Genomic DNA, 44,816 nt, shown 5'->3' with positions numbered 1-44,816 from the left:
GGGTCGTCACCGTCCCGACGCACCACCCGCTGCGGCGGCACGACGTGCTGCCCCACCCGGTTGTCGGTGACGTCCAGCAGGGCGGCGATGAACATCTGGTAGCAGGCGATGCCCTCGGCCTGCAGCGCCTCCCGGTCCGCGCGCGGGTCCCCGGTGGGCGCCGGGGGCCGGCGCAGGACGAAGCCACCCTTGGCCCCCACGGGCACGATGACGGCGTTCTTCACCTCCTGCGCCTTGACCAGCCCGAGCACCTCGGTGCGGAAGTCCTCCGGACGGTCGGACCACCGCAGACCGCCACGGGCCACCGCCCCGAACCGCAGGTGCACGCCCTCCAACCGGGGCGAGGACACCCAGATCTCGTGGGCCGGAACCGGGTGCGGCACACCGGGGATCCGCCGCGGATCCAGCTTCAGGGCGAGCACGGGGCTGCGCTCCCCGCGGGCGTCGCGACGGTAGGCGTTGGTGCGGACCGTCGCGGTGACCATCGCCAGCACCCCGCGCAGGATCCGGTCGGCGTCCAGGCTGCTGACCTCGTCCAGGGCCCGGGTCAACCCGGTGGCCAGGTCGTCGGCCTCGACATCGGCGTCCGGGCCGGGACGGGCTCCGTCGACGGACGTGACGGCGTCGGTGACGACGTCCGTGCCCCCGTCGGTGCCGCCGGGGCTGCCGTTCGTACCGCGGGGCCGGTCGGGGTCGAACCGGGCGCCGAAGAGCGCGACCAGACCCGCGGCGATCTCCGGGTGCTCGAGCATGGCCTGCTCGACGTACCGCTGCGTGTAGGGGGTTCCGATCTGGCGCAGGTAGTGGGCGTACGACCGCAGCACCCCGACCTCGCGCCACGTCAGGCCGGCGGCCAGGACGAGCCCGTTGAAGCCGTCCACCTCGCCCTGCCCTCGCCATGTCGCGATGAACGCCGCGGAGAACCGGGACCGCAGATCGGCGGAGCGGGCCGCGTCGGCCAGCCGGCCGGCCGGGAACAGCAGGCCGAAATCGTAGATGCGCGACGGGGTCCCGTCCGTCCTCCGCACCTCGTAGGGCTGCTCGTCCAGCACGTCGGCGCCCATGCTCTGCAACACCGGCAGGGCCCGGGAGAGGGTGACGTCCCCCCCGGTGACGTACAGCTTGAGCCGGCGGGCCCCGTTGTCCTGGAGAGAGTCGGCCAACTGCAGATCCAGATCGTCCGGACCGTCCAGTGCGTCCAACCGGCGCAGGTCCTCCACGGCGTCCTCGACGCCGTAGTCCTCCTTGTAGGCGCCGTCGAACGCGTCCGCGTAGCGGGCGAGCGCACCGGCGGTGTCCAGTTCCAGGTCCGCCGCGCCCTCCCCGCCGACGACGGCCGCGACCAGCCGGTCCTCCCAGGTGCGGATGGTGCGGCGGAGGGCCTCGGTCAGCGCGGCCGGGTCGGGATGCGTCGTCCGACCGGGGTCGGTGGTCACGGTGAAGTGCAGCGCGGCGGTCGGCGAGTCGCCGACCCGGGCCGCGTAACGGATGTCCGTGCCGTCGAAGGCCTCGAGCAGGATCTGCTGCATGGCCAGCCGCGCATCGGTGGTGTAGCGATCGCGGGGCAGGTAGACCAGCACGGACACGAAGCGGCCGAACGGGTCCGGCTGCAGGAACGCGCGGAGCCGGCGGCGGCTGGCCAGTTGCAGCACGCCCGCCACGACGTCGGCGACCAACGCCGGCTCGGCCCAGAACAGGTCCGCCCGCGGGTAGGAGGAGAGCAGATCCATGGCGCGCTCGCCGGTGTAGGAATCCGGCGCTGCGCCCAGGGAGGCCAGCACCGCCTCCACCGTCCGCCGCAGCACCGGGGTGGTGGTGATCTCCGCGTTGAGCGCCCGCGGGGTCAGCACTCCGAGGAAACGGTGTTCCCGGACGACCGACCCGTCGCTGCCGAGGATGCGGACGACGACCGCCAGCGGGGGGACCTCCTGGGTCAGGGCGGACCCGGTGGAGGCCCGGGTGATCAACAGGTGGCCGGGAGACGTCTCGCCGTCCTGCGCGGAGTCCGCGAAATCGAACGCGTCCGCGGACCCCGCGACGGCACCGTCCACCCGCCCGGTGCCCGGCGCGGGGTCGACCCCGGACGCGCCGACCGGCGGGTCCCGCAGGATGCCCAGGCCGCTCCCGCGCACCGGCTGCAGGGAACCGCTCTCCGGGTCGGCCTCGTGGCGTCGGTACCCGAGGAACGTGACGTTCCCCGAGATGAGCCAGTACAGGAGATCGGCGGTCTCGATGACCTCGGTCGCCGACCGGACCGACGGTGTGGCCCGCAGGTCGGTGGCCGCGGTGGCGGCCGATCCGGTGAGTGCCGCGGCATCCTGGACGACGGCCCTGACCTCGGCCAGTGCGTCCAGCAGCAGCACCTCGACGGCCTCCGCCCGCTCGGCGTCGGTGAGCCGGTCGACCAGGATGTGCATCCAGGATTCCCGCAGCGCACCGCCCGGCTCCCGGCCGTGGGCGCCCTCCCCGAGCACATCGATCAGCCGGCCCCGCGGGTCACGCCGCACCGACAGGATCGGATGCAGGATGCGGTGCACCGTGAGCCCGGAGGACGCCAGGGCGGCGATGACCGTCTCGACGAGATGCGGCATGTCGTCGGTGACCAGGTCGACCACGGTGGAGGTGGCCGACCACGACCGGACCGGCCGTTCGTCGTCCTCCGACGGCCGATCGGCCAGTGCCGGTGGGTTGTGCACGCGCAGTGCGGGGACACCCGCCTGCCGGACCAGTCCGGTGCGACGGTGGGCCTCGACGATCGACAGCACCTCGTCGACCCGGGCGGGTTGGTCCTCCGGGGGGATGTGCCGGAAGTACGGGTCGATCAGCGAGGCCAGCTCGGGCCGGGCCGCTGCGGCCTCCCGGACCCCGCGTCCGGCCCCGTCCGGGCGGCCACCGGGCCCGATCGGATGCGCCCCGGCCGGTCCATCCCCGTCGACGACCGACCCGACCTGCACTGCCTCTGCCCGCCTCACACAACGCCCTCTCCGTCGGCGGCGGTGCTCGCTCCGTCGCGTCCCGGGAAGCCTATGCCTGCCGTCCGGCGGGTCGCCGGACCAGCGGTGGACACCGCCCGGACCCCGGGTCACGACCGGACAGCCCATCGGCGGGTGGGCGCCGCGGAGCCCCCGCGTGCGATCCCCGCCGGGGACGGAACGGCCCGGCTCCGCTCGGGACGAGCGGAACCGGGCCGGGTGTGCGGTGCCGGCGCGCCGGCGGGAGCGGGTCAGTCCCGGGTGAGCTTGCGGTGGGTCACGCGGTGCGGACGGGCGGCGTCGGCACCGAGCCGGGACAGTTTGTTCTTCTCGTAGTCGGAGAAGTTGCCCTCGAAGAAGTACCACTGGGAGGGGTTCTCGTCCGTCCCCTCCCACGCCAGGATGTGCGTGCAGGTCCGGTCCAGGAACCAGCGATCGTGGGAGATGACCACGGCGCAGCCCGGGAACTGCTCGAGCGCGTTCTCCAGCGACCCGAGCGTCTCCACGTCGAGGTCGTTGGTGGGCTCGTCGAGGAGGATGAGGTTGCCGCCCTCCTTCAGGGTCAGCGCGAGGTTCAACCGGTTGCGCTCCCCGCCGGACAGCACCCCGGACGGCTTCTGCTGGTCCGGGCCCTTGAACCCGAACGCCGAGACGTAGGCCCGCGAGGGCATCTCGACGTTGCCGACCTTGATGAAGTCCAGGCCCTCCGAGACCGTCTCCCAGACGTTCTTCTTGGGGTCGAGGCCGCCACGGTTCTGGTCGACGTAGGACAGCTTGACCGTCTCGCCGATCTTCACGTTGCCCTTGTCGGACTGCTCCAGACCCACGATGGTCTTGAACAGGGTGGTCTTGCCGACGCCGTTGGGCCCGATGACCCCGACGATGCCGTTGCGCGGCAGGGTGAAGCTGAGCCCGTCGATGAGGACCCGGTCGCCGAAGCCCTTCTTGAGGTGATCGACCTCGACGACGATGCTGCCCAGACGCGGCCCCGGCGGGATCTGGATCTCCTCGAAGTCGAGCTTGCGGGTGCGATCGGCCTCGGCCGCCATCTCCTCGTACCGGGCCAACCGAGACTTGGACTTCGCCTGCCGGGCCTTCGCGCCCGACCGCACCCAGGCCAGCTCCTCCTTGAGGCGCTTGGCCAGCTTGACGTCCTTGCGACCCTCCACCGTCATCCGTTCGGCCTTCTTCTCCAGGTAGGTGGAGTAGTTGCCCTCGTACGGGATGAGCCGGCCGCGGTCGACCTCGGCGATCCACTGTGCGACGTTGTCGAGGAAGTACCGGTCGTGGGTCACGGCCAGGACGGCGCCGGCGTAGGCCGAGAGGAACTGCTCCAGCCACTGCACCGACTCGGCGTCCAGGTGGTTGGTGGGCTCGTCGAGCAGCAACAGGTCCGGCGCGGAGAGCAACAGCTGGCACAGGGCCACCCGGCGTCGCTCACCACCGGACAGGATGCTCACGTCGGCGTCACCGGGCGGGCAGCGCAGAGCGTCCATCGCCTGGTCGATCTGCGCCTCCAGGTCCCAGGCGCCGGCGTGGTCCAGCTCCTCGGACAGGGTGCCCATCTCCTCGAGGAGCTCGTCGGAGTACTCGGTCTCCATGAGCGCGAGGACCTCGTTGTACCGCTCGAGCTTGGCGTTGGTCGTGCCGAAGGCCTGCTGGATGTTCTCCAGCACGGTCTTGCTCTCGTCGAGCTCGGGCTCCTGCATGAGGATGCCGACGGTGAAACCCGGGGACAGGAACGCCTCGCCGTTGCTCGGGGTGTCCAGGCCGGCCATGATCTTCAGGATCGTGGACTTGCCGGCGCCGTTCGGTCCGACGACGCCGATCTTGGCTCCCGGGTAGAACGACATCGTGACGTCGTCCAGGATGACCTTGTCACCCACGGCCTTTCGGGCCTTCTTCATGGTGTAGATGAACTCGGGCACGTCTCCCTCTCACTGCTCTTCGCTGTCACTGCGCTGCGTGTGTCGCGCCGCAGCGGATCCCTGCACTGCCGGTCGTCGTCCTGCCGGTCACGGACCCGCCGCCATGGCGACGGGCCTCGCGGTCACCGGGACCGCCGTGGTCGGGGACCCGGACCGCCGGGATGACCTGCGTCGACCGGCCGGTGGACCACCGACCAGTGTGCCTCACCGCACCCGGTGCGGTCCCCCGGGTTTCCCCAGGGGCACGGTGACCGCGGGAACCGACCCGGGCGCCGGTGTCGACGGACACCCGACGCCCCCGCGCGGTGACGATCCCCGCGGCCGGACTCCGGCGAGTCCCGCCCCGACCCGGCGCCCGGGCGAACCCGGTGCACAGCCCGGACCGACAGCCGGGCGGCGGTACGCCGGGGCTGCACCGAGCCCAGGTTCGGGGCGGGGCGGGGCACCGGCACACCCCTGCCCACCGGCAACCGGCTCAGAACGCCGGCTCGCCCGCCCCCACCAGCTCCACCTCCCGCTCGTGCGTACCGGTGGCGTCGGTCGCCGCACCGGACGGGCCGGCGTCCACCGACTCCGCCGGGCGTTCCTCCGGGGTGCTGCGCCGGAACCGGTTGCCGCTGCGGGCGATGTCGAGGGCCACGAGATCGGCCCGCACCTCGGTGAAGTACTCGACGGCGCCGTCCTTCTCGTACCGACGGGTCGAGAGCCGGCCGATCACGACGAGCGGGTCACCCTTGCGGACCTGACCCAGCACACCGGCGGCCACACTGCGCCAGCAGACCACCGAGACGCCGTACTCGGCGCCGTCCACCCAGCCCTGGGTGGCCTCGTCGTACCGCCGCTCGGTCGACACCACCCGGAAGGTGACCCGGTCCCCCGTGCCGCCCTCGGCGACCTGCGGATTACCCGCCACCCGCCCCACGATGGTGACCGTCGCGCCGTCGTTCTTCATGACTTCCTCCTGCCCGGGCCGGACGGGTTGCCCGACTCCTGTGCAGGTCAGCCTGGCGGCGGACGAGGCCGGGGGTGGGCCGAGCGGGCGGCCGGGGGATGGAAACCGGACATCGGGACAACCCGTCCGCCGCAAGACCCGCCCAGGATCGGGTCAGGCCACGCCCAGCGCGCGCAGGCCCGCGGTGGTGCCGGCGGCGGCCACCACGACCAGGACGAACGGGGCCCGGCGCCAGGCCAGCACCCCGCCCACGGCGACGCCGACGATCCGTGCCGTCCCGGCGAAGGCGCCGACCTCCAGGACGGCGGCCGTGGCCACCAGGGCGGCCAACAGGACCACCACCCCGCGGTCGACCAGGCGGGTCACGCCGGTCGGGAGGCGGTACCGGGACTGCAGCAGAGTGCCGGCGAGGCGGAACCCGTAGGTGCCCACGCCGAGCACCACCACCGGGACGAGCAGGCCCAGCGTGCCGGTGGCCGGGGCGACCGGGGCCGTGGCGAGCGTGGTCATCGGTCGGAGTCCCGCGGCGGCAGCAGGCCGATCGACAGCCCGGCGAGGGCGAGGAGCACGGGGAGCCCGGGTGGCAGGAGGGGGCTGAGGGCGACCGCCAGGACCGCGCCGGTGATGGCGGCCCGGCGGGCTGCGGGCTCGCGCAGCGCGGGCAGGATCAACGCCAACAGGGCGGCCGGGAAGGCCGCGTCCAGGCCCAGCACGTCGGTGTCACCGACCAGGTTCCCACCGAGCGCCCCGACGAGGACGCCGGCGTTCCACCCGAGGAACAGGCCCACCGCCGACGTCCAGTACACGGCCCGCCGCCGGGTGTCGTCCGGTTCGGCCAGGGTGAAGGCGACCGACTCGTCGATGAGCAGGTAGCTGCCGAACACCCGCTCGGCCGCCCGACCGCCGATCACCGGACCGAGGGCGAGCCCGAAGGGCAGGTGCCGGGCGTTCACCAGCAGGCCGGCGAGCACGGCCGCCACCGGGCTGCCCCCGGCGGCCAGGATGCCGACGAAGAGGAACTGCGCCGCACCGGCGAAGACGACCACGGACATCACCACCGGCAGCCATACCGGCAGGCCCGATCCCACGGTCACGGCACCGAAGGAGGCCCCGACGACGGCCACGGCCAGACAGACCAGCGCGATGTCCCGCACCCGGTCACGACCCAGGTGGACCCACGTGGCTCTCATGTGCAGATGCTGGACGGACGGGTTAGTGTTCGTCAAGTCGAACGATCCGTTCGATATGACGTACGAGGGAGGTGAGGGCATGAGCCCGAACGACGGCGCCCCCCTGGCCATCATCGCTGCGGCCCTGCAGCGGGAGCGGCACCGCGCGGGGCTGTCGCTCGCCGAGGTGGCCCGGCGTGCCGGGATCGCGAAGTCCACCCTCTCCCAGCTGGAGGCGGGGGTGGGCAACCCCAGCATCGAGACGCTGTGGGCGCTGAGCACCACTCTGAACGTCAACTTCGCCCGGCTGGTGGAACCGCCGCGCAACACGGTGACGCTCGTCCGCGCCGGGTCGGGGCCGAGCGTGGCGTCGGGAACCGCCGACTACCGGACCGCCCTGCTCTCGGCCGGCCCGCCCGGCGCACGACGGGACCTCTACCTCATCACCGCCGAACCCGACCGCACCCATCGGTCCGCACCGCACGCCGCAGGCGTGGTGGAACACCTGGTGCTGGGTACCGGGCGCGCCCTGGTGGGGCCGGCCGAGGACCCGGTGGAGCTCGGGCCGGGCGATTACCTCGGCTACCCCGGCGACATCCCCCACCTGTTCCGCGCGCTGGCGCCCGGTACCACCGCGGTGATCGTGTCCGAGCACATCTGACCGCGCGACTCCGGCGGCGCGTCAGCGACCGTCGCCGGGCGGAACCGCATCGGGTTGACGCACGCGTTGCCGTTCGGCCAGGCCCGCCAGCATGGCGTTGTACGCGTCGAGCTCGTCGTCCGCAGCTCCCCGGGTGGTCGTCCGGTCGGACCGGGCCGCCTCGCGCTCGTCGCTCTTGGCCCACTGGGCGAGCAGGGCGATGACCACGATGATGATCGGGATCTCGGTGGCCCCCCAGGCGATGGCGCCACCCAGCCGCTGATCGCTGACCAGATCGGTGTTCCAGGGCACCAACCCCGTGTAGTAGCCGGCAGCCATCGCCGTGTGGGAGTTCATCAGGGCCAACCCGAAGAACGCGTGGAACGGCAGGGCCCCCAGCAACAGGCCCAGTTTCACCAGGGGTTGGAGCCGACGGGGGGTGGGGTCGACGCCGATGATGACCCAGTAGTAGAGGTAGCCGACGGCCAGGAAGTGCACGTTCATGATCAGGTGGCCGAGGTGCGATCCGATCATGGCGTCGAACAGCGGCGTGAAGTACACCGCGAAGAACGACCCGATGAACAGGGCGAAGACGATCAGCGGATGGGTGAGGAACCGGGTGACCGGGCTGTGCACACCGGCCACGATCGCCTCCCGCAAGCCCGACACCTCTCCACGCCGGGCGGCCGGCAGCACACGCAGGGCGAGGGTGGTCGGCCCGCCGAGCACCAGCAGGATCGGTGCCATCATGCCCAGCACCATGTGGGCGATCATGTGGATCGAGAACTGCGCCTCGGCGTACCGGCCCAGACCGGACGAGGTCGCCACGAGCACCATGGCGCAGCCGCCGAGCCAGGCCGCGGTTCGCCCGCGACTCCAGTCGTCGCCGCGCCGGCGCAACCGGCGGACGCCGACCAGGTAGAGCACCGCAGCGGCGACCACCGCCGGGCCGAGGATCCAGTCGATCCGCCAGTCCAGCAGCAGCCGACCCACCGTCGGCGGGCCCGAGATGTCGAAGCCGAGCAGCAGTTCGATGTCGCTGGGGACGGCGGCGGAGGTCGGCGGGGATGCCGTCCGGGCCAGTGCGGCCGCGACACCCAGGGTGGCCGCCATGATCAGGACCTCGACCACGGCCAACCGCAGGAAGGGCCGCCGGTCCGAGCCGTCACCGAGGGTGCGCAACGTCCGGGCTCGATGCCGCCACCCGAGCAGACCCAGCGTGATGAGGAGCGCAGCCTTGGCCAGCACCAGCCGGCCGTAGTCGGTCAACCACAGGTCGTTGACGGCGGCGAGCCGCACCCAGGCGTTGATCAGGCCGGACAGGGCCACCACGACGAACGCGACGAGCGCCATCGCCGAGTAGCGCCGCGCGATCACGTCCAGGTGGGCGACCCGCTGGCGCACCAGACCGAGCAGGGCGACGAGCCCGCCGACCCAGGCGGACACCCCGACGAGGTGGTAGATCATCGTGTCGACGGCGACGTCGTGATCGCCGGACTGGGCGGCGTGACCGCCGACGGCCTGGGGCAGCACCCCGATCAGGGCCATCACCAGCAGAGCCCCGGCCCACGGGCGCCGCAGCACCACCCGGGCGAGGACGGCGACGAGCGCGGCCAGAACCGCGGCGATCAGGTAGCCGCGGATGGCGTCGGACACGCTCACGCCCTGGATCACCGTGTCCGCGGACAGGGCGTCCACCAGGGACCCGCCGTAGGTGTCGGCGTAGGTGAGCGGGACGAGCGCCAGCGCGGCTGCGGCCCAGACCCACGCGGCCAGCGAGGCGGCCCGGACGGCGCGGTAGCCCCCGACGTCCAGGCGACCCTGCTCGCGCGGGGGGACCAGGACGACCGCAGCGAGCAGCCAACCCACCGTCAGCGCAGCCGTCAGGTCGAACAGCGCCTTGACCCCGGGAGTGGCGTACTCGACCAGGCGCCCGGCGTCCGGGAGGCCGGGGATGAGCACCCGGGGAGACACGGTGGCCGCCAGTCCGATGGCCAGGCACACCGCGACCAGGGCCATCGCGAGGGTGGTGACGGAGACGGTCCACCGGGCACGAACGGGTTCGACGGGAGCGGCGGACCCGTCGGCCGGGCCGTCGAGAGGCTGGGTACGGACGGTCTCGGACACTCCCCGAGCGTACTGCTGGCCCCCGACGGTCCCCCGGTTTCGCCGGGGGCCCGGAGCCGCTCCGGGGGCGCCGGACACCGGGGCGGTTACCCTGCTCACTCAGGCGCTCGTAGCTCAGTTGGATAGAGCAGGGGACTTCTAATCCTCAGGTCGCAGGTTCGAATCCTGCCGGGCGCGCCCACCCGCCTGCTCCTGCGGTGCCCCGGGCGTCGGCCGGGGTCACCCCCGGGCCGCGACCAGTGCCCGGGCCAGATCGGTGCCCGACCGCCACGCGCTCTCCACCCGGGGCGATCCCTGCGGGCACCACTGATCACCGGCCAGACCCACCCACCGGCCGTCCTCCTCCCGGAGGAAGAACGCCTCGGGGCGTGCATCCGCGGGTTTGGCGAAGGTCCAGCGGTGGGCATGGGTCCAGGCCGGCGCACCCACACCGAGCAGGTCCCCGACCCCGGCGACCATCGGCGCGACGGCCGTGTCCGGATCCGCCAGGTGCCGGCGGGCCCGGTCGGGCGTGCTGTGCGCGACCAGGACGGGGGCGCCGTCGCCGCGCCGGCTCCCGTCGTCGGCGAGGAACTCGATGTCCGGGTGGGTGACGAAGGCCGCATCCGGCAGGTCCCATCCCCGTTCGGTGAACCCGAGGACGACGGTGATCACCGGCAGGTAGTCGACCGGGGAGGGGACGTCCACGAGCCTGGCGGCCTGCGGGTCGGGCATGGCGACCACGACGTCACCGGTGGGCAGCTCGGTCACCGGCGACGCGGACCGGACGTCCTGATCGGCGAGCATCGCGGCGACGAGGGACCGCAGTCCACCGGGAGTGGCCCAGCGCACCGGCCCGGTCTTGCGTTCGGGGGCCCGGCCCGCCTCGAGCACGCTGAACGTGTCGGTCCACTCCCGAGCCAGCCCGGCGCTCCGCCATCCCGCCACGACCTCGGCGAACTCGTCGTCCCGCACGGTGAAGTACCCCGCCCCGAGATCGACGGCCCGCTCGTGCAGGGTGCGGCTCGCCATCCGGCCGCCGACCCCGCGACCGCGGTCCAGGACGCGGACGGGGACGCCGGCCCGGGTGAGCTCCACCGCGCAGGCCGCGCCGGCCATGCCGGCACCGATGACCGTCACCGTCCGGTCGTCGGTACGGGCGGAGGCGGTCGACGACGGAGCGGGCGACAGGTTCGCGGGCGCGATCTCGGACATGGGTCACTTCTACCCCACGCTCCCGGGCCGGTGGCGGTCACGCCGCCGGCCGTGCCGAAACGGGTCTGTGAGGTCTGCGTGTGGCCTGCCATCATGGGTGCGTTCCCCGACCGCTGCCGTGTCCGCCCCGGACGTCCGGTGCGTCGGGTGGACCGGGGCGGGAACGGGGCAGGGGCGCATGGCGGAACACACCGGCGATGTGACGGAGCTGGTCGTGGCGGCCGCCGCCGGCGATGCACGGGCCTGGAACGACCTGGTGGAGCGGTACCTCCCGCTGGTGATCTCGGTGCTCCGGCGCTACCGGATGAGCGACCGCGACGCCGAGGACGTCAGTCAGACCGTGTGGCTGCGCCTGGTCGAACACCTGGGCTCGCTCCGCGAACCACGGGCACTGCCGTCCTGGATCGTCACCACGACGAAGAACGAGGCCCTGCGGGTGCTGCGCGCCCGGCGGCTGGGCATCCCGGTGGATCCGCAGACCGACGCCGCCCTGGAACGGCCCACCACGGACGAGGTCGACCAGGACCTGCTGACCGCCGAGCGGAGACAGGTGGTCCGGGACGGCCTGGCCGAGCTGTCCGCCACCCAGCGCGAACTCCTGCTCCTGCTGGTCGCCGACCCGCCGATCGGCTACGAGGAGATCGGCCGACGGCTGGGCATGCCGGTCGGCAGCATCGGGCCGACCCGCGCCCGCTGCCTGCGGAAGCTCCGCGAGACGACGGCGCTGCGGTCGTTCCTGGCGCCCGGGACGGGCCGGCCGGCCGGACCACCCGGCCGCTGAGCCGACCGGGCCGCGGTGGGCTCAGATGTCGAAGCCACCACCGAAGTCACCGCCGCCGCCGAAGTCACCACCGCCGAAGTCACCACCACCCCAGCCGCCGCCGCCCTGGTCGAACCCGCCCTGGTCGAACCCGCCCTGGTCCCCACCGGCATCGCCGCCCTGACCCGCACCGTCGTCCCCCTGTCCACCGTCGGCCAGGCCCTGCTCGTAGCCCGCGTCGTACCCGCCGCCACCCCAGGCGCGCCCATGCCCGCCATGCCCGCGAACAGCGAGGAGGCGACGAGGTAGGTACCCACGCCCCAGGCGCCGGCCACCAGGGCCGGCTTCCACCACGGTTCGGAGTACCACCCGCGCGGCACCGGCCGGCCGGCGACCATGCCGCCCGGGTAGTAGTGCTGGGTGCTGTCCCCGGCCCGCGGCGAGGCCTCGTACTCGCGGCCCTCGACGGACACCGACCGGTCCTCGGTGACGGCGCCGGCCTGCTGCTGTCCGGGCATCGCCGGCAGGTCCGGGCCGGGGTCCAGGCCCAGGGAGGTCCGCGCCGCCCGGACGTAGTAGAGGCCCTCGTAGGCGGTCTGCTGGGCGAGGCGGTACTGCTGCTCGGTCGTCGCCTGCTCGACCTGCGAGCCGGCGGCGGTGAACCGCTCGGAGGCGTCGGCCAGGGCCTGCCGGGCCGCGGCATCCGCACCGGGGTCCAGGGCGTAGACCTGGCCGCCGAGCCGCTCGACCCAGCGGCGGGCCTCGGCCCGGGCGTCGTCCAGGGACCGCGTGGCGGCCTTCCTCCGGGCCTGCAGGTAGTAGGCGGCACCGCCGACCACGAGCACCAGCAGCACGATCCACAGCACGGCTTCCACCGACAGCCTTCTCGTCAGGACTTCCCGGGGGTCAACGCACCCGCACCGGTCATCGTTCCGGCCGGCCCGCTCCAGGGTGCCCCGGCCAGGACTACCGGCGGCGTCGGCGGCGGGTACCGGTGACCGATCGACCCAACGCCCCGCCGATGGCCGAGCCGAACGACCGCATGAACGAACTCACCACCGGGCTGCTGATCAGGTCGCCCAACCGCTCGGCGGTGGACGGGCCGGACGAGGCCGGAGGCGAGGGTTCGGGTGATCCGAGGTAGGGGTTGTCCGGCGGGGTCAGGTCCGGCCAGGCCGGTGCCGACGTGCCGGTCGGAGTCGGGGTGGAGGTCGGGGGCGGCGCGGTACCGCCCGCCGGTGCCGCGGCATCGCCCGCGTGGGCCAACCGGCCGGTCAGCATCTCGTAGGCCGACTCCCGATCCAGCACCACCTGGTAGCGGCCGAGCAGCGGCGAGGCGGTGAGGGCGGCCTGCCGGTCGGCCACCGGCGAGGGGGCCATCAGCGAACGGGGCGGACGGATGCGCGTCCACGCCACCGGGGTCGGCGCGCCCCGTTCGGACAGCACGGTGACGATCGCCTCCCCCGTGCCCAGTGTGGTCAGCGCGGTGCCCAGGTCGTAGTCGTCCGTCGTCGGGTACGTCCGGACGGTGGCGGCCAGCGCCTTCTGGTCCTGCGGGGTGAAGGCCCGCAGCGCGTGCTGGATGCGGGCCCCGAGCTGGGACAGCACCGGCGCGGGCACGTCGGTCGGGAGCTGGGTGCAGAAGAACACCCCGACCCCCTTGGAGCGGATGAGCTTGACCGTCTGCTCGATGGACTGCCGGAAGGCCTTGCTGGCGTCGGTGAACAGCAGGTGGGCCTCGTCGAACAGGAAGACCAGCTTCGGGCGGTCGAGATCGCCCACCTCGGGCAGGGTCTCGAACAGCTCGGCGAGCAGCCACATGAGGAACGTGGCGTAGAGCGCGGGACGGGTCTGCAGTCCGGTGACGTCGAGCAGGTTGATCACGCCCCGACCGTCGGGGGCGGTGCGCAACAGGTCGGCCACCGAGAACTCCGGCTCGCCGAAGAAGTCGTCGCCGCCCTGGGCGGCCAGGGTGGTCACCGCCCGCAGGATGACCCCGGCCGTGGCCCGGGACACCCCGCCGAGATCCTTCAGGTCCTGCTTGCCCTCGTCGGACGTCAGGTGGGCGATGACCGCCCGCAGGTCCGCGAGGTCGAGCAGCGGCAGTCCGGCCTGGTCGGCGAAGTGGAAGACCAGGCCGAGGGTCGATTCCTGGGTGTCGTTGAGATCGAGCACCCGGGAGAGCAGCAACGGACCGAAGGAGTCCACGGTGGCCCGCAGGGGCACGGAGTCGCCCGCGCCGGCCACGGACAGGAACTCGACCGGGAAGGACGTCGGCGTCCAGTCGTCACCGGTCTCCGCCGCCCGGGTGGTGACCCGGTCACCCCTCTCCCCCGCGGTGAGCAGCCCGGACAGATCGCCCTTCACATCGGGGGCCAGCACGGGCACCCCCGCCGCGCTGAGCTGCTCGGCGATGAGCTGGAGCGTCTTGGTCTTGCCGGTGCCGGTGGCCCCCGCGATCAGGCCGTGCCGGTTCATCGTGGCCAGCGGCAGGCGCACGAGCGCCGACGGATCGGCCACCCCGTCCACGACCACCGACCCCAGGGTGATGGCCGCGGCGACGGTGTCGTACCCGGCCGCGATGCGGCGGGCGGGCGACTCCCCCGGCCCACCCGACGGTGCGCTGGTTCCCTGCTCGGACATGCATCCTCCCGCGGGCGACCCTCGGGGCCGGGTCGCGCGGGCCGAGCGTAACCAGCGCGTACCGGCCGGGCCCGGCGGCCGACCATTAGGGTCGGTCGGATGAACGACAGACTGGTGTGGATCGACTGCGAGATGACCGGCCTCGACCTGAAGAACGACAAGCTCATCGAGATCGCCGCCCTGGTCACCGACGCGGATCTGAACATCCTCGGCGAGGGCATCGACATCGTCATCCACGCCGATGACGAGGCACTGGCCAACATGCCCCCGGTGGTGACCGAGATGCATGCGAAATCCGGCCTGACCGAGGAGGTCCGGGCCTCGACGGTGACGGTCCCCGAGGCCGAGCGCATGGTGCTGGACTACCTCAAGCAGTTCATCCCGGAACCGCGGACCGCCCCGCTGGCCGGCAACTCCATCGGTACCGACCGCGGTTTCATCGCCCGGGACATGCCGGAGCTGGACGGGCACCTGCACTACCGCCTCGTCGACGTCTCGACGATCAAGGAACTGACCCGACGCTGGTTCCCGCGGATCTACTTCGCGCAGCCCACCAAGGGGCTGGCCCACCGGGCGCTGGCCGACATCACCGAATCCATCCGCGAGCTCGCCTACTACCGACGCACCGCGTTCGTCGCCGACCCCGGGCCCACCTCCGAGCAGGCCCAGGCCGTCGCCGCGGAGCTCCTCGGCCGCTGACCTGCCGCCGTCCGCCGACCACCGCCCGCCGGACGGACGGACGGACGTCACGAGATGGACCGGAGCACCCCGCGCCATCACGTAGACTTCCCGAGTCCGAAAGGCCCCCGGGGCCTGACGGGCGGCACATGGTGGGCGTAGCTCAGCTGGTAGAGCTCCGGCTTGTGGTGCCGGTGGTCGCGGGTTCAAGTCCCGTCGCTCACCCCATGGCAGTCGAACGGCCCCCGCTCCGGCGGGGGCCGTTCGTGCGTCCGGGCCCGGCCCGTCGCCCTCACCAGCGGTTTCATGATCCGGCCGTCCAGCCTGTAGAGTTCACCCTCGAAGCCGGGCGCTGGTCACCCGGAGTCGAGTACGCGCCATTAGCTCAATTGGCAGAGCAGCTGACTCTTAATCAGCGGGTTCGGGGTTCAAGTCCCTGATGGCGCACCACCAGAACGCCCCGTCCGATCATCGGACGGGGCGTTCTGCTGTCCGGGCACATGCCACCGAGACACCTCGACCCCCACCCGGCCCGCCCCGTATCGATCATGGGGCGGTCCGTCGGGTCCGCGATGTCCCTGGTCGTAGGCTGACCGCGGCGTCGTGATCCCCGGGTGCCGGGGGCCGCCCCGTCGGAACGAGGATCGCCGTGGACCTCCCGCCCCCGGCCGGTGCGCCGGCCGACCAGATCACCGCCGCCGGGCGGACCCGGGAGGACCGCGGGCACGTCGTGTTCGCGGCCGCCGCCGGGGAGGACTACGCCTCGCTCCGCCGGACCCCGGTCGCCCGCCAGGAGCGCTACCGCCTCGGCCGGGCGTTGCGGCAGCAGGTGCCGCGTTCCAGCCTGGGCGACTGGACCCCACCCACCGACCGCCCCGACCCGGTGCAGCTGGTCCGCGAGTCGCACGAGGGCCGGGTCGAACGGCTCATCCCGATCCGCGTGGGGCGGATGGCCGACTCGCCCTACGGGTTCCTGCGCGGCACGGCCGTGGTGATGGCCGACGACGTCGCCCACCTCCCGTCCACCGGGATCACTCCCGTGGTGTGCGGTGACGCCCACCTGGGCAACTTCGGCTTCTACGCCTCCCCCGAACGCGATCTCGTCATCGACCTGAACGACTTCGACGAGGCCCACCCCGGCGGATGGGAGTGGGATCTCCGCCGACTCGTCGCCAGCATCTGGGTCGCCGGTCGGCAGAACGGGGCGGACGAGGACCAGTGCGAGACGGCCACCCGGTCCTGCGTGTCCTCCTACCGGGCGGAGGTGCGCACCCTGGCCGAGCAGCCACTGCTGTCCCGGTCCTACGAGCGGTTGACGGTCCAGCGGCTGAGCGAGCGGGCCGCCGATGCCTCACTGCGCGCGGAGATCGCCCGGGCGGCGGATCGCGCCCGCAGCCGGACCAGTGACCGGGCCCTCCCCCGGTTCACCCAGCGGCATCTCGGCCGGCGCACCATCGTCGAGGAACCCCCGCTGATCACCCGGGTGCCCGAGGACGAGTTCCACGCCATCGCCGCGGCCCTGGACGACTACCTCGGCACCCTGGCCTCCCACTGGCGCCGGGCCCTCGGGGGCTACACCGTCGTGGACATCGCCCACAAGGTCGTCGGGGTGGGCAGCGTGGGTCTGCGAGCCTACGTCGCCCTGCTGGAGGGCAGCAGTCCGGACGACGTGGTGTTCCTCCAGCTCAAGCAGGCCCGCCGCTCGGTGCTGGCCCGGTACGTGCACGGCGACTCGGCCTGGCACCGGCACCAGGGGCAACGGGTGGTCGAGTACCAGCAGGCCCTGCAGACGGTCAGCGACCCCCTGTTGGGCTGGGCCACCGTCGGCGAACGGCAGTACTACGTCCGCCAGTTCCGGAACATGAAGGGCACCGTGGCCCTGGACTCCATCGATCCGGCCGCCCTGTCGGACTACGCCGGCATCGTCGGCCACCTGCTGGCCAAGGGGCACGCCCGCACCAGCGGCGCTTCGATGATCTCCGGCTACGTGGGCGGGTCGGACAAGCTGGACAGCGCCCTGGCCCGGTTCGCCCGGCTGTACGCCGACCAGACGGAGAGCGATCACGCGCGGCTGGTGGACGCGGTGCGCCGGGGCGTGCTGCCCATCGAGCGCCTGGACCGCTGACCCCTCAGCGGGGCCGCCCGACCCGACCCCGGACATGAAGGACCCCTGGGCTGTTCCGTCCGCAGCGAGCTGCGGACGGGCCGACTGGACGAGGGTCGGCGGCCCAGGGGGGTGGTGACTGCCCGGTATTGCCAAGCTGCCGGATCACGCGACCCCTCCGGGCCGTGTCGTCTCCGACGGTGATGCGCGACGGCCTAGCGGCCAGTCACCTCACGAGTCCATGACGTCATCAACGTTGGACCACCTCCTCTCCCGTGTACCGACGAATGTACGCGCGCCGCAGCGGGTCTCGCCAGGAAATTTCGGACGAGGCAGCGTCGGTTGCGTCCGGACAACGGCTCCCCGGGGTACTGCACCTCGACCCCCCGCGGACACCCCGGCCGGGGGCCACCCCGCAGCGACCTCCGGGGCCGCATCAGCACGACGCATCGACAAGGAGAACGACATGAGCGACGACAAGGATCTGTCCCCCGGCGACGAGGTGACCTGGAAGACCCACGGCACCACGACCGAGGGCACCGTCAAGGAGAAGATCACCGAGGACACGGAAGCCGGCGGACGCACCGTCCGGGCCAGCGAGGACGAGCCGCAGTACCTGGTGGAGAGCGACAAGTCCGGCAAGGACGCCGTCCACAAGCCGGAGAGCCTGGACGAGAAGTAGGTCCGCACGACGGCGGGCCCGGGACGTGTCAGGCTCACGCCATGTCCACGTCACGACCCGGGTCCGCCGCCGACCAGGCCGAGCAGGCCGGTGGCCGGTTGGTGAACAGCCGGCCGTTCACGATGCTCATCACGGTGGGACTCGTCGCCTTCGGCATCGTCCATCTGCTCGTCGGGTGGATCGCCCTGCAACTCGCCTGGGGACTGCCGACGGGCGGGCGGGAAGCATCGCAGCAGGGGGCGCTCGCCACCATGGTCGGCAGTCCGTTCGGGGCCGTCCTGCTCGCCGTCACCGCCGCCGGACTGGCCGTGCTCGCCGTCTGGCAGGCGGCGGAGGCGATCTGGGGCCACCGGCGACGCCGCGCCGCGAAGCGCCTCCGCAAGCGGCTCGGCTCCGCGGCCAGGGCGGTCATCTACGCAGCCCTCGCCCTCACCGCGTTGCGCACCCTCACCAGTGGATCGCAGTCCGGCGGATCGGAGGAGGAGTCGATGACGGGCCGGGTGCTGGCCGCGCCGTTCGGCCGGATCCTGGTCCTCGTCGCCGCGGCGGCCGTCGTCGCGGTGGGGGTGCGCCTGATCGTGAAGGGCGTGGGGCGGAAGTTCACCGAGGACCTGGCCGGCGGCGTCGACCGGCGGGCCCTGCTGCTGGGTCAGATCGGCTACGTGGCCAAGGGTGTCGCTCTGGCCGTGGTCGGCGGCCTGCTCGGCTGGGCCGCGGTGGACTACGACCCGGAGCGGGCCGGTGGGCTGGACGACGCCCTGAGCACCGTGCACGACGCCCCCCTCGGGTCCGTCCTGCTGACCCTGATGGCGCTGGGCTTCGCGTCGTTCGGAGTGTTCTGCTTCTTCTGGGCCCGACATCCCCGCACCACCGTGCAGGAATAGCGACGGGGCCGATCCGGACTCGCCGGATCGACCCCGTCGGTCGAGCGGGGGGGCGGTCAGTCCCGGGCCGGGGCGCCCTCGCCGACCAGTTCCCCACCCCGCTCGTAGTCCTCGTCCGCCCCGTGGGCGAGGACCCCCACGAGGACGCCGTCCCGGGCGTACCAGGCGGTGAACGCTCCCGGCTCGCCGCCGGCGTGGTCGACCACCGTCACGTCGTCGAAGCCGTCCCCCCAGGCCGCGTACTTCAGGGTGCGGTCGCCGATCTCCGACCAGAACCCCGGCACCGCCGACCAGGCGGCGGTCCCATCGCCCGCCGCCTGCCGTCCGGCCACCTCCCCCATCGCCAGGGCCTCGCCCCAGTGCTCCACGGCCAGATGACGTCCCGCGGCGGCGTTCCGCGCCAGCACGGCGTCGCCCGCGGCCCAGATGCCGGGGAAGGACGTGCGCATGTGTTCGTCGACGACGATGCGCCCCTCCTGGACGGCAACCCCCGCGTCCTGCACGAAGCCCGTCACCGGGCGGACCCCGACGGCGGCCAGCACCAGGTCGGCGGTCAGGGTCGAGCCGTCCGTCAGTACCACCGTGCGGCCGTCCTCGATGCGCTCCACCGATCGGCCACCCAGCAGTCGCACCCCTTCGTCGTCGAGCCAACCGGCCAACCGTCGACCGACCTCGGCGCCCAGCCTCTTCTCCTGGGGGGTGTCCTGCGGGGAGACCATCGTGACCGAGACCCCGCGCCGGGCCAGCGAGACGGCGGCCTCGCACCCGATGAATCCGGACCCGACGACCACGGCCGTCCGGGCGTCCTCGGCCGATCCCCGCAATGCCCGCGCCTGGGCGAGGAACCGCAGGGTGTGCACGGCGGGGTGATCACCGCCGGGCACCGGGAGCGTCACCGGCTCCATGCCGACGGCGAGCACGAGGGTGCGATAGCTCAGCGTCCGCCCGGAGGCCAGGTCCACCGTCCGCGCGGCAGGGTCGAGGGCGATGACGCTCTCGCCGACCTCCACGGTGATGTCGGGGTCGGTGTCGGGGTCGAGCTCGGTGTCCGGGCCGCCGTCCTCGGCGGACAGCGGGAGTTCGTCCTCACCCGTCTCCCCGCGCAGGTAGTCCTTGGACAGCGGCGGGCGGTTGTAGGGCGGATCCTCGTCGGCACTGAGGATGCGGACCGGGCCGGTACCGCCGGCGGCGCGGAAGGCCAGCGCGGCGGCATGCCCGGCGGGTCCGCCGCCGACGACCAGCAGGGCGTCGACGGGGCTCATCGGGCCGACTCCGGGCGAGGAGGCCGGACGGGGGCGGGAGACGGGGTCGGGAGGGCGGGGCGGCGGTGCCCGCGATGCGCGATCATGACGCCAGGGTAGGGACGCCGCCCGCGAGCCGGGTGATCCTGCCCCCGAGGGGACGACTTCACTGTCCCCACGACCCCGGGCGTGTCATCCTGAGGCGATGATGCGGGGGCTGGTGGGCGTGCTGCTCACCGGTCTGACCGCGCTCTGGGTGATCAGCGTCCACCCCGGTCCGCAGAGCGGCGGTGATCGCGCGGCCGACGAGGCCCTGCACGCCGTCACCACCGCGTCGTTCGACCCCCGCCGCCCCGATGCCGCGTTCCCCGCCGACTGGGCGACGGTGATGGGGTACCGGCCCCTGGTCGCGATCGGGCCGCACGACACCCCGATCCTCATCAAGCCGACCGGCGACTGCTCCTCGCCGACCGGGCCGACCCGGTACGACTTCGACGTGGTCTGCAAGGAACACGACCTGGCCTACGACATCGTCCGGTACGCCGGCCGGATCGGCGCCCCCCTGGCCTCCGGCGGCCGTCAGGACGCCGACGCGATGTTCCGGTCCGAGCTGCACGCCCGATGCGATCAGCAGCACACCACCGGCGCCGACGCGGCCGTGTGCCACGGTCTGGCCGAGTCGTTCGCCGTGGTGGTGGACGTCAACTCGTGGCGGCAGGGCTACCGACCCCCGGAACCGGAGAGCGGCTGGTCGCTGGTGCTGTTCTGGGTGGTCTGCGGCGGGGTCGCGGTCCTGGCCGCGGGCCGACGGTACGGCTCGCGCATCCCGGCCGGTCTGACCTGGCATCCGGCACACCTGCTGCCGACCCTGCACCACCCGCGCCGGTGGCCCGACGTCCTCGTCCGGGACGCCGGACCGGCCGTCCCGCTGCCCGGGCCGGCACCCCGGGAACCGGTGTCCTGACCCACCCGCGGCTCGGCCGGACCGGGACACGGGTCAGCGGGCGTCCAGCTCCCCGCGGACCCGGGTGACCCGCTCCCGGACGTCGAGGCGGGCCGCCTCCTCGTCCACGGTCAGCACCACCCGGTCGGCCACGACCTGCCGGCCGGCGATGACGACGTCGGTGACATCGGTTCCGCGGGCGGCATAGCCCAGGAACGACCCGGCGTCGCCGTTGGGCGACGCGGTGATCCCGGACGCGTCCAGCACGATGAGATCGGCCTGCTCCCCGACGGCCAGCCGTCCGGACAGGCCCTGGGACAGCGACCGGGCCCCGCCCCGGGTGGCCATCGACAGCACGGCCGGGGCCGACAGGGCCAGCGGGTCGGTGTGCAGACCGCGTTGCACCAGCGCGCCGGTCTTGATCTCCTCGAACATGTCCAGGGTGTTGTTGGACGCGACCGAATCGGTCCCCAGCCCCAGGGTGACGCCGGCGGCCAGGTACTCGGGCACCGGCGCGATCCCCGCGCCGAGCTTCAGGTTCGACACCGGGTTGTGCGACACGGTCACGTTCGGGCGCGCCAGCAGGTCGATGTCCCCGGGTTCGGGGTGCACCGCGTGTGCGACGTGCAGACGGGTGTCGAACAGGCCCAGCCCGGCGACGTGCGCGATCGGCGACATCCCGTGGTCGGTGAGCGATTGCGCCACCTCCCGTCGGGTCTCCGACAGGTGGATCTGCACCCCCAGATCACGGTCGATCGCGCGTCGGGCGACATCGGCGATGAGATCCGGTGGGCAGGTGTACGGGGCGTGCAGGCCGTAGTCCATGGTGATCCGTGCTTCGCCGGCGAACTCCGCGGCCAGGGCGGGGACCTCGTCGAGAACGACACCGCCGGCCTCCGGCTCCGCCATCGGGAAGGCGACCGCGCCGTAGCCGAACACTCCCGGGGAGGCGCGCACCCGCATCCCGGAGTCGACCACGTCACCGAGCAGCTCCGTGTTCCACGAGAACATGTCGACGAACCCGATCGTCCCCGACCGCAGCATCTCGACCATGGCCAGGCGCAGACCGGCGCGGATGTCCGCGGCCGTCATCCGCACCTCGAACCGCCGCATCTGGGCCAACCACAGATCCAGCGGGAGGTCGTCGCACCAGCCGCGCAGCATCGTCATGGACGAGTGGGTGTGCCCGTTGACCAACCCGGGCGCGACGATCCGGCCGCGGGCGTCGAGATCCTCGGGGCGGGCCGGTCCGCGCACCGGCCCCAGGTAGTCGATGACCCCGGTCCCGGTGTGGAAGGCGATCTCGGCGTCGTCGAGCTGGATCCCGGGCTCGGGGACGATCGTCGCGCCGACGATGCGGCGCACGTGGTCGGGGAAACGGACGGCGGACGGGGACGGCTCGGGCGCGGGCTGCATGGGGTCGGACACGGGTCCGATTGTCACCCGGCCGCACCGCGGAGGACGACAACGGCCCCCCGGCTGCAGGAGCCGAGGGGCCGGACGTCGGAGCGTGGATCTTCGGCCGGGGCCGGGACGGACGGGTCTACAGGGCCGACATGGTCAGCCACTGATCCCACGGGATGGCCCAGTCGTAGATGTCGCCGTCCTCCGCGGACAGGTTCACCGAGGTACCGGTGATCTCCACCGGGTCACCCCACAGGGCGCCCTTGAAGTACTCCTCCGCGTGCTCGGTCGACAGGTTGATGCAGCCGTGGGTCACGTTGCTGCTGCCCTGCGAGCCGACGCTGTTCGGGTTGGCGTGGATGAACTCGCCGTTGTTGCTGATCCGCACGGCCCACTTCTGCGGCGAGTTGGTGTAGCCGTACCGCGGGTTGTTCATGAGCTTGACCTCGTTGAACTCGTTCACCACGTGGATGCCGGAGCGGGTGATCAGGTTCGGGTCGCCACCGGCCTCGCCCTTGCCGTAGGACGCCGGGTAGGTGGCCACGGTGACGCCGTTCTGCTGCACGACCATCTCGAAGGAGTTCACGTCGGCCTTGACGACCTGGTTGCGGCCGATCGAGAAGTCACTGGTCAGGTCCTGGGCGCCGTAGGCGCCGTCGGCGAACTTCAGTCCGTAGACGTTCACCTCGACGTGCACCCGGGTGTTGGCGGGCCAGTACTCCTTCGGCCGCCAGTCCATCGCCCACCGACCGTCGTCGTGCTTGAGCCAGGCCCAGGCACCCTCGACGACCGGGTCCGTGCTCACGGTGACGTTCTTCTGGATGAGGGCGCGGTCCTCGGGCTCGACCCCGAAGCTGACGCTGATCGGTGCGGCGACCCCGACGATCTGGCCGTCACCCGGGTTGACCGTCGTGCGGACCTCGTCCGTGGGCTGCACGGTGGCGTACGTACCGCTGATCGGGACCTGCTTGCCGTCGGTCCCGGTGGCGGTACCCGTCACCGTGTAGGTCTTGCCGAAGCCCAGCTCCTCACCGACCGCCCAGGACGCCTTGTCGGCGGCCACCGTGCCGGCGACCTCCTTGCCCTCGGGGTTGGTCATCACCAGGGAGTCGATGGTGCCCTGGGCCACGGAGATGCTGATGGGCTCGACGGGCGAGATGTCGGTGGCACCGAAGGCCGGACTGGCGGTGACCGCCGCGACGGGCGGCTGGGTGATCGTCGTCGTGGGGGCGGCGCTGGACGCCGACGACGACGAGCCGGAACTCTGCCCCGAGCTCGTGCCGGTGGAATCCGGCACGGCCGCCGACGACTGCCCCGCCGTCTTCGTCGCCGTGACGGTCGTGGCGGACAGCCCACCGGTCGAACAGGCGCTGACCACGGCCAACACCAGGACGAGCAGGGCAGGCGCGAGCCTCCGCGCAGATCGCATACCGATGAACCGCCTCGTGTCGTGTCGGACAGGCGGCCCGACCACGAACACCCGGCGGGTCACCCACGCCGGAAGAGCCCGGCTCCTGAGGATAACCAGCACATCGGTCGGGCCCCCGTCAGCGACGCCTGTGGGACAGATCATCGGCGGACCGGGCAACCCATCGGCCGGAAGCGTCATGGCAGATGGGCGGCCCTGCGGTCAGCGGAACAGGCGCCGCACCACGACGAGGGAGAACAGTGCGCCCACGGCCATCAGCGAGTACTTCACCTTCGGATCGGCCAGCGTCACCCGCAGCGTCCGCTTGCCCTGCTCGACCACGCGCCGGGGGTTCGCCCGGGTGGTCAGCTCGTCGATCGTCACCGCGAGGGCGTCACGCGCCCGCTCGATCTCGGCCTGAATGGTTTCCGCGTCGCGGGCCACCGCAACCTCCCGTGGTCCGGGGGCACCAGGAAGGCGTCCCGCGGCTTATTACCCTAGCCGCATGACAGACACCCCTGTGGACGTGGGCGACCTCGCGCCGCCCTTCACCCTCCCCGACGCCGACGGCAGGCCGGTCTCGCTGGCCGACCACGCCGGCCACCCGGTGCTCGTCTACTTCTATCCGGCCGCCCTGACGCCCGGGTGCACCACCCAGGCCTGCGACTTCACCAGCGCCCGAGGGGATCTGGATTCCGCCGGCTACCAGGTGATCGGGATCTCCCCGGACACCCCGGAGAAGCTGGCCGAGTTCCGCGCCACGGAGAACCTGGGCATCACCCTGCTCGCCGATCCGGGCAAGGACGTGCTGCGGGCCTACGGGGCCTTCGGGGAGAAGAACAACTACGGACGGATCGTCCAGGGCGTCCTGCGTTCCACCTTCCTGGTCGGGGCGGACGGACGCATCGAGAAGGTCTGGCGCAACGTCAAGGCCACCGGGCACGTGGCCCGGTTGCTGAAGGAACTGGGCGTCGCCGGCTGAGACCGACCCGCCCCGGGGCCGGGGGCGGGGCGGGCGCACCGACGGACCGTGCTCGGCCCGTCGGGCGCCGGCACCCGCCCCGTACCCTGTCCCTGCGGCGGACCGTTCCGTCGCCCCCGGGGCCGTAGCCCAATTGGCAGAGGCACACGGTTTAGGTCCGTGCCAGTGTGGGTTCGAGTCCCACCGGCCCCACCCCGGTCGGCCGTCGCACGCCGTCGGCCGCTCACGCTCCGTCCCCCCGACACGCTCCCGATCCCGGCGTCGGGAGCGGAGCAGGCCCGTACGGTGAATCGCGACGACTCACCGCTAAGGGGACAGCAATGACGGCAACGACCGGCTCGGGTGACACACCCCGGGACGACCGCGAGACCGACGCTCGGAACGCCCCGGACGGACACCCCCGGGGCGAGGCCGACACGACGGACGGGCAGACGCAGACCGCCGCGGGATCGAGCCCCGCGCAGGGGTACGACGACGCCCCCACCCACCTCGTCGACCGCAGCGGAGCCACCACCGGCTCGGCCACCGTCGACGGCACACCGGACCGGGCGTCGGACGCCGGAACGGACCGCAGCTCGGGCACGGACGGCACGGGTGAGCCGTACGCGGAGTCGCCGTCGGCCCCCACCCCGTCCTTCGCGGCGGGCCCGGTCGACCGGTCCGAGAACGGCCCGGACACCGGGACCGCCGTCGGCCCGGCCTTCCCGGCCGGCGAGGGCGCACGCCACCCCTCGCCCTACGGCCCGCCCCCGACCCGGGACGACGACCGTCCCGACCGGTCGGAGTCCTCGACCACCGCCGCGGCCGAACCCACCCTGTACTCGTCGGGATACGCCACGCCGGGCCAGGACGCCGCCGCGACCGGATCGGCATCGGGCCACCCGTCCGCTCCGTCCTCGGCGGACACCACCGACACCGCGCGCTACCCGGCCGTGTCGGTGCCGCCGGTCCAGGACCGTTCGCAGGACCAGGACTGGTCCGCCGGGCAGTCCCCCGGGTACACCCCGGGGTACGCGGGAGCCGATGCACCGACCACGTCGATCCCCGGCCCCGCCGACTACGCGCCCTCGGTGCCGGGCCACTCCCCGCTGGTCCCCGCGGCCGCCGAACCGATGGTGATCGCGCCGCCCGCCGGCGCCGCGCTGCCGTCGTCGGGCACCGGCCGGGACCCGGGCGGTCGCGCGGTCGCCGCCGTCATCAGCACCCTGCTGGGTGCCCTGCTCGTCGCCGGTGGGCTGTACCTGGTGGGTGAGTTCGGCTCCCGCCTGGCCACCACCATGCTCGACTCCGGCACCACCGGATCGGTCCGGGACATCATCCTCACCATCGGTGGGGGTGTGCTGATCCTGATCGCCGTCATCCTGAACGGATGGTCTCCCTGGGCCACCCTGTTGCCGGGCATCGCGCTCACCGGCGCCGGGGTGTGGTCGGTCGTCAGCTACGACGGCGCCGACCGGATCGCCGGATTCGTCGATCTCTTCTTCGACTCGGGGCAGTTGGTCAACTGGGGCGTCACCGCCTGGATCCTGATCATCGGCGTCACCCTGCTGGGCGCGTCGATCGCCGCCATCATCGCCCGTGCGGCCGGGCGGACCCGCGGCCGCCCGTGAGCTGACGGTCCCGACGGCGAAGGCCGGGCACCCCGTCATGCGGGTGTGCCCGGCCTTTCTCGTCCGCGGGCCTCAGCGGGCGCGCACCGCCGCCAGCAGCTGCGGGGCCAGCACGGCCAGCGCCCGCCCCCGGTGCGACAGCGCGTCCTTCTCGGCCGGCGCCAGTTCGGCGGAGGTGCGGCCGTCGCCCGCCTCGTCGCTCTCGGCCGGGACGAAGAGCGGGTCGTACCCGAAACCGTTCGCCCCGCTGCCGGCCCGCAGGATGCGGCCGCGCCACTCCCCCCGCACCACCACCGGCTCCGCGCCGGGAACGGCCATCGCGACCGCGCTGACGAACATCGCGCCGCGCCGCTCGTCCGGGACGTCGCCGAGCTGGGCGAGCAGCAGGGCGTTGTTGGCCGCATCGTCGCCGTGCCGCCCGGCCCAGCGGGCGGACAGCACGCCCGGCATGCCGTTCAACGCATCGACGGCCAGGCCGGAGTCGTCGGCGACGGCGATCTCGCCGGTCTCCCGGGCCGCCTGCACCGCCTTGGCCAGGGCGTTCTCCTCGAAGGTGGCCCCGGTCTCCGGCTCCTCCGGGAAGGGCGGCAGATCGTCCAGCCCCAGCACGGTCACCTCGGCCCCGACGATGCGGCGCAACTCGACGAGCTTCTTGGCGTTGCGGGTGGCGAGCAGCACCCGGCTCACGAGCCGGCTCCGGGCCGGGCGGTGGCCAGCGCCTCGCGCTGCAGCTCGGTGATCCGGGCGATGCCGGCCAGCGCGGAGTCGAGCATGGCGTCCAGCGTGGCGCGGGAGTAGGTGGCCCCCTCGGCGGTGCCCTGCACCTCGACCAGCTCACCGGACTCGGTGGCCACGATGTTCATGTCCACCTCGGCGCGGGAGTCCTCCTCGTAGGGCAGGTCGAGCCGCACCCGGCCGCCCACCACCCCCACGGACACGGCGGCGATCTGGCTGGACAGCGGGTTCGGCCGGGCCAGCGCCTTCTGCTCACGCAACAGGGCCACCGCGTCGGCCAGCGCGACGTACGCGCCGGTGATCGCGGCCGTGCGGGTGCCGCCGTCGGCCTGCAGGACGTCGCAGTCCACCGCGATGGTGTTCTCGCCCAGGGCCGACAGATCGACGCAGGCCCGCAGGGAGCGGCCGATGAGCCGGGAGATCTCGTGGGTGCGGCCGCCGATCTTCCCCTTGACCGACTCCCGGGCGCTGCGCTCGTGGGTCGCCGACGGGAGCATGGCGTACTCCGCGGTGAGCCAGCCGAGCCCGGAGCCGTGCCGCCAGCGGGGCACGCCGCGGGTGACGGAGGCCGCGCAGAGCACCTTGGTCCCGCCGAACTCGACGAGGACGGATCCGGCCGGATGGGCCTGGAAACCGCGGGTGAATCGGATGGGCCGGAGTTCGTCGTCGGCCCGGCCGTCGGCGCGGGGTGCGCCCGACGAGGTGGGGCCGGATGAGGTGGTACCCGTGCTGGTCATGGCTGCCAGGCTAGAGGGCTCCCCCGACAACCCCGGACCGTGCCGACGCCCCGTGGGGCGCACGGACCGTCGGTCGCGCCCCCTCAGACCAGGCTGAGCCCGGACACCGCGCTGATCTCGGGGCCGAGGAACCGGCGACCCAGCCGGGCGAACGGCTCGGGGTCGCCGGTGGCCAGGAACTCGTGCCGAGGGGTCACGCCGGCGGGGGCGAGCAGATCGCGTTCGGTGAGCTGCCGGTAGACGTCCTTGGCCGTCTCCTCGGCGCTGGACACCAGCGTCACCCCGTCCCCCATGACCAGGGACAACACACCGGTGAGCAGCGGGTAGTGGGTGCAGCCCAGCACCAGGGTGTCGATGCCGGAGCGCTGCAGCGGCGCCAGGTAGGCCTGGGCGAGACCGACGACCTGGCGCCCGGAGGTGATGCCGCGTTCCACGAAATCCACGAAGGACGGGCAGGCGGTGGCGTGCACGGTGATGCCGGGGTTGGGCGCGAAGGCGTCCTGGTAGGCGCCGGAGGCGATCGTCCCCGAGGTACCGATCACGCCGACCGACCCGGTGCGGGTCACCGCGGACGCCCGGCGCACCGCGGGCCGGATGACCTCGACGACGGGCACGGGGTAGCGCTCGCGGGCATCGGCCAGGCAGGCCGCGGAGGCGGTGTTGCAGGCGATGACCAGCATCTTCACCCCGTCGTCGACCAGGGCGTCGGCCACGGCCAGGGCGTGCCGGCGGACCTCGGCGATCGGCAGCGGACCGTAGGGCCCGTTCGCCGTGTCCCCGACGTAGCGGACGCTCTCCCCCGGCAGTTGGTCGATCAGCGCACGGGCGACGGTCAGCCCGCCGACCCCGGAGTCGAAGACGCCGATGGGTGCGGACGGGTCGAGCGGGTCGGTGCGCACCTTCTCGACGCTACTGCCGGCGGGGACGGCGGGCGTCGGTCAGGCCGCGACGGCGCGTCGCCGCGGCGCATCCGCCCGGGCGACGAGGAATCCGGCGAGCACGCCGCCCAGGGCGCCGAACAGATGCGCCTGCCAGGAGACGGTGACCACCCCGCTGATGTCCCGGACGGCGAGCTGGACGATGCCCGTCCAGAACACCGATCCGTACAGCGCGAGCAGCACCAGCCCGAGCAGGATGTGCTTCCAGGACCGGGTGAACACGCCCCGGGCGACGAGATAGGTCAGCCAGCCGAAGACCAGGCCGGACGCACCCACGGTGTCCGTGCCCGACGGCGAGATCAGCCAGACCCCGAGACCGGAGACGAGCCAGACCAGCACGGTCACGGCCACGAACTGCCGGACACTGCCGATCATCACCAGGAAGCCCAGCACGAGGACGGGCACCAGGTTGGCCAGCAGGTGCGACCAGGAGGCGTGGATGAACGGGGCGGTGAGGATGCCGAGCAGACCGTCCACGCTGCGCGGCTGGATGCCGTAGCGCACCAGGGAGTCGTCGGTCAGCACGTTGACGAGCTGGACCACGGCCAGGATCAGGCCGAACGCGCCGACGGTGATCCCGGCGGCCTTCACGTTGGCGGGCAACAGGGCGCTGCGCTGCTTCGCCGGAGCCGGTCCGGGCATGCCTGGCACGGGAATCGTCATGCACCCAGATTACCGACGGGCCGGGCCGCGACCTCCGGGACGACCCGGAGATCGACCCTGACCGCGGGCCGAGCCGGCCGTCAGGCCCAGAGCTGGCCCTCCAGGCCCGACGCCGCCTCGGCGTCGTCCTGCGCGCCGTAGACGCCCGTGGACAGGTACTTCCACCCGGCGTCGCAGACCACCAGCGCGATGTCCGCCCGGGCCTCCGGGTCGCGGGCCACCTTCGCCGCGATGCCCAGCGCCGCGTGCAGGATCGCTCCCGTGGAGATCCCGGCGAAGATGCCCTCCACCTCGAGCAGTTCCCGCGTCCGGCGGACGGCGTCGTCAGGGCCCACGGAGAACCGGGAGGTGAGCACCGATGCGTCGTAGAGCTCGGGCACGAAGCCCTCGTCCAGGTTGCGCAGGCCGTACACCAGCTCGCCGTACCGCGGCTCGGCGGCGACGATCGAGACGTCCGGCACCTTCTCGCGCAGGTACCGGCCCACGCCCATCAACGTGCCGGTGGTGCCCAGTCCGGCGACGAAATGGGTGATGGTCGGCAGATCGGCGAGCAGCTCCGGACCCGTGGTGTCGTAGTGCGCACGGGCGTTCTCCGGGTTCCCGTACTGGTAGAGCATCACCCAGTCCGGGTGGTCGGCGGCCAGCTCCTTGGCCCTGGCCACGGCGGCGTTCGAACCGCCCGCGGCCGGGGAGGAGATGATCTGCGCGCCGTAGGCCCGCAGTAGCAGCCGCCGCTCCTCCGAGGTGTTCTCCGGCATCACGCAGATCAACCGGTAGCCCTTGACCTGGCACACCATGGCCAACGAGATGCCGGTGTTCCCGCTGGTCGGCTCGATGACGGTGCAGCCCGGCCGCAGCCGGCCGTCCGCCTCCGCCGCCGCGACCATCGCCAACGCGGGACGGTCCTTGATCGACCCCGTCGGGTTGCGGTCCTCCAACTTCGCCCACAGCCGGACGTTCGGGGACGGCGACAGCCGGGGCAGCCCCACCAGGGGGGTGCCGCCGACCGCGTCGATCAGGCTCTCGTACCGCGCCACGAGTGGATCAGCCTCCGGCGACGGTTGCTGAACTGTCGCCTCCGGCGACGGCAGGAAGGATGGTCACCTGGTCGCCGTCCTTCAGCTCGGTGTCGAGTCCGCCGGTGAACCGGACGTCCTCGTCGTTGACGTAGATGTTCACGAAACGGTGCAGGGCACCGTCCTTGACCAGGCGGTCGCCGAGGCCGGAGTAGCGGCTGTCCAGATCGGTGATGACGGCCGAGAGGGTGCTGCCCTCGGCGGCGACGGACTTCTCGCCCTTGGTCACCGGGCGCAGGATCGTCGGCACGGACACGGACACGCTCATGGGGCTCCTCAGCGGATGGATCGGGTGGTGACGTCGGCCGGGACGGCCATCGTCAGGGGCAACGCCGACGGGGTGCGAAACGATCCCGCCCGCGTCCTGTACTGCGGATCAGTCGAGACCGTCCGGGCCGGAGCCGTCGAGATCGTCCGGGCCCTCGTCACCGGGGACGATCTCGACCTCCTCCTCGCCGACCCTGCCGTCCCGGATGCGGAACGACCGGAACTCGTCGGCGTGCGGCTCGCGGGTGGAGACCAGCACGTAGTGGGCCTGGGGCTCCCCGGCGTAGGAGATGTCCGTACGGCTCGGGTACGCCTCGGTCGCGGTGTGCGAGTGGTAGACGACCACGACCTCCTCGTCGCGCGCGTCCATCTCCTTGTACAGCGCGAGCTGTTCGGCGGAGTCGAACCGGTAGAACGTCGGCGACCGCTCGGCGTTGATCATCGGGACCAGCCGGGTGGGCCGGTCGGACCCGGCCGGGCCGGCGATGATTCCGCAGGCCTCGTCGGGATGATCGGCGCGGGCGTGGCCGATGATGGCCTCGACCATGGACCGGGGTATGCGCAGCACGACCCGAGCTTATCGCCGGGCCGCGGTCGCCCCGGCCACCGACCAGCGCGAACGGGGGAAGATCACTGTGCCATCGCGGTGACGAGCGAGTCCTGCACCGCGGAGAGCCAGCGGTAGGTGGCGTACATCGCGGCCTCCGGACTCTGCGGGTCGTCCGCGCCGGGCGGTGGGCCGTCGTCGGTGAGGTCCATCCGCACCCCCAGGGCCAGCCGCACGTCGTTCAGCGCGCCGATCCACGACTGGGCGGCGTCCTCGTCGAGACGGACGGTGCCGCCGCCGCGCGGCAGCGAGTCCAGCAGCGCCACGGCCGCGCCGTCCTTGAGCGCGATGAGCTCGGGCTCGCGCAGCACCCGCAGTGCGGACGACAGCTCGGCGTCGTCGGTGGAGAAGTCGGGCAGCAGCCGGGCCACCGCGGGATCCTCCGGCGGACGCGACGAGCCGACGACCATCCCGGTCATCGCGACGAGCGGGTCGTCCGGGGCCTGTGCCCGTCGGCCGGCCAGCAGCTGCCGGACCTGGTCGACCAGATCGGAGACCAGCGAGGCCTCCTCGGCGGTGAACGAGGCGAAGTACCGGCCGAGTCGGCGGCGGAACGGGCGCATCAGCGGTCCTGGGCCAGGGTCGCCCACAGGCCGGCACCCTGCAGCTTGGTGACGTCGGCCTCCATCTGCTCGCGGGTCCCCGAGGAGACGGTGGCCCGGCCCTTGTGGTGCACGTCCAGCATCAGGGACTCCGCGCGGGGACGGGGGTGTCCGAGCAGCCGCTGGAAGACCAGCGTCACGTACGACATGAGGTTCACCGGGTCGTTCCACACGATGGTGACCCAGGGGGCGTCGGCCGTCACGTCGGTGGCCGGCAGCTCGGTGGTGGTGGGGCTGGGTGCAGCGCTGACCCGGGTCACGACCGGGCCGGTGGCACTCCCGGAGCGTGGCGCCGGGACCGGCAGGGGGCGTCCGGGCCGGCGGACCGGACGTGCCCCGCACCGGATCGCGGCCGGGCGGTGGGAATCGGACACGTCTGCGAGTGTGGCACGGATCGATCGACGCGCGGGGGGCGAGCACACGCGGTCCCCGGCCGCCGGGCGGCCCGGCCTATCGTTGTCCCGCATGAGCCCGAGCCCGTCCCCCACCACCGGTCCGCCCTCCACGGCGCTGTTCACCGATCAGTACGAGCTGACGATGCTGCAGGCCGCCCTGGCCGACGGGACCGCGGACCGGCCCTGCGTGTTCGAGGTGTTCGCCCGCAAGCTGCCCGCCGGGCGGCGGTACGGCGTGGTCGCCGGGACGGGGCGGTTGCTGCCGGCCGTCGAGGCGTTCCGGTTCGGCGAGACCGAGCTGCAACGGCTCACCGGCATCCTCGACACCCGGACGATCGACTTCCTGGCCGACTACCACTTCGACGGCGACATCGAGGGCTACCCCGAGGGCGAGCTGTACTTCCCGGGATCCCCCGTGCTGACCGTCACCGGGACGTTCGCCGCCGTCGTGCTGGAGACGCTGGTGCTCTCGATCCTCAACCACGACTGCGCGATCGCGTCCGCGGCGGCCCGGATGGCCTCCGTGGCCGACGACCGTCCGCTCATCGAGATGGGGTCGCGGCGCACCCACGAGGAGGCCGCGGTGGCCGCGGCGCGGTCGGCCTACCTGGCCGGCTTCGCCACCACCTCGAACCTGGAGGCCGGCCGACGATTCGGCATCCCCACCGCCGGGACGGCCGCGCACGCGTTCACCCTGCTGCACGACGACGAGGCGGCCGCCTTCGCCGCCCAGGTCGCGAGCCTGGGGGTGGGCACCACCCTGCTGGTCGACACCTACGACATCACCGAGGGCATCGCGACGGCGATCCGGGTGGCCGGGCCCGAGCTCGGCGCCATCCGCATCGACTCCGGTGACCTCGGTGTGCTGGCCCGCTCGGCCCGTCGGCAGCTGGACTCCCTCGGCGCCACCGGGACCCGCATCGTGCTGTCCGGGGACCTGGACGAGTTCGCCATCGCCGCCCTGCGGGCCGAGCCGGTCGACGTGTACGGGGTGGGTACGTCCGTGGTCACCGGATCCGGGGCGCCGACCGCCGGCATGGTCTACAAGCTGACCGAGGTCGACGGGCGCCCCGTGGAGAAGCGCAGCGCGCACAAGGTCTCGCACGGCGGCCACAAGCGGGCGATCCGCCGCTACCGGCCCACCGGGACGGCCACCGAGGAGGTCGTCCACCGGGTCGGTGCGGGCACCGTGGCGCCCGTCCCCGAGGAGCACGACCGGGAGATCACCGTGCCGCTCGTGCGGGGCGGGGTCGCCCTCCCGCAGCCCACCCTGGCCGAGTCCCGGGACCACCTGCGGGCCGCCATGGTCAGCCTGCCGTGGGAGGGCCTCAAGCTCTCGCAGGGCGACCCGGCCCTGCGGACCACCCTGCTGGGTGGCGCCGATCCGCACGGGGCGGAGCGATGAGCGAGCGGGTGCACGCCGTCGTCGTGGTGGACATGCAGCACGACTTCGTCGATCCCACCGGGGCCCTGCACGTCCGGGGCGGACCGGACATCGTCGAGGGGGTCGCCGATCTCGTCCGCCGGGCCCACGCCGAGGGCGATCTGGTCGTCTACACGCAGGACTGGCATCCGGCCCGGACCCCGCACTTCGCGGTCGACGGCGGCCTCTGGCCCGTGCACTGCGTCATGGACACCCCGGGCGCGGAGATGGTCGACGGCATCCCGGTGGACGGGCCCGTCATCCGCAAGGGCAGCGGCCCCGAGGACGGCTACTCCGCCTTCTCCGTGCTGCACCTGCCCAGCGGGGAGGTGCGGGAGACCGAGCTCGGCGATCTGATGGACGCCGCGGGGATCACCGACCTGACCGTGGTCGGCCTGGCCGGCGACTGGTGCGTGAAGAGCACCGCCCTGGACGGAGTGGCCCTGGGATACGCCGTCACGGTGCCGCTGACCCTCACCCGGTTCGTCGAACTGCACCCGGGCGACACCGAGCGGGCGGTGGCGGAGATGCGGGCGGCCGGGGTGCGGGTGCTGGACGCCTGAACGACGGGCGCCGGGTGCGTGGCGTCCGGCTCGTGTCCGCACACCCCGTCCGGCACCGGGTACGGCGATCGGCGAGAATTGCCGCATGCGCTGCGCTCCCGGTGATCTCCACGACCTCGCGGCCGAGGTCCTGACCGACTCCCCCGCCCACGAACGGCAGCTGTTCGACCTGCGCCTGGACCGCTGGTTCGCCGATCTGCACGACGGGCTGGCCGCGGTCTTCCCGGCCGCGGCCGTGGGGCCGCTCGAGCGCCGACTGATCGGCACGGCCGCCCGGGCGTTCGCCGACCGCGACCCCGAGCTCAAGGAGCTGGACCTGCGTCGCACGCTGGACGACGCGTGGATCTGCGACCCGGGGATGATCGGCTACGCGACCTACGCCGACAGGTTCGCCGGCACCCTCGCGGGGCTGGGCGACCGGCTCGACTACCTCAGCGAGCTGGGCGTCAGCTACCTGCACCTGATGCCCCTGCTGGAACCCCGGCCGGGCGACAGCGACGGGGGCTACGCCGTCGCCGACTACCGCCGGGTCCGGGCCGACCTGGGCGACACCGGGGACCTGCGAGCCCTGGCCACCGCTCTGCGGGGCCGCGGCATCAGCCTCGTCCTCGACCTCGTCCTGAACCATGTGGCCGAGGAACACGCCTGGGCGGCGGCCGCCCGGGCCGGGGACGCCCACTACCAGGACTACTTCCGGCTCTACCCCGACCGCGCGGAGCCCGACGCCTTCGAGCGGACGCTGCCGGAGGTGTTCCCCGACTTCGCCCCGGGCAACTTCACCTGGAACGCGGAGATGCAGCGCTGGGTGTGGACGACGTTCAACGCGTTCCAGTGGGACCTGAACTGGGCCAATCCGGACGTGCTCGTCGAGTTCGCGGAGATCATCCTGTTCCTGGCCAATCTGGGCGTGGAGGTCGTGCGATTGGACGCCATCGCCTTCCTGTGGAAGCGGCTGGGCACGAACTGCCAGAACCAGCCCGAGGTGCACGCGTTGACCCAGGCCCTGCGGGCGGTCTCCCGGATCGCCTGCCCGGCCCTGGCCTTCAAGGCCGAGGCCATCGTCGGGCCGACCGACCTGGTGCACTACCTGGGCCGCGGGGTGCACCACGGCAAGGTCAGCGACATCGCGTACCACAACAGCCTCATGGTGCAGATCTGGTCGATGCTGGCCGCCCAGGACGTGCGGCTCGCCGCCCACGCCCTGCGGGCCATCCCGCCCATCCCGGCCAGCACCACGTGGGTGACGTACGTGCGGTGCCACGACGACATCGGCTGGGCCATCGACGACGCGGACGCCGCCGCCGTGGGCCTGACCGGCTGGGGGCACCGGGCCTTCCTGTCCGACTACTACTCCGGGTCCTTCCCCGGTTCGCCGGCCCGCGGCCTGGTGTTCCAGGAGAATCCGGCCACCGGCGACCGGCGGATCAGCGGCACCGCCGCCTCGCTCTGCGGGTTGGACGTCGCCCTGCAGGCGGGCCCGGTCCCCGGCCGGGTCGGCGCCGGGCTGGTCGACGCGGCCCTGGCCCGGGTGCTGCTCGGTTACGCGATGGTGTTCGGCTGGGGCGGCATCCCGGTGATCTGGATGGGTGACGAGCTGGGTCTGCGCAACGACCCGGACTGGGCGTCCGAACCGGGCCACGAGGAGGACAACCGGTGGGCCCACCGGCCGCGGATGCCCTGGGACGTGGCCGAGGAACGACAGGACGGCGCCACCGTCGCCGGCCGCATGTTCACCGCCCTGCGGCACTTCGCCACGGTGCGTGCCTCGCTGCCCTACCTGGACGCCACGGTCGAGGCGGAGATCCCCGAGCTCGCCGATCCGGGGATCCTGCCGGTGCTGCGTCGGCACCCGGTCGGGGTGATGCTGCAGCTGTACAACGTGACCGCGGGATGGCGTCCCTGGCCGGGCCACCTGCTGCACGCCCACGGGCTCGCCGACGGCGTCGACGCGTTGTCCGGCACCCTCGTGCAGATCGGGCTGGACGGGAACCTCTGGCTGGCTCCCCACGCCTCGCTCTGGATCGTCCCGCGGGGCTGACGCGCCGGCAGCGACTGCTGTCGGTCGGCACCGCCCTGCGTGCGCCCCCGTCGTCGATCATGACGCTCGGACGTCCCACAGCGGCGTGTCGTGCGCGACGCGCCGCGCGAACGTCCGGATCGACAGCGGGGTCCGGGCGGGTGTCCGGTCAGCGCGGGGCGCGGGCCAGGACGGTGACCGTCCCCGGGGCGATCTCGGTGAACCCGGCGTCGCGCACGGCGACCCACCGGTCCGCACGCCAACCCGCCCGGCCGTCGCCGACCGTGCCGAGCAGCCGCGGCCACTCGGTCGTCCGGCCGTGCACCCGGACCGGGCACCCGGCGTCCCGCCAGCGGCGCAGTGCGTCCTGTTCGTCCGCCGCCATCAGGGCGGCCGCGATCATGCCGGCGTGACCGGTCTGCGCCATCGTCTTGCCCAGGGTCATCGGCACGTCCGGCGGCAGCCACACCTGCAGGACGTGGTCGGCGTCGAGATCGTCGGCCGGTGTCGCCGCGTCCGGGGCCACGTCGGTGCCGCCGACCTGCAGTCGGGAGATCCGTGGGTCGAGGCGGTCGACGAGACCCGGGACCAGGGCGCGCACCTCCGCGGACACCTCGTCCGAAGCCGGTTCCGCGTCCGGGACGGGGACCGGCGCGGTCCCCCGCGCCTCGACCAGCACACCGGGCAGCTCCCCGGCCGCGGCCCAGTGGCCCGCCCGCGCCCGCCGGGTGACCTTGCGGATGTGCCCGGCGCAGTAGTCGGTCACGGCCTCGTGCCACGCGCCGCCGGGCTCGCTGCGTGGGTCGAGACACAGTCGGGCCGCCGCGGAGGCCGCCGCGGCGAGGGCGAGTGTCCACGACGGCGGCTGCTGCCGCTCCATCCGGACGATCAGCTGCATGGCCCGCACCTCGTCGGCGGGCTCCTCCCGGTCGGCCAGCACCCGGTCGGCGGCGAGCGCCATCCACTTCGCGTACCGCGCCCGCAGCGGGGCCAGGGCCCCGCCGATCGGCGCCTGCCCCATCGGGCCCCCGCCCGCCGTCTGATCGCCCGCCGTGTCCTCGGTCATGCCGTCCCCCTCACCCGCACTGCCCTCGCCCCGGTCGCTCCAGCCCCGGTCAGTTCAGCGGAACCCGCCGCAACGAACCGTCGGCGGCGTCGGCCGCCTCGACCTCGTCCCGGGTCAGTCCCAGCATGAACAGCACCGGGTCCAGGAACGGTTGGTTCAACGTGGTGTCGGCGAACCCGGCCACCACCGGCTTGGCGTTGAAGGCGATGCCCAGCCCGGCGGCGGTGAGCATGTCGATGTCGTTCGCCCCGTCGCCGACGGCGACGGTCTGGTTCATCCCGACGCCGGACTCCATCGCGAAGCGGGCCAGCGCCCGGGCCTTGCCGGGCCGGTCCACGATGTCCCCGACGAGGTCGCCGGTGAGCAGGCCGTCCGGGCCGACCTCCAGGGTGTTGGCGGCGACGAAGTCCAGATCGAGCTCGGCGACCAGGTGCTTGGCGACCTGGGTGAAACCGCCGGAGACGATGCCGCAGCGGTAGCCCAGGCGCTTGAGCGTGCGGACGGTGGTGCGGGCGCCGGGGGTCAGCTCCAGGGACCTGCCGACCTCGTCGAGGACGCCGGCGTCCAGCCCGGCCAGCATCCTGACCCGGGCCCGGAGCGAGGCCTCGAAGTCCAGCTCACCGCGCATGGCCGCGGCGGTGATCGTCTCCACCTCGGCGAGGGCACCGGTGTGCTCGGCCAGCATCTCGATCACCTCGCCGGTGATGAGGGTGGAGTCGACGTCGAAGACGATGAGCCGCTTGGCCCGGCGCTCGAGGCCGGCCCGCTCGACGGCGATGTCGACCCCGTCGGCCGCGGCGACCGCCGCGACGACCTGCCGGAGTCGGTCGTCGTCGGGTGCCGAGACGGCCAGCTCGAGTCCGGTGACCGGGTAGTCCGCGACGCGTTTGATGGCGTCGATGTTCACGCCGATCTCGCCGAACCTCAGGGCCAGGGTCCCGACCGTCGCGGCCTGCAAAGGCCGTCCCAGCACGATGACCAGATGGCTGGGCCCGGTGCGGGAATCGGCGCCGTCCGCGGTCCGCACCCGGACGGTCATGTTCAGGGCCGTCATCGACCGTTCGACCTCGGCCCGGACGAGGTCGGGGTCGGCGGTGGTGCCGACCAGCACGCCGAGGGTCAACGCACCCCGGATGACGGCCTGGTCGATGTCCAGCACCTCGACGCCGTGGGCGGCCAACGCGGCGAACAGTGAACCGGTGACACCGGGTCGATCGGCCCCGGTCACGGTGATGGCCAAGCGGCACGTCGGGTCGGTCCCGCCGACCGCGGAGTCGGACGGACCGGGTGCCGACATGCCACCGGCCGCCACGAGGGCGGCCGGTGAACTGCTCGGCTTCGACGGGATGTGATCCAGCGAAGTCACGAAGTGCCTCAGATCTTCAGATGCGGGCTGGCCTCGGCCTCTTCCAGGGCCTTCCAGTTCCGGCTCGGGTGCGCCTCGCTGCGCATCCGTTCGATCATGTGCGGGTGGTGCAGCTCGAACGCCGGGCGCTCGGACCGGATGCGCGGCAGCGAGGTGAAGTTGTGCCGCGGCGGGGGCGAGCTGGTCGCCCACTCCAGCGAGTTGCCGTAGCCCCACGGGTCGTCGGCCACGGTGATCTCGCCGTACCGGTAGGACCGGATGACGTTCCAGATGAACGGGAGCGTCGAGGCACCGAGGACGAAGGCCCCGATGGTCGAGATCATGTTCAGCGTGGTGAAGCCGTCGGTCGGCAGGTAGTCGGCGTAGCGGCGGGGCATGCCGACCTCACCCAGCCAGTGCTGGACCAGGAAGGTCAGGTGGAAGCCGATGAACGTCGTCCAGAAGTGCAGCTTGCCCAGGCCCTCGTCGAGGAAGCGGCCCGTCATCTTCGGGAACCAGAAGTAGATGCCCGAGTAGGTGGCGAACACGATGGTGCCGAAGAGGACGTAGTGGAAGTGCGCGACCACGAAGTACGAGTCCGACACGTGGAAGTCCAGCGCCGGGGCGGCCAGGATGACGCCGGTCAGCCCGCCGAACAGGAACGTCACCAGGAAGCCGCAGGCGAAGAGCATGGGCGTCTCGAAGGTGATCTGGCCCTTCCACATCGTGCCGATCCAGTTGAAGAACTTCAGCCCGGTCGGCACCGCGATCAGGAACGTCATGAAGCTGAAGAACGGCAGCAGCACGGCGCCGGTGGCGAACATGTGGTGGGCCCAGACAGCAACGGACAGGGCGGCGATCGACAGCGTCGCGTAGACCAGACCGCGGTACCCGAACAGCGGCTTCCGGGAGAAGACCGGGAAGACCTCCGTCACGATCCCGAAGAAGGGCAGGGCGATGATGTACACCTCCGGATGCCCGAAGAACCAGAAGAGGTGCTGGTAGAGGATCGCACCACCGTTGGCCGGGTCGAAGACGTGTGATCCGAAGTGTCTGTCCGCCGCGAGACCGAAGAGCGCCGCGGTGAGGATCGGGAACGCGATGAGGATCAGGATCGACGTCACCAGGATGTTCCAGGTGAAGATCGGCATCCGCCACATCGTCATGCCCGGGGCGCGCATGCAGATCACCGTGGTGATCATGTTGACGCCGCCGAGGATGGTGCCCAGACCGGACACGGCCAGACCCATGATCCACAGGTCACCACCGACCTGCGGGGAGTGCTCGATACTGGAGAGCGGCGGGTAGGCGGTCCAGCCGAACGCGGCCGCGCCACCGGGGGTGAAGAAGCCCGAGGTCGCGATGAGCGCGCCGAACAGGTAGAGCCAGTAGGAGAAGGCGTTGAGCCGGGGGAAGGCCACGTCCGGCGCGCCGATCTGCAGCGGCAGCACGAAGTTGGCGAACCCGAACACCACGGCGGTCGCATAGAACAGCAGCATGATCGTGCCGTGCATGGTGAACAGCTGGTTGTACTGCTCGAGCGACAGGAACTGCATCCCCGGCCGGGCGAGCTCGGCGCGCATGAACAGCGCCATCACCCCGCCGACCATGAAGAAGAAGAACGAGGTCGCGATGTACATCTGACCCAGGACCTTCGGGTCCGTGGTCTTGAGATACCCCAGGAACTTGCTTCCCCTGGGGGCCCGCTGGACCGGGTACGGCCGGGTCACCACGGGACGGGGAGCGACGGCAGTCAAGGAACCCTCCAGCAAGTCGTTGCGCCATGCAGTCGAGGGCAGGCCGCGACTTCTGTCGATCGTAGTCCGACATTGCGTAGAACACCCGTCCCCGGCCCAACTGTCTCCCGTGGATCTCACAGACAGCCTGGTCGGCGCCCGACAGCTCCGGACGTCGTGACCCGGGCGTGACATCCCGGTGGCCGTACCGGTCCTCGGCGCCGGCGGGCGGAGCCGCAGGCCCCCGGGACCCGGACACCCCTCGGTCAGCGCCCGATGGCGTAGCCCTGCCGCCCGCGGGGGTCGGCGGCGGCGCGCAGCACACCGGTCGCCGGGTCGCGGGCGGTGACGCAGAGCCGGCCCAGCGACCAGGGTTCGCCGACCACCAGGCGGTGCCCGCGGCCGCGCAGGTCGTCGAGCACGGCCGCGCCGAACCGCTCCTCGGCGACGAGTTCACCGGGGTAGGCCTCGCGCGGGTGGAACGAGCTCGGGAAGTGGGTGGTGTGGAACATGGGCGCGTCGATGACGGCCGGCAGGTCCACGTGGCGGGCGCGCTGCCGGGCGATCCGGAGGAAGAAGGTGACCTGCCACTGGTCCTGCTGGTCGCCGCCCGGGGTGCCGAACGCCAGCTCGGGCCGACCGTCCCGGAACGCCAGGGACGGGGAGAGGGTGGTGCGGGGGCGGCGGCCGGGCGTGAGGGTGGTGGGCAGCCCGGGCTCCAGGGTCGTCATCTGCAGGCGTGAACCGAGCGGGAACCCCAGGGCCGGGATGATGGGCGAGGACTGCAGCCAGCCGCCGCTCGGGGTCGCGGCGACCATGGTCCCCCACCGGTCGGTCACCGTGACGTGGCAGGTGTCCCCGCGGACCTGACCGATCCGGCCCACCGTCGGCTCGCCGCCCGTGCCGGCGGCCAGACCGGCCGGGCGGCCCCCCGGGCCGGCGGGGAAGTCGCCGTCCGGGGTGAACCGTTCGTGCCGGGGCAGGCGGGGTTCCCGGCCGTCCGGGCGGCCCGGGCGCAGCTCGAGGGATGCGGCGTCTCCGATCAGTCCGCGACGCTGCGTGGCGTACTCCGCGGACAGCAGCGTGGCCAACGGGACGTCGTCGGTGTCGCCGTACCAGGCGTCGCGGTCGGCGAACGCCAGCTTGGCCGACTCGGTCACCAGGTGGACGAAGTCCGCCGAGACGTCCGGGCCGTCCGTCCGGGGCAGTTGCCCGTCGAGCAGGCGCAGCTGCTGCCCGAACACCGGCCCCTGGCCCCAGGCGGCGGATTTCGCCACCGTCCAGTCGCCGAACGGGATCTGCACGGCCGGTTCGGTGGTGCAGCGGAACCCGGCGACGTCGGCGGCGGTGATCACGCCGGCGTGGCGCTCCCCCGAGGAGTCGAGCCAGGACGTCCGGGCGAACGCGTCGATCTCCTGCGCCGCCCGGCCCTGCTGCCAGGCGGCCAGGGCGGCGGCGATCCCCGCCTCCCGGTCGGGACCGGCGGCGGCGGCCTCGTCCACCAGGTACCGGTAGGTCGCGGCGAGGGCCGGATTGCGCAGCTGGGTACCCGCCGCCGGGGGCTGCCCGCCCGGTAGATAGGTCTCCGCGGAGGTCGTCCACTCGTGGGTGAACAGATCCGCCACGCCGCCGATGCTGCGGGCGATGCTCGGCAGCACCGGGTAGCCCGTCTCGGCGTAGTGGATCGCGAAACGCAGCACGTCGTGCACCCGGGCGGTGCCGTGCTCGGCGAGCAGCGTCAGCCAGGCCACGGTCGACCCGGGCACGGCCGCGGCCAGCAGGCCGGACCCCGGTACCAGGTCCAGACCCAGCCCCCGGTAGGTGTCGGCATCGGCCCCGGCCGGCGCCGGTCCCTGGCCGTTGACCACCACCGGCGACCCGTCCGCGGTCGTCATCATCAGCACCATGTCGCCGCCGGGCCCGTTCAGGTGGGGTTCGACGACCTGCAGGGTGAAACCGGCCGCGACGGCGGCATCCACGGCGTTGCCACCCGCCTCCAGGACGGCCATCCCGGCGGCACTGGCCAGCCAATGCGTGCTGGCGATCATGCCGAAGGTGCCGCTGATGTCCGGGCGGGTGGTGACCATCACCCCAGTCAACCCCACGCCGGACCTCTCCGGCGCCGGCAGGTATCAGGCCGGCGCCGGGCCGCTCCGGGTCGAGGAGGGGATCACCGGGACGCTGTCGACCCGGTGGGCACGGCCGGGGGAACGACGAAGGGCCGGAGCGTCTGCTCCGGCCCTTCGTCGTGTTGCACTGCTCGGTGGAGCTGAGGGGACTCGAACCCCTGACCCCCACACTGCCAGTGTGGTGCGCTACCAGCTGCGCCACAGCCCCTCGCGGTGCCGGGAAAGATTACCAACCCGGTGCGCCCGGCACCTAATCGGCAGGTCACCGCCGCGGAGCCGGCCCCTCCCCCCGCCCGCGGCGATCACCCGATCACGGCATCGGACCTGGTCGCCGCGGGTGGGCGGAGGTCAGCCGTTGGCCAGCAGGGTGGTCAGCCAGTTGACGTCGGTGCTGATCGGCTTGCCGTCGCGGACCACGCTCGGGGTGCCGACCTGACCGCCGGTGGCCGCCTTCAACGACTCCTGCCCGGAGGTGTTCGCAGCCTGGGCGGCGGCGATCTGCGACCCGGAGGTGATGCAGTCCGCGGCCGCACCGGCACCGCTGTCGGTGGCCACCTGGGCGAGCTGGGCGTTGCTCAGATCGGTGGTGGCGCCCTCCTTCGGCTGGGTGCCCTCGGCGAACAGCGCGGTGTGGAACTTCTCGAAGACGCCGGGGGTCGACCCGGCCTCCTGGGCGACGCACAGTGCCGCCGCGCCGGCCCGGGTCGAGTAGTCACCCGAAGCGGATTGCTGATCCAGGAACGTCAGCAGGTGGTAGTTCACGGTGATCCGGCCCGTGTCCACGGCCTGCGCCATCTGCTGGCCGAACTGCTTCTCGAACTGGGAGCAGATCGGGCAGAGCCCGTCCTCGTAGACGTCCAGCACGATCGGCTCCTCTCCGCCGGCGGCCGGCGGCGGACCCTGCACCGTGATGATGCCGCCCGTCGTGGAGGCGGTGGACGCGGTGGACTCGCCGTAGCCGTCCCCCTGCACCTTGGTGTTCTTGTTGTAGAGGATCAGCCCGAAGATGATCACCGCGGCGATGACCACGCAGGCGATGATCAGCGTGATGGGCTGGGTGCGGCCGGTGGAGGCCTTCCGCGCGGCGGCGACCGACTGACGCCCGCCGGCCGGGGTGGCTCCCCCCGCTGCCTTCGGGCTCGGGGTGGCACGCGCCGTGTTCGGCGTCCGCCCCGCGTTCTTCCTGCGGTTGTCCTTGCCGCTGCTCGCCACCGACCTGTTCCTTCCGTTCCGCGCCGACCCCGGGGCCGACGTCGTTGACTGGATCACGACGGGCGCTGTGGCCCCGACCTGCGGTGTTGTCGCAGGGGTCCGGATTCCACTATGCCGGGCCGCCGGCCCGTCGGGCGGTCCACCCGTCCACCGAGAACGCCGTCCGGGGCCGGGCGACGAGGAACCCGGCCAGGGCCAGGAACCCCAGATCGCGGACGATCTCCCAGGTGTACGCGGTCTGACCGGGTGCGACGTCACCGCCGCCGCCGAAGCAGCCGCAGTCGATGGTCAGGCCGCGGATCGCCGCCTGGGCCACCCCGGCGATGAAGATCACCAGCAGCACCGCGGACAGCACGGCGGCCAGTCGCGTGGCCAGCCCGGCGATCAGCAGCAGGGCCAGGGCGATCTCCAGGAACGGCAGCACCCCGGCCACGACGGGAACCAGGCCCTCGGGGAGCACCTGGTAGGCCCGCACCGCGACCGTGGTCTCCCGGGCGTCGAGGGCCTTCGGGATGCCGGCGGACAACCAGACCGCGGCCAGGCCGAACCGGGCCAGCAGCCCGACGGTGTCCCACAGGCGGGCCCGGCCGGGGGTGCCGGTCATCCGACACCCCCGGGCGGTCCGGTCGGCCGCCCCATCCCGATCAGCCGGTCTGCGCCACGATGTCCAGCACCGCGGCGATGGCCGGCGTCGCCTGCCCGCCGCTGGTGGCACTGGCTGCGGCGGCGGGGAGCTGGACCAGCACCCGGCTGCCCACGGGGACCCCGACGAGGCCCTCGAACGGACTGCCGGCCGCGATCTGGATCTGCTGCGGACCCGCGCCGACCTGGGTCGTCGGGTCGGCGGAGGCGTCGGGCCAGGTGGCACCGATGGGCTGCCCGTCCCAGCTGACCGCCACGTACTGCGCGAGCACCGAGCCGTCGGTGACGGCCGGGCCGGTGCCGGTGGCCAGCACGGTGGTGCTGGCCGCGGTCGGCTCGGCG

At 72.8% G+C, this 44,816-nt stretch carries 40 protein-coding genes, 5 tRNA genes and 1 pseudogene (1 of these 46 cut by a window edge); 16 read left to right on the top strand and 30 right to left on the bottom strand.

The window, feature by feature from the left end; genetic code table 11:
* From J2S58_RS19130 to J2S58_RS19110, 5 genes are all read right to left on the bottom strand, one after another.
* A partial coding sequence (locus J2S58_RS19130; RefSeq protein WP_306829325.1) for an NAD-glutamate dehydrogenase domain-containing protein occupies positions 1-2,972 on the bottom strand: 2,972 nt, incomplete at its 3' end.
* A gap of 251 nt (positions 2,973-3,223) precedes the next feature.
* Positions 3,224-4,900: an energy-dependent translational throttle protein EttA gene (gene ettA, locus J2S58_RS19125; RefSeq protein ID WP_205257313.1), complete on the bottom strand. Its 1,677-nt coding sequence runs from the start codon at positions 4,898-4,900 to the stop codon at positions 3,224-3,226.
* 475 nt (positions 4,901-5,375) lie between these two features.
* Complete coding sequence (locus J2S58_RS19120; RefSeq protein WP_205257312.1) at positions 5,376-5,852, bottom strand: single-stranded DNA-binding protein; 477 nt, start codon at positions 5,850-5,852, stop codon at positions 5,376-5,378.
* Between the two features lie 153 nt (positions 5,853-6,005).
* Positions 6,006-6,362 carry an AzlD domain-containing protein gene (locus tag J2S58_RS19115; protein WP_205257311.1) on the bottom strand — a complete coding sequence of 119 codons (357 nt, stop codon included), beginning with the start codon at positions 6,360-6,362 and terminating at the stop codon, positions 6,006-6,008.
* On the bottom strand, positions 6,359-7,042 hold the full coding sequence (locus J2S58_RS19110; protein ID WP_205257310.1) for an AzlC family ABC transporter permease: 684 nt from the start codon (positions 7,040-7,042) through the stop codon (positions 6,359-6,361). The genes J2S58_RS19115 and J2S58_RS19110 overlap by 4 nt, the downstream gene beginning before the upstream one ends.
* 79 nt (positions 7,043-7,121) lie before the next feature.
* Between J2S58_RS19110 and J2S58_RS19105 the strand changes: the two genes are divergently transcribed.
* A complete protein-coding gene (locus J2S58_RS19105; protein ID WP_205257309.1) occupies positions 7,122-7,682 on the top strand; it encodes a helix-turn-helix domain-containing protein in 561 nt (186 codons plus the stop codon).
* A gap of 21 nt (positions 7,683-7,703) precedes the next feature.
* On the opposite strand, the gene J2S58_RS19100 is transcribed toward J2S58_RS19105, so the two are convergent.
* On the bottom strand, positions 7,704-9,788 hold the full coding sequence (locus J2S58_RS19100; RefSeq protein ID WP_205257308.1) for a cytochrome c oxidase assembly protein: 2,085 nt from the start codon (positions 9,786-9,788) through the stop codon (positions 7,704-7,706).
* 103 nt (positions 9,789-9,891) lie between these two features.
* Here J2S58_RS19100 and J2S58_RS19095 point away from each other — a divergent pair.
* A tRNA-Arg gene (locus J2S58_RS19095) sits at positions 9,892-9,965 on the top strand.
* A gap of 42 nt (positions 9,966-10,007) precedes the next feature.
* Here J2S58_RS19095 and J2S58_RS19090 read toward each other — a convergent pair.
* Positions 10,008-10,982, bottom strand: coding sequence for an NAD(P)/FAD-dependent oxidoreductase (locus J2S58_RS19090; RefSeq protein WP_205257307.1), 975 nt, complete (start codon positions 10,980-10,982; stop codon positions 10,008-10,010).
* A 178-nt stretch (positions 10,983-11,160) separates the two neighbouring features.
* Here J2S58_RS19090 and J2S58_RS19085 point away from each other — a divergent pair, with 178 nt between their 5' ends.
* Positions 11,161-11,763, top strand: a complete 603-nt coding sequence (locus J2S58_RS19085; protein WP_205257306.1) for a sigma-70 family RNA polymerase sigma factor — start codon at positions 11,161-11,163, stop codon at positions 11,761-11,763.
* A gap of 21 nt (positions 11,764-11,784) precedes the next feature.
* Here J2S58_RS19085 and J2S58_RS19255 read toward each other — a convergent pair.
* Positions 11,785-12,617: pseudogene (locus tag J2S58_RS19255) on the bottom strand (hypothetical protein).
* A 91-nt stretch (positions 12,618-12,708) separates the two neighbouring features.
* On the bottom strand, positions 12,709-14,385 hold the full coding sequence (locus J2S58_RS19080) for a helicase HerA-like domain-containing protein (RefSeq protein ID WP_205257305.1): 1,677 nt from the start codon (positions 14,383-14,385) through the stop codon (positions 12,709-12,711).
* Positions 14,386-14,484: 99 nt separating this feature from the next.
* On the opposite strand from J2S58_RS19080, the gene orn reads away from it, so the two are divergent.
* From orn to J2S58_RS19050, 6 genes are all read left to right on the top strand, one after another.
* Positions 14,485-15,084: an oligoribonuclease gene (gene orn, locus J2S58_RS19075; protein WP_205257304.1), complete on the top strand. Its 600-nt coding sequence runs from the start codon at positions 14,485-14,487 to the stop codon at positions 15,082-15,084.
* Positions 15,085-15,215: 131 nt separating this feature from the next.
* Positions 15,216-15,291: transfer RNA gene (locus J2S58_RS19070), tRNA-His, on the top strand.
* 146 nt (positions 15,292-15,437) lie between these two features.
* Positions 15,438-15,513, top strand: a tRNA-Lys gene (locus tag J2S58_RS19065).
* A 280-nt stretch (positions 15,514-15,793) separates the two neighbouring features.
* Complete coding sequence (locus J2S58_RS19060) at positions 15,794-17,188, top strand: DUF2252 domain-containing protein (protein ID WP_344469958.1); 1,395 nt, start codon at positions 15,794-15,796, stop codon at positions 17,186-17,188.
* A gap of 445 nt (positions 17,189-17,633) precedes the next feature.
* Positions 17,634-17,849 (top strand): hypervirulence associated TUDOR domain-containing protein, encoded by a 216-nt coding sequence (locus J2S58_RS19055; protein ID WP_205257303.1) that lies wholly within the window; start codon positions 17,634-17,636, stop codon positions 17,847-17,849.
* Between the two features lie 41 nt (positions 17,850-17,890).
* Complete coding sequence (locus tag J2S58_RS19050; protein ID WP_205257302.1) at positions 17,891-18,733, top strand: DUF1206 domain-containing protein; 843 nt, start codon at positions 17,891-17,893, stop codon at positions 18,731-18,733.
* Between the two features lie 56 nt (positions 18,734-18,789).
* On the opposite strand, the gene J2S58_RS19045 is transcribed toward J2S58_RS19050, so the two are convergent.
* Entirely contained in the window at positions 18,790-19,995 is a 1,206-nt protein-coding gene (locus J2S58_RS19045) for an NAD(P)/FAD-dependent oxidoreductase (RefSeq protein WP_205257301.1), read from the bottom strand.
* Positions 19,996-20,179: 184 nt separating this feature from the next.
* Here J2S58_RS19045 and J2S58_RS19040 point away from each other — a divergent pair, with 184 nt between their 5' ends.
* Complete coding sequence (locus J2S58_RS19040) at positions 20,180-20,938, top strand: hypothetical protein (RefSeq protein ID WP_205257300.1); 759 nt, start codon at positions 20,180-20,182, stop codon at positions 20,936-20,938.
* Between the two features lie 33 nt (positions 20,939-20,971).
* Here J2S58_RS19040 and J2S58_RS19035 read toward each other — a convergent pair whose 3' ends face one another.
* From J2S58_RS19035 to J2S58_RS19025, 3 genes are all read right to left on the bottom strand, one after another.
* Positions 20,972-22,345, bottom strand: a complete 1,374-nt coding sequence (locus J2S58_RS19035) for an amidohydrolase (protein ID WP_205257299.1) — start codon at positions 22,343-22,345, stop codon at positions 20,972-20,974.
* Between the two features lie 115 nt (positions 22,346-22,460).
* Positions 22,461-23,750: a L,D-transpeptidase gene (locus J2S58_RS19030; protein ID WP_205257298.1), complete on the bottom strand. Its 1,290-nt coding sequence runs from the start codon at positions 23,748-23,750 to the stop codon at positions 22,461-22,463.
* A 201-nt stretch (positions 23,751-23,951) separates the two neighbouring features.
* Entirely contained in the window at positions 23,952-24,173 is a 222-nt protein-coding gene (locus J2S58_RS19025) for a DUF3618 domain-containing protein (protein ID WP_205257297.1), read from the bottom strand.
* A gap of 61 nt (positions 24,174-24,234) precedes the next feature.
* Between J2S58_RS19025 and bcp the strand changes: the two genes are divergently transcribed.
* The 3 genes from bcp (at position 24,235) to J2S58_RS19010 (ending at position 26,321) form a co-directional block, all read left to right on the top strand.
* Positions 24,235-24,711 (top strand): thioredoxin-dependent thiol peroxidase, encoded by a 477-nt coding sequence (gene bcp, locus J2S58_RS19020; protein WP_205257296.1) that lies wholly within the window; start codon positions 24,235-24,237, stop codon positions 24,709-24,711.
* A gap of 118 nt (positions 24,712-24,829) precedes the next feature.
* Positions 24,830-24,903: transfer RNA gene (locus tag J2S58_RS19015), tRNA-Leu, on the top strand.
* Positions 24,904-25,031: 128 nt separating this feature from the next.
* Complete coding sequence (locus tag J2S58_RS19010; RefSeq protein ID WP_205257295.1) at positions 25,032-26,321, top strand: hypothetical protein; 1,290 nt, start codon at positions 25,032-25,034, stop codon at positions 26,319-26,321.
* Positions 26,322-26,393: 72 nt separating this feature from the next.
* On the opposite strand, the gene rdgB is transcribed toward J2S58_RS19010, so the two are convergent.
* The 9 genes from rdgB to clpS form a co-directional block, all read right to left on the bottom strand.
* Complete coding sequence (rdgB, locus tag J2S58_RS19005) at positions 26,394-27,008, bottom strand: RdgB/HAM1 family non-canonical purine NTP pyrophosphatase (protein WP_205257294.1); 615 nt, start codon at positions 27,006-27,008, stop codon at positions 26,394-26,396.
* Positions 27,005-27,793, bottom strand: a complete 789-nt coding sequence (gene rph, locus J2S58_RS19000) for a ribonuclease PH (protein ID WP_205257293.1) — start codon at positions 27,791-27,793, stop codon at positions 27,005-27,007. Before rph ends, rdgB begins: the two co-directional genes overlap by 4 nt.
* An 83-nt stretch (positions 27,794-27,876) precedes the next feature.
* Positions 27,877-28,692 carry a glutamate racemase gene (murI, locus tag J2S58_RS18995; RefSeq protein WP_205257292.1) on the bottom strand — a complete coding sequence of 272 codons (816 nt, stop codon included), beginning with the start codon at positions 28,690-28,692 and terminating at the stop codon, positions 27,877-27,879.
* A gap of 39 nt (positions 28,693-28,731) precedes the next feature.
* Positions 28,732-29,394: a rhomboid family intramembrane serine protease gene (locus tag J2S58_RS18990; protein ID WP_205257291.1), complete on the bottom strand. Its 663-nt coding sequence runs from the start codon at positions 29,392-29,394 to the stop codon at positions 28,732-28,734.
* Positions 29,395-29,474: 80 nt separating this feature from the next.
* Positions 29,475-30,431 carry a PLP-dependent cysteine synthase family protein gene (locus tag J2S58_RS18985; RefSeq protein ID WP_205257290.1) on the bottom strand — a complete coding sequence of 319 codons (957 nt, stop codon included), beginning with the start codon at positions 30,429-30,431 and terminating at the stop codon, positions 29,475-29,477.
* A gap of 7 nt (positions 30,432-30,438) precedes the next feature.
* Positions 30,439-30,738, bottom strand: a complete 300-nt coding sequence (locus J2S58_RS18980) for a MoaD family protein (protein WP_205257289.1) — start codon at positions 30,736-30,738, stop codon at positions 30,439-30,441.
* Between the two features lie 108 nt (positions 30,739-30,846).
* Positions 30,847-31,305 carry a M67 family metallopeptidase gene (locus tag J2S58_RS18975; RefSeq protein WP_338093214.1) on the bottom strand — a complete coding sequence of 153 codons (459 nt, stop codon included), beginning with the start codon at positions 31,303-31,305 and terminating at the stop codon, positions 30,847-30,849.
* 62 nt (positions 31,306-31,367) lie between these two features.
* Positions 31,368-31,907 (bottom strand): DUF2017 domain-containing protein, encoded by a 540-nt coding sequence (locus J2S58_RS18970; protein ID WP_205257288.1) that lies wholly within the window; start codon positions 31,905-31,907, stop codon positions 31,368-31,370.
* Positions 31,907-32,206, bottom strand: a complete 300-nt coding sequence (gene clpS, locus J2S58_RS18965) for an ATP-dependent Clp protease adapter ClpS (protein WP_306829307.1) — start codon at positions 32,204-32,206, stop codon at positions 31,907-31,909. Before clpS ends, J2S58_RS18970 begins: the two co-directional genes overlap by 1 nt.
* A gap of 205 nt (positions 32,207-32,411) precedes the next feature.
* On the opposite strand from clpS, the gene J2S58_RS18960 reads away from it, so the two are divergent.
* The 3 genes from J2S58_RS18960 (at position 32,412) to J2S58_RS18950 (ending at position 36,365) form a co-directional block, all read left to right on the top strand.
* Positions 32,412-33,746 (top strand): nicotinate phosphoribosyltransferase, encoded by a 1,335-nt coding sequence (locus J2S58_RS18960; RefSeq protein WP_205257287.1) that lies wholly within the window; start codon positions 32,412-32,414, stop codon positions 33,744-33,746.
* The gene (locus J2S58_RS18955) at positions 33,743-34,327 is read left to right on the top strand and encodes an isochorismatase family protein (protein ID WP_205257286.1); all 585 of its coding nucleotides are present in this window, start codon (positions 33,743-33,745) and stop codon (positions 34,325-34,327) included. Before J2S58_RS18960 ends, J2S58_RS18955 begins: the two co-directional genes overlap by 4 nt.
* 85 nt (positions 34,328-34,412) lie before the next feature.
* A complete protein-coding gene (locus tag J2S58_RS18950) occupies positions 34,413-36,365 on the top strand; it encodes an alpha-amylase family protein (protein ID WP_205257285.1) in 1,953 nt (650 codons plus the stop codon).
* A 148-nt stretch (positions 36,366-36,513) separates the two neighbouring features.
* Here J2S58_RS18950 and J2S58_RS18945 read toward each other — a convergent pair whose 3' ends face one another.
* The 8 genes from J2S58_RS18945 to J2S58_RS18910 form a co-directional block, all read right to left on the bottom strand.
* Positions 36,514-37,410 carry an aminoacyl-tRNA hydrolase gene (locus J2S58_RS18945; protein ID WP_275889417.1) on the bottom strand — a complete coding sequence of 299 codons (897 nt, stop codon included), beginning with the start codon at positions 37,408-37,410 and terminating at the stop codon, positions 36,514-36,516.
* 49 nt (positions 37,411-37,459) lie between these two features.
* Entirely contained in the window at positions 37,460-38,707 is a 1,248-nt protein-coding gene (gene serB / locus J2S58_RS18940) for a phosphoserine phosphatase SerB (protein WP_205257365.1), read from the bottom strand.
* A gap of 77 nt (positions 38,708-38,784) precedes the next feature.
* Complete coding sequence (gene ctaD, locus J2S58_RS18935; RefSeq protein WP_205257284.1) at positions 38,785-40,512, bottom strand: aa3-type cytochrome oxidase subunit I; 1,728 nt, start codon at positions 40,510-40,512, stop codon at positions 38,785-38,787.
* A gap of 245 nt (positions 40,513-40,757) precedes the next feature.
* Positions 40,758-42,578 (bottom strand): gamma-glutamyltransferase family protein, encoded by a 1,821-nt coding sequence (locus J2S58_RS18930; protein ID WP_205257283.1) that lies wholly within the window; start codon positions 42,576-42,578, stop codon positions 40,758-40,760.
* Between the two features lie 177 nt (positions 42,579-42,755).
* Positions 42,756-42,828 (bottom strand) — tRNA-Ala (locus J2S58_RS18925).
* Between the two features lie 140 nt (positions 42,829-42,968).
* Positions 42,969-43,832 carry a DsbA family protein gene (locus J2S58_RS18920; RefSeq protein WP_205257282.1) on the bottom strand — a complete coding sequence of 288 codons (864 nt, stop codon included), beginning with the start codon at positions 43,830-43,832 and terminating at the stop codon, positions 42,969-42,971.
* Between the two features lie 109 nt (positions 43,833-43,941).
* Complete coding sequence (locus J2S58_RS18915; protein ID WP_205257281.1) at positions 43,942-44,436, bottom strand: MauE/DoxX family redox-associated membrane protein; 495 nt, start codon at positions 44,434-44,436, stop codon at positions 43,942-43,944.
* A 40-nt stretch (positions 44,437-44,476) separates the two neighbouring features.
* Positions 44,477-44,816, bottom strand: partial view of an FKBP-type peptidyl-prolyl cis-trans isomerase gene (locus tag J2S58_RS18910; RefSeq protein ID WP_306829295.1) — the 3' portion only. 725 nt of this gene lie beyond the right edge of the window; 340 of the gene's 1,065 nt are visible here — the last part of the coding sequence; its start codon lies beyond the right edge, outside the window; its stop codon occupies positions 44,477-44,479.

It is taken from the genome of Nakamurella flavida, assembly GCF_030811475.1.
GTDB classification, from domain to species: domain Bacteria; phylum Actinomycetota; class Actinomycetes; order Mycobacteriales; family Nakamurellaceae; genus Nakamurella; species Nakamurella flavida.
Note: the sequence above shows the minus strand (reverse complement) of the source record. Positions and strands in the feature narration are given on the sequence as shown.

Excerpts from the sequence above, each read along its gene's own strand:
- J2S58_RS19080 (WP_205257305.1), bottom strand. The coding sequence starts at position 14,385 with ATGTCCGAGCAGGGAACCAGCGCACCGTCGGGTGGGCCGGGGGAGTCG.
- J2S58_RS18980 (WP_205257289.1), bottom strand. The coding sequence starts at position 30,738 with ATGAGCGTGTCCGTGTCCGTGCCGACGATCCTGCGCCCGGTGACCAAG.
- bcp (WP_205257296.1), top strand. The coding sequence starts at position 24,235 with ATGACAGACACCCCTGTGGACGTGGGCGACCTCGCGCCGCCCTTCACC.
- J2S58_RS19110 (WP_205257310.1), bottom strand. The coding sequence starts at position 7,042 with ATGAGAGCCACGTGGGTCCACCTGGGTCGTGACCGGGTGCGGGACATC.
- J2S58_RS19090 (WP_205257307.1), bottom strand. The coding sequence starts at position 10,982 with ATGTCCGAGATCGCGCCCGCGAACCTGTCGCCCGCTCCGTCGTCGACC.
- J2S58_RS19115 (WP_205257311.1), bottom strand. The coding sequence starts at position 6,362 with ATGACCACGCTCGCCACGGCCCCGGTCGCCCCGGCCACCGGCACGCTG.
- J2S58_RS18960 (WP_205257287.1), top strand. The coding sequence starts at position 32,412 with ATGAGCCCGAGCCCGTCCCCCACCACCGGTCCGCCCTCCACGGCGCTG.
- J2S58_RS19040 (WP_205257300.1), top strand. The coding sequence starts at position 20,180 with ATGATGCGGGGGCTGGTGGGCGTGCTGCTCACCGGTCTGACCGCGCTC.
- J2S58_RS18970 (WP_205257288.1), bottom strand. The coding sequence starts at position 31,907 with ATGCGCCCGTTCCGCCGCCGACTCGGCCGGTACTTCGCCTCGTTCACC.
- rph (WP_205257293.1), bottom strand. The coding sequence starts at position 27,793 with ATGACCAGCACGGGTACCACCTCATCCGGCCCCACCTCGTCGGGCGCA.
- J2S58_RS18950 (WP_205257285.1), top strand. The coding sequence starts at position 34,413 with ATGCGCTGCGCTCCCGGTGATCTCCACGACCTCGCGGCCGAGGTCCTG.
- J2S58_RS18945 (WP_275889417.1), bottom strand. The coding sequence starts at position 37,410 with ATGACCGAGGACACGGCGGGCGATCAGACGGCGGGCGGGGGCCCGATG.
- serB (WP_205257365.1), bottom strand. The coding sequence starts at position 38,707 with ATGTCGGCACCCGGTCCGTCCGACTCCGCGGTCGGCGGGACCGACCCG.
- J2S58_RS19050 (WP_205257302.1), top strand. The coding sequence starts at position 17,891 with ATGTCCACGTCACGACCCGGGTCCGCCGCCGACCAGGCCGAGCAGGCC.
- J2S58_RS19010 (WP_205257295.1), top strand. The coding sequence starts at position 25,032 with ATGACGGCAACGACCGGCTCGGGTGACACACCCCGGGACGACCGCGAG.
- J2S58_RS19120 (WP_205257312.1), bottom strand. The coding sequence starts at position 5,852 with ATGAAGAACGACGGCGCGACGGTCACCATCGTGGGGCGGGTGGCGGGT.
- J2S58_RS19045 (WP_205257301.1), bottom strand. The coding sequence starts at position 19,995 with ATGAGCCCCGTCGACGCCCTGCTGGTCGTCGGCGGCGGACCCGCCGGG.
- J2S58_RS19085 (WP_205257306.1), top strand. The coding sequence starts at position 11,161 with ATGGCGGAACACACCGGCGATGTGACGGAGCTGGTCGTGGCGGCCGCC.
- J2S58_RS19055 (WP_205257303.1), top strand. The coding sequence starts at position 17,634 with ATGAGCGACGACAAGGATCTGTCCCCCGGCGACGAGGTGACCTGGAAG.
- J2S58_RS18990 (WP_205257291.1), bottom strand. The coding sequence starts at position 29,394 with ATGACGATTCCCGTGCCAGGCATGCCCGGACCGGCTCCGGCGAAGCAG.
- orn (WP_205257304.1), top strand. The coding sequence starts at position 14,485 with ATGAACGACAGACTGGTGTGGATCGACTGCGAGATGACCGGCCTCGAC.
- J2S58_RS18915 (WP_205257281.1), bottom strand. The coding sequence starts at position 44,436 with ATGACCGGCACCCCCGGCCGGGCCCGCCTGTGGGACACCGTCGGGCTG.
- J2S58_RS19030 (WP_205257298.1), bottom strand. The coding sequence starts at position 23,750 with ATGCGATCTGCGCGGAGGCTCGCGCCTGCCCTGCTCGTCCTGGTGTTG.
- J2S58_RS19105 (WP_205257309.1), top strand. The coding sequence starts at position 7,122 with ATGAGCCCGAACGACGGCGCCCCCCTGGCCATCATCGCTGCGGCCCTG.
- J2S58_RS18930 (WP_205257283.1), bottom strand. The coding sequence starts at position 42,578 with ATGGTCACCACCCGCCCGGACATCAGCGGCACCTTCGGCATGATCGCC.
- J2S58_RS18955 (WP_205257286.1), top strand. The coding sequence starts at position 33,743 with ATGAGCGAGCGGGTGCACGCCGTCGTCGTGGTGGACATGCAGCACGAC.